At 42.3% G+C, this 57,671-nt stretch carries 47 protein-coding genes and 1 pseudogene (2 of these 48 cut by a window edge); 13 read left to right on the top strand and 35 right to left on the bottom strand.

The annotated features are described in order from the left end of the window. Together HMPREF1212_RS10960 and HMPREF1212_RS10955 are read left to right on the top strand one after the other, a co-directional pair. Window positions 1-56: the end of a LytR/AlgR family response regulator transcription factor gene (locus tag HMPREF1212_RS10960; protein ID WP_028729312.1), read on the top strand. Its footprint begins 346 nt before the window's first position; 56 of the gene's 402 nt are visible here — the last part of the coding sequence; its start codon lies beyond the left edge, outside the window; it ends in the stop codon at window positions 54-56. 183 nt (window positions 57-239) lie between these two features. Then, a complete protein-coding gene (locus HMPREF1212_RS10955) occupies window positions 240-674 on the top strand; it encodes a helix-turn-helix domain-containing protein (RefSeq protein ID WP_157316999.1) in 435 nt (144 codons plus the stop codon). A gap of 106 nt (window positions 675-780) precedes the next feature. Here HMPREF1212_RS10955 and HMPREF1212_RS10950 read toward each other — a convergent pair whose 3' ends face one another. Further along, window positions 781-1,521 carry a NigD1/NigD2 family lipoprotein gene (locus HMPREF1212_RS10950; protein WP_028729311.1) on the bottom strand — a complete coding sequence of 247 codons (741 nt, stop codon included), beginning with the start codon at window positions 1,519-1,521 and terminating at the stop codon, window positions 781-783. 133 nt (window positions 1,522-1,654) lie between these two features. Here HMPREF1212_RS10950 and HMPREF1212_RS27305 point away from each other — a divergent pair, with 133 nt between their 5' ends. Next, complete coding sequence (locus HMPREF1212_RS27305; RefSeq protein ID WP_225608027.1) at window positions 1,655-1,756, top strand: HU family DNA-binding protein; 102 nt, start codon at window positions 1,655-1,657, stop codon at window positions 1,754-1,756. 103 nt (window positions 1,757-1,859) lie between these two features. Here the strand turns inward: HMPREF1212_RS27305 and HMPREF1212_RS10940 are convergent. Together HMPREF1212_RS10940 and HMPREF1212_RS10935 are read right to left on the bottom strand one after the other, a co-directional pair. Continuing rightward, window positions 1,860-2,843 (bottom strand): annotated as a pseudogene (locus HMPREF1212_RS10940) (glycoside hydrolase family 43 protein); the annotation flags it as partial. Window positions 2,844-2,938: 95 nt separating this feature from the next. Further along, complete coding sequence (locus tag HMPREF1212_RS10935) at window positions 2,939-3,538, bottom strand: MarC family protein (protein WP_046149373.1); 600 nt, start codon at window positions 3,536-3,538, stop codon at window positions 2,939-2,941. Between the two features lie 128 nt (window positions 3,539-3,666). On the opposite strand from HMPREF1212_RS10935, the gene coaW reads away from it, so the two are divergent. Further along, a complete protein-coding gene (gene coaW, locus HMPREF1212_RS10930) occupies window positions 3,667-4,509 on the top strand; it encodes a type II pantothenate kinase (RefSeq protein WP_028729308.1) in 843 nt (280 codons plus the stop codon). A 42-nt stretch (window positions 4,510-4,551) separates the two neighbouring features. Here the strand turns inward: coaW and HMPREF1212_RS10925 are convergent, their stop codons facing one another. Next, complete coding sequence (locus HMPREF1212_RS10925) at window positions 4,552-4,776, bottom strand: winged helix-turn-helix domain-containing protein (protein ID WP_028729307.1); 225 nt, start codon at window positions 4,774-4,776, stop codon at window positions 4,552-4,554. Between the two features lie 217 nt (window positions 4,777-4,993). On the opposite strand from HMPREF1212_RS10925, the gene HMPREF1212_RS10920 reads away from it, so the two are divergent. Further along, the gene (locus tag HMPREF1212_RS10920) at window positions 4,994-5,839 is read left to right on the top strand and encodes a helix-turn-helix domain-containing protein (protein ID WP_028729306.1); all 846 of its coding nucleotides are present in this window, start codon (window positions 4,994-4,996) and stop codon (window positions 5,837-5,839) included. Between the two features lie 20 nt (window positions 5,840-5,859). Here HMPREF1212_RS10920 and HMPREF1212_RS10915 read toward each other — a convergent pair whose 3' ends face one another. The 3 genes from HMPREF1212_RS10915 to HMPREF1212_RS10905 all read right to left on the bottom strand — a co-directional run bounded on the left by HMPREF1212_RS10915 (window position 5,860) and on the right by HMPREF1212_RS10905 (window position 12,473). Then, window positions 5,860-6,618, bottom strand: coding sequence for a LytR/AlgR family response regulator transcription factor (locus tag HMPREF1212_RS10915; protein ID WP_046149372.1), 759 nt, complete (start codon window positions 6,616-6,618; stop codon window positions 5,860-5,862). A 134-nt stretch (window positions 6,619-6,752) separates the two neighbouring features. Next, on the bottom strand, window positions 6,753-10,673 hold the full coding sequence (locus tag HMPREF1212_RS10910) for a TIM-barrel domain-containing protein (protein WP_046149371.1): 3,921 nt from the start codon (window positions 10,671-10,673) through the stop codon (window positions 6,753-6,755). A gap of 108 nt (window positions 10,674-10,781) precedes the next feature. Next, window positions 10,782-12,473 (bottom strand): histidine kinase, encoded by a 1,692-nt coding sequence (locus HMPREF1212_RS10905; RefSeq protein ID WP_046149370.1) that lies wholly within the window; start codon window positions 12,471-12,473, stop codon window positions 10,782-10,784. Window positions 12,474-12,624: 151 nt separating this feature from the next. On the opposite strand from HMPREF1212_RS10905, the gene HMPREF1212_RS10900 reads away from it, so the two are divergent. Beyond that, window positions 12,625-13,806, top strand: a complete 1,182-nt coding sequence (locus tag HMPREF1212_RS10900) for a VWA domain-containing protein (RefSeq protein ID WP_046149369.1) — start codon at window positions 12,625-12,627, stop codon at window positions 13,804-13,806. Window positions 13,807-14,397: 591 nt separating this feature from the next. On the opposite strand, the gene htpG is transcribed toward HMPREF1212_RS10900, so the two are convergent. Together htpG and HMPREF1212_RS10890 are read right to left on the bottom strand one after the other, a co-directional pair. Next, the gene (gene htpG, locus HMPREF1212_RS10895) at window positions 14,398-16,449 is read right to left on the bottom strand and encodes a molecular chaperone HtpG (protein ID WP_046149368.1); all 2,052 of its coding nucleotides are present in this window, start codon (window positions 16,447-16,449) and stop codon (window positions 14,398-14,400) included. A gap of 113 nt (window positions 16,450-16,562) precedes the next feature. After that, window positions 16,563-19,130: an ATP-dependent Clp protease ATP-binding subunit gene (locus HMPREF1212_RS10890; protein ID WP_028729300.1), complete on the bottom strand. Its 2,568-nt coding sequence runs from the start codon at window positions 19,128-19,130 to the stop codon at window positions 16,563-16,565. Between the two features lie 221 nt (window positions 19,131-19,351). Here HMPREF1212_RS10890 and gyrA point away from each other — a divergent pair, with 221 nt between their 5' ends. After that, window positions 19,352-21,928 (top strand): DNA gyrase subunit A, encoded by a 2,577-nt coding sequence (gene gyrA, locus HMPREF1212_RS10885; protein WP_028729299.1) that lies wholly within the window; start codon window positions 19,352-19,354, stop codon window positions 21,926-21,928. A 40-nt stretch (window positions 21,929-21,968) separates the two neighbouring features. After that, on the top strand, window positions 21,969-23,189 hold the full coding sequence (locus HMPREF1212_RS10880) for a tetratricopeptide repeat protein (RefSeq protein ID WP_046149367.1): 1,221 nt from the start codon (window positions 21,969-21,971) through the stop codon (window positions 23,187-23,189). A gap of 76 nt (window positions 23,190-23,265) precedes the next feature. On the opposite strand, the gene HMPREF1212_RS10875 is transcribed toward HMPREF1212_RS10880, so the two are convergent. The 3 genes from HMPREF1212_RS10875 to HMPREF1212_RS27165 all read right to left on the bottom strand — a co-directional run bounded on the left by HMPREF1212_RS10875 (window position 23,266) and on the right by HMPREF1212_RS27165 (window position 26,149). Continuing rightward, window positions 23,266-24,480, bottom strand: a complete 1,215-nt coding sequence (locus HMPREF1212_RS10875) for a sodium ion-translocating decarboxylase subunit beta (protein WP_028729297.1) — start codon at window positions 24,478-24,480, stop codon at window positions 23,266-23,268. 9 nt (window positions 24,481-24,489) lie between these two features. Then, the gene (locus tag HMPREF1212_RS10870; protein WP_046149366.1) at window positions 24,490-24,924 is read right to left on the bottom strand and encodes a hypothetical protein; all 435 of its coding nucleotides are present in this window, start codon (window positions 24,922-24,924) and stop codon (window positions 24,490-24,492) included. Between the two features lie 1,066 nt (window positions 24,925-25,990). Further along, window positions 25,991-26,149, bottom strand: coding sequence for a hypothetical protein (locus HMPREF1212_RS27165; RefSeq protein WP_167331518.1), 159 nt, complete (start codon window positions 26,147-26,149; stop codon window positions 25,991-25,993). 188 nt (window positions 26,150-26,337) lie between these two features. Between HMPREF1212_RS27165 and HMPREF1212_RS10860 the strand changes: the two genes are divergently transcribed. Beyond that, window positions 26,338-27,459: a tyrosine-type recombinase/integrase gene (locus HMPREF1212_RS10860; protein ID WP_225608028.1), complete on the top strand. Its 1,122-nt coding sequence runs from the start codon at window positions 26,338-26,340 to the stop codon at window positions 27,457-27,459. A 94-nt stretch (window positions 27,460-27,553) separates the two neighbouring features. On the opposite strand, the gene HMPREF1212_RS10855 is transcribed toward HMPREF1212_RS10860, so the two are convergent. The 21 genes from HMPREF1212_RS10855 to HMPREF1212_RS27160 form a co-directional block, all read right to left on the bottom strand. Next, entirely contained in the window at window positions 27,554-28,675 is a 1,122-nt protein-coding gene (locus tag HMPREF1212_RS10855) for a DUF4906 domain-containing protein (RefSeq protein WP_046149365.1), read from the bottom strand. A gap of 10 nt (window positions 28,676-28,685) precedes the next feature. Continuing rightward, window positions 28,686-29,696, bottom strand: a complete 1,011-nt coding sequence (locus tag HMPREF1212_RS10850; protein WP_046149364.1) for a fimbrillin family protein — start codon at window positions 29,694-29,696, stop codon at window positions 28,686-28,688. Window positions 29,697-29,716: 20 nt separating this feature from the next. Further along, the gene (locus tag HMPREF1212_RS10845; RefSeq protein WP_052724974.1) at window positions 29,717-30,691 is read right to left on the bottom strand and encodes a fimbrillin family protein; all 975 of its coding nucleotides are present in this window, start codon (window positions 30,689-30,691) and stop codon (window positions 29,717-29,719) included. A gap of 19 nt (window positions 30,692-30,710) precedes the next feature. Beyond that, complete coding sequence (locus HMPREF1212_RS10840) at window positions 30,711-31,592, bottom strand: fimbrillin family protein (protein ID WP_052724973.1); 882 nt, start codon at window positions 31,590-31,592, stop codon at window positions 30,711-30,713. Window positions 31,593-31,598: 6 nt separating this feature from the next. Beyond that, window positions 31,599-32,459 (bottom strand): fimbrillin family protein, encoded by an 861-nt coding sequence (locus HMPREF1212_RS10835; RefSeq protein WP_052724972.1) that lies wholly within the window; start codon window positions 32,457-32,459, stop codon window positions 31,599-31,601. A gap of 13 nt (window positions 32,460-32,472) precedes the next feature. Beyond that, window positions 32,473-33,531, bottom strand: coding sequence for a fimbrillin family protein (locus HMPREF1212_RS10830; RefSeq protein ID WP_052724971.1), 1,059 nt, complete (start codon window positions 33,529-33,531; stop codon window positions 32,473-32,475). A gap of 23 nt (window positions 33,532-33,554) precedes the next feature. Beyond that, window positions 33,555-34,640 (bottom strand): fimbrillin family protein, encoded by a 1,086-nt coding sequence (locus HMPREF1212_RS10825; RefSeq protein ID WP_046149362.1) that lies wholly within the window; start codon window positions 34,638-34,640, stop codon window positions 33,555-33,557. A gap of 84 nt (window positions 34,641-34,724) precedes the next feature. Further along, window positions 34,725-35,951, bottom strand: coding sequence for a fimbrillin family protein (locus HMPREF1212_RS10820; RefSeq protein WP_046149361.1), 1,227 nt, complete (start codon window positions 35,949-35,951; stop codon window positions 34,725-34,727). A 47-nt stretch (window positions 35,952-35,998) separates the two neighbouring features. Beyond that, the gene (locus HMPREF1212_RS10815; protein WP_046149360.1) at window positions 35,999-36,967 is read right to left on the bottom strand and encodes a fimbrillin family protein; all 969 of its coding nucleotides are present in this window, start codon (window positions 36,965-36,967) and stop codon (window positions 35,999-36,001) included. A 20-nt stretch (window positions 36,968-36,987) separates the two neighbouring features. Then, complete coding sequence (locus tag HMPREF1212_RS10810) at window positions 36,988-38,022, bottom strand: fimbrillin family protein (protein ID WP_232430078.1); 1,035 nt, start codon at window positions 38,020-38,022, stop codon at window positions 36,988-36,990. 79 nt (window positions 38,023-38,101) lie between these two features. Next, complete coding sequence (locus HMPREF1212_RS26880; protein WP_046149358.1) at window positions 38,102-39,856, bottom strand: fimbrillin family protein; 1,755 nt, start codon at window positions 39,854-39,856, stop codon at window positions 38,102-38,104. A gap of 175 nt (window positions 39,857-40,031) precedes the next feature. After that, window positions 40,032-40,808 (bottom strand): DUF4469 domain-containing protein, encoded by a 777-nt coding sequence (locus tag HMPREF1212_RS10800; protein ID WP_028729282.1) that lies wholly within the window; start codon window positions 40,806-40,808, stop codon window positions 40,032-40,034. A 76-nt stretch (window positions 40,809-40,884) separates the two neighbouring features. Beyond that, window positions 40,885-43,218, bottom strand: a complete 2,334-nt coding sequence (locus HMPREF1212_RS10795) for a DUF4906 domain-containing protein (protein ID WP_046149357.1) — start codon at window positions 43,216-43,218, stop codon at window positions 40,885-40,887. Between the two features lie 528 nt (window positions 43,219-43,746). Next, complete coding sequence (locus tag HMPREF1212_RS10790) at window positions 43,747-44,121, bottom strand: HepT-like ribonuclease domain-containing protein (protein WP_028729280.1); 375 nt, start codon at window positions 44,119-44,121, stop codon at window positions 43,747-43,749. A gap of 2 nt (window positions 44,122-44,123) precedes the next feature. Next, window positions 44,124-44,417: a nucleotidyltransferase family protein gene (locus tag HMPREF1212_RS10785; protein ID WP_046149356.1), complete on the bottom strand. Its 294-nt coding sequence runs from the start codon at window positions 44,415-44,417 to the stop codon at window positions 44,124-44,126. Window positions 44,418-44,579: 162 nt separating this feature from the next. Continuing rightward, on the bottom strand, window positions 44,580-46,943 hold the full coding sequence (locus HMPREF1212_RS10780; protein ID WP_232430077.1) for a DUF4906 domain-containing protein: 2,364 nt from the start codon (window positions 46,941-46,943) through the stop codon (window positions 44,580-44,582). A 226-nt stretch (window positions 46,944-47,169) separates the two neighbouring features. Beyond that, a complete protein-coding gene (locus HMPREF1212_RS26975; RefSeq protein ID WP_157316996.1) occupies window positions 47,170-47,343 on the bottom strand; it encodes a hypothetical protein in 174 nt (57 codons plus the stop codon). Between the two features lie 66 nt (window positions 47,344-47,409). After that, entirely contained in the window at window positions 47,410-49,734 is a 2,325-nt protein-coding gene (locus tag HMPREF1212_RS10775; protein ID WP_232430076.1) for a fibrobacter succinogenes major paralogous domain-containing protein, read from the bottom strand. A 588-nt stretch (window positions 49,735-50,322) separates the two neighbouring features. Beyond that, complete coding sequence (locus tag HMPREF1212_RS10770; RefSeq protein ID WP_046149353.1) at window positions 50,323-51,135, bottom strand: KilA-N domain-containing protein; 813 nt, start codon at window positions 51,133-51,135, stop codon at window positions 50,323-50,325. A gap of 87 nt (window positions 51,136-51,222) precedes the next feature. Beyond that, window positions 51,223-52,899 (bottom strand): AAA family ATPase, encoded by a 1,677-nt coding sequence (locus HMPREF1212_RS10765; RefSeq protein ID WP_046149352.1) that lies wholly within the window; start codon window positions 52,897-52,899, stop codon window positions 51,223-51,225. Between the two features lie 276 nt (window positions 52,900-53,175). Further along, window positions 53,176-53,343 carry a hypothetical protein gene (locus tag HMPREF1212_RS27160; RefSeq protein ID WP_198293264.1) on the bottom strand — a complete coding sequence of 56 codons (168 nt, stop codon included), beginning with the start codon at window positions 53,341-53,343 and terminating at the stop codon, window positions 53,176-53,178. 285 nt (window positions 53,344-53,628) lie between these two features. Between HMPREF1212_RS27160 and HMPREF1212_RS10760 the strand changes: the two genes are divergently transcribed. Further along, a complete protein-coding gene (locus HMPREF1212_RS10760; protein ID WP_232430075.1) occupies window positions 53,629-54,018 on the top strand; it encodes a DUF302 domain-containing protein in 390 nt (129 codons plus the stop codon). Between the two features lie 44 nt (window positions 54,019-54,062). On the opposite strand, the gene HMPREF1212_RS10755 is transcribed toward HMPREF1212_RS10760, so the two are convergent. After that, on the bottom strand, window positions 54,063-54,239 hold the full coding sequence (locus HMPREF1212_RS10755) for a histone H1 (RefSeq protein ID WP_028729269.1): 177 nt from the start codon (window positions 54,237-54,239) through the stop codon (window positions 54,063-54,065). Between the two features lie 272 nt (window positions 54,240-54,511). Between HMPREF1212_RS10755 and HMPREF1212_RS10750 the strand changes: the two genes are divergently transcribed. From HMPREF1212_RS10750 to HMPREF1212_RS10740, 3 genes are all read left to right on the top strand, one after another. Next, window positions 54,512-54,787 (top strand): hypothetical protein, encoded by a 276-nt coding sequence (locus HMPREF1212_RS10750; RefSeq protein WP_028729268.1) that lies wholly within the window; start codon window positions 54,512-54,514, stop codon window positions 54,785-54,787. A gap of 114 nt (window positions 54,788-54,901) precedes the next feature. Next, window positions 54,902-56,014, top strand: a complete 1,113-nt coding sequence (locus tag HMPREF1212_RS10745; RefSeq protein WP_028729267.1) for a universal stress protein — start codon at window positions 54,902-54,904, stop codon at window positions 56,012-56,014. Between the two features lie 193 nt (window positions 56,015-56,207). Then, complete coding sequence (locus tag HMPREF1212_RS10740) at window positions 56,208-57,473, top strand: hypothetical protein (RefSeq protein WP_157316994.1); 1,266 nt, start codon at window positions 56,208-56,210, stop codon at window positions 57,471-57,473. A gap of 88 nt (window positions 57,474-57,561) precedes the next feature. Here HMPREF1212_RS10740 and HMPREF1212_RS10735 read toward each other — a convergent pair whose 3' ends face one another. Beyond that, a protein-coding gene (locus HMPREF1212_RS10735; protein WP_046149351.1) for a phosphatase PAP2 family protein crosses the window boundary here: on the bottom strand, window positions 57,562-57,671 show its 3' portion. Its footprint extends 577 nt past the window's final position; only the last 110 of its 687 coding nucleotides appear in the window; its start codon lies beyond the right edge, outside the window; its stop codon occupies window positions 57,562-57,564.

Raw genomic sequence — 57,671 nt, 5'->3', positions numbered from 1 at the left:
GGCAATATAAAAAAGAAATATTATCCCATTTCAACATATTGGGAACAATCGGTTGAATTGTTGGTATTATCTCATTGCACTAATTAATGATATTATAAATGGAATCTTTAATAATAGTCTTCCTGATTCTCTTGTTGAATACTGAGCTAGAACATAAAATTGCAGAACAACAAAAGATAATTGAATATTATCAGTTATATAGTTTTATTTCACTGGTTATTTTCATATTGTTAGGCTATATGATCTATTATTATCGTCGTCAGAAAAAGAATGAATTGGTGGCTGTTAAAGGAGAAAACTCTCTTTCGGTTATTGAAGAATGCAAAGAAGAGTTTGAATCAATTTATGCTTCGATTATCCGGTTTATCGTTATCGAAAAGCATTATCTGGATAAAGGTATTGATATAGCAAAAGTAGGAAAATGTTGTCATATCAATAAAGAGCTTGTCAATAAGGCTCTGAATGCAAAAGCCAATATGACACTCCTGGAACTGGTGAATAATCATCGTCTGGAATATGCCTGCACATTATTATTGGACGATAGCAATAAAACCGTAGATGCAGTAGCTGACGAATCGGGATTTAAGACGACCCGTACGTTTTTACGTCAGTTCAAGTCCAAATACAAAATGTTACCAAGTGAGTACCGTCATATTGAAAATTCTTCCGACTGATAATTTCTGAGGGGATATAAGCAAAAAAGCTACATCAATAATTTTGATGTAGCTTTTTTGTTCCGGTATATTTTATTTACCACTCTTAAATTGATATACCCTGTATTTATTTCAGATTCAACACACTTCTTTCGTCACCAATTGAAGATTTTCCAGGAGTAGCCTTACGCGTACAATAATCAAACTCTACCGATTTATCTCCGACGGGCGATTTCCACTTCAATTTCAGTTTAACCGTTTTACCTTCTGTATCAGGCAGACTACCCAGGTTGAATGCAACCAATCCATCCCCTTCGACTCCATAAACATCTCCATAAGCATTGTGGCGGAATTCCACTTCATAAGGATTAGCCGGATCCTGGCTTGCCAGCAAGTTTACAAAATGAGCTTTGTTACGATCTCCCCAGTTTGTTCTGAAACGGAGTGTCAGATAACCATCTTCTGCAATAGTAACCCAATCTCTAATCATATCTACGGGATCGGTACCATATACAGAATCATTTTCTACTCCCAGATCCGGTGCTATTTGTTTTGTCAGGATACTGTCTATCCAATTTACATAGACAGCTTTACTATAGCCTTCAGCGGGCTCATTCACTTCCCTGCAATTAACCAAAGCTCTTACTTCTTTGTTTCCGTAAGGAGAAGAAGCAATGTTTACAGGTAATAAGGTTGTAGTGTCATCCAGTTGCAGGAAGAACGAATTGTCGCTAACCGGCTTTACTGTTACAAGGGCGTTTGGCGTTAGATACCCATAATTATAGTCATCATCATCCAAACAAGATTGAAAGGTTAAAGAAGTAAATAATACTCCCGTGGCCATTAAAAGTAATTTCAACGTCTTCATAGCTTAATATCACTAAATTATTAAATGTTTATATCAGTGAAGATGGATAAGAGTTTGAAAATGCTGCAAAGAAGGTTGATAAAATATATTAATAAACTTCTTGTGATCTTTAAATAATCGATTATTCCTGCTCATGGAAGAAGGAGCAATAACCAGTCAGGGATTCGGTACGTTTACACTATGGCCGCAGAGTGAACGTACCGGACGTAATCCACAAACAGGCTCTCCTCACTAATCCCGGCTCGCAACAGCATAAAATTCAAACTGGGAAAAGACCTGCTTAAGTTCCTGAATAAGGGGGAATAATGCGTCAATATGCCAATGTGCCATTATCACATTGGCATATTATTTTTAAGCCGCTTCAGCTCTTCACGGGTAATCGGTATGACCGAGCCATGACGGGGATGGAAATCCATTGAGATAGTGTGGTCTATCACTTTGAAATTCTTTAGATCCTTACTTTCCGTAAACTGATACTTGCCTTTCATATAGACATCATACATTAAAATGTAAGTGTCGGAACCGATCAGTTTGAAAACGCTCGATCCTTCCACGGCATCCGTTGTCTGTTGCTTGTATCCGTCGTATTCAGTCCATTGGCCGGAAGTAAGAGAAGAAGTTGTTGCCAGTTTGATACCATTCCCATGTCCTTCGGTCTTATAAAACATGTAGAAAGTGCCGTCTTTATAGATTATGTCGCCGTCGATGCAGGATTTACCGTTTTCGGGGAAGAATAACTGTTTCGGTTCTCCTTCAATGTCGGTAAAATCTTTGTTAGCATATGCATAATAGATAATATCCGCACCGTCACCATGCAGCATAGACCAATAAACCATATACTTTCCTGCTTGCGGATCATAGATCGTTTGCGGAGCCCATACACGTTTCAGGTCTTCCTGTCCTGCATACTTTTCCTGTATATTGATTACGCTTGACGACCAGTTCACCAGGTCGGTGGATTTCAATAAAACCATCGCACGGTTGGAGTCCCATCCCTTAGAGGAAGTCATGTCGGTAACTACCATATAGAACGTTTTCCCATCCTCGCAACGCAGGATATGAGGATCGCGTACACCGCCGGTCGAACTAATCTTTTTCGAGTCGATAACAGGCTGATTGTTGTTCAGCGCCTTGTAATTATAACCGTCTTCGCTCACTGCGAAATGTATGGCTTCCTGCTCTACATTGTTTCCGGTGAAGTAGGCAAAGAGATAAGCTACATAATCTTTCTCCTGTTGGTTTTCAGCCTGCGCATAACTGCAAATGTGCAAGGACAAACATAGAAATGTTGCCCATAATACTTTGAATCCGTTCTTTTTCATGATAATAAATTATAATATGTACGTGTCTTTCAATTGCACAAAGATAGGAGAATTTTCTTTTAATGCAAATTGTACACTTATTCCATATTATACATTTATTGATTATGCAGGGCGTCCAGCAGGAGGGTAATGTTTACCGTAAACAACCTGACGGAGATAGCCAGCAAAATGATCCCGAAGAATTTGCGTATGATATAGATCCCGCCTTTTCCCAGTAAACGCTCTACTTGTTTCGTCATACGAACCACAAAATAAACCCACAGCATATTCAGGATCAATGCCACGACAATATTTACACTGGCATATTCCGCCCTTAACGATAATAAAGTGGTAAACGAGCCGGCACCCGCCAGCAGGGGAAAGACGAGAGGGACAAGCGTCGCTTCCTTGATCGGCCCCGTATTTTTAAAGATTTCGATATCAAGTATCATTTCCAGAGATAATAAGAAGATAACGAACGCTCCGGCTACGGCAAATGATGCGATATCCACATGGAAGAGCTTCAGCAAGAAGTCGCCGGCATAGAAAAAACCGATCATCAACAGAAAAGAGATAACCGTCGCTTTCAGGGCGTTCACCTCTTTTCCCTTGTCTTTCAAGTTAATAATAATAGGAATAGACCCAATAATATCAATCACGGCAAACAGTACGATAAAGGCACTGATCATTTGTTGGAAATTAAATTCTTCAAACATAACTAACCTTTCCTTTGAATATTAAACTTACCCCGTGAAGATAGTAATTTTCTGCTATATAGTAATTCTATTGCCGTAAAGAATACACAATAATTGTAGTATCTTTGCGCAAACAGAACTTAAAAGTCATGGGAATAGTAATCGGTATAGATGTAGGAGGAAGTACCACCAAAATTGTAGGCATCGACGGGCAGGAAATAAAGAGTCCGATGTTTGTTCGGGCAACCGACCCGGTAACTTCATTATTCGGGGCATTCGGCAAATATTTATATGATAATGACATTCCTTTATCAGCAGTTGAAAAAGTAATGCTGACAGGTGTTGGCAGTGCTTATATAAACCAACCGTTATATGGTTTGCCAACAGCCAAGACCGATGAATTCCTGGCCAATGGGCTCGGAGCGCAGTATCTGACCCGGATAGAGAAACTGATCGTTGTCAGTATGGGGACGGGAACTTCTTTCGTCAAGGTGGAAGGGGAGAAGATAGAACATATCGGCGGCATAGGTATCGGGGGAGGAACCGTACTTGGCTTATCCAAATTACTTCTTAAAACACAGGATATACGGCAGGTTGTCCAGTTGGCCTTAAAAGGAGACATAACCAATATCAACCTGCAAATACAGGATATATGTAATATACCGCTACCCGGACTACCTTTAGACGCGACAGCATCTACATTCGGTAAAGCCGATGCCAACTCTTCACAGGAAGATGTTGCGCTGGGTATTATTTATATGGTACTCCAATGCATCGGTCAGTCTGTCATATTAGCTGCATTGAACAGCGATATACGTGATTTCATACTGATCGGTAACCTGACGAAACTTCCTCAATGCAAAGACATATTCCCAAAACTGGAAGCGATGTACAATACCCGTTTCCACATTCCTGAATATGCAGAGTACCGTACAGCCATAGGAGCGGCACTTACCTATATCAATAAGAGAGAATACATGAAGGTTATTTAATAAAAAAGCGTCAGAAAAGCTTTTTTCTGACGCTATATATGATCAACCAAAATATAGTCCTTGTATCATGCCGTTGCTTACAAATACCTGACCGTTCTTTCGTTGTATATACACTTTGTTTTCACGTGCCAGCCATCCAATTGCTAAGGTGGTATCTTCATGACTCAGATCAATCAACCTGCTTAGTTCCGGTATCGACAACTCTTTTCCCTTATTCAACTCATGCCAGACTTTACCGGCATTTTCTCCGATCTTTTCTATTTCCATAATTGTAATTTTTTAGAAAAATATATCTACTCAGTGAATATAAAACAAAAGAAAACGTATTCTGTTCATTTTCCCTATCGTTTAAAACGAATGCAAAGTACACGGTTTTTGAGGGAACCATCAATTCCTATTATTGGGTTTCTATGTCCTGTTTTTGCGATTGTTCATCGTATCAACATCAAATATACTATCTTTGAAAACTAGAAATCTGAACAATATGGAGGAAAACATACCTATATTCGATATCCCTATGGATTTTATTGCCGGCGACAATATTACCGGGGATATTTTAAAACGCTATATCAACTACTCATGCAAAATGAAAGCCGTGCTCTTCGCTTTATGTGTAAAAGGCAATGTGCACGTCACACTCAATCTATCCGGACATACGATCAAACAGTATGACTTCTTGACACTGACTCCAGATTGTTTTATACAGATCAATGAAGTTTCACCGGATGCCCATTTCTATTATGCCTGCTTCTCACAGGAGTTTATGGAAAACAATAACCTGATATTAACTACGATCAAATTGCTTCCCATGTTGACGGAAGATCCCATCATACATCTGTCCGAGGACCTTACGCAACTCTACCTGGATGTTTTTAAACCGCTTTTGCATGCCTATTCGCTACCCTGTACTTTAGGGAATAAAGATATTATCAAGTCCATATTCACGATCTTCATGCAAGGGACGGCCGAGTTATATAAGAATCATGGGAAATGGAAAAATCCGTTATATACGCGCAGCAAGGAGATGTGCCGGGAGTTCATAAAACTTGTCATGTATCATTACACGACCCAACGCAATGTCGCTTTTTATGCAGAACATCTGGGAGTTACTGTTTCACATTTCTGTTCGACCATCAAAAAGGAGACGGGTAAGACGGCTTTGGAAATTATCACGGCCATTGTCCTGATGGATATTAAGGCACAGTTAAAATCAACCGATCTGCCCATAAAAGAAATAGCATTTTCATTGGGCTTCAATAATATGTCTTTCTTCAACCGGTATTTCAAAAGGCATACGGGAATGACACCGCAGGAGTTCCGTAATAGTTAACACCGGCCAGAGGGGGATGGCTAGGATTTAAGCAGCCGGAGAAAATCATCCTTATAACTAGGAGAGATTTCTATTTCCGTATTATCTTCCAACACGATATATCCGCCCGAACCTTTATGGTACGACTTGACGCAATGAAAATTAATGATATGCGATTTATGCACCCGAACAAAGGGGAAGGGGAGTATCTCGCTGAAATATTTCAGGAAGCGACATACCATTTTCTTTGTTTTATCCTTCAGGTAAATGTCCGTAAAATTACCGTTCCCCTGTAGACGGATAATATCTTCCATGCGGATCACTTCAAAACCTTCCAGCGTGGGGAGGATCACCTGCCGCTTTTCGGGTTTAGGTTCGCGAAGGTTTTCTACCAGTATTTTATTCCGGTTGAATATTTCACGGTTTATAATATGCTGTTGTGCCTTGTTTACGGCCAATATCAGTTCTTCGATACTCACGGGCTTCAGGAGATAATAAGCGGCGCTCTGGTTTAATGCCCGAAGCGAATATTCGGAGAATGCGGTCACAAAGATAGTTTCAAAGTATAGGTCTTTACATCCTTCCAATACATCGAAGGCATTCCCGTAAGGCATTTCCACATCGAGAAAGACCAACTGCGGCTCCAGTTCGTGCAATAGGGGAATAGCTGATTTACAATCGTGCGCCTCCCCGATAATTTCGACGGCAGGACAATATTTAGCCAGGTAATTCTTAAGTGCTTCGCGGGCAGCCGATTCATCTTCAACAATTACACTTCTTATTTTTTGCAGCATTTCCATATAAGCGTTCTATTATTATTCAGACATCTAACAGATTTCATTTTGTCAAAGATAATAATAATACCCATAAAAAATCCCTTGCTCCAGACAATTACTGAAACAAGGGATTCTTGTATATTAACGATGGATAGTTGTTAGAACTTGCACATATTCAAATCCTTATCGATCAATAAACCATCGATTGCCTTTAAGCTGAATTTCACTTTGCGTTTAGCTTTCAGCTTCAGGATAAACAGGTCGGTAGTTCCTTCCAGTGTTTCCTTGTCGCCGAGATTAACGAAAGTAGGATACAGCGCTTTCTGGCCGTTTGTATGCAGACGGTCGTAAGTCAGGTTCTCCATTGCTTTCAGATTCAACGGTTCCACGCCCACAAAATCATAATCCTGCTGATCGTAAGGCAAAGCAAAGCTCAGGGCATTAACTGCTTTGAGATCTTTTCCCGTTACCTTGACTTCCACGATCTCATCCTTGTTGTATGTCTGTTTCGGAGTGCTGATCTCGATCGTACCGGCCGCTTTTTCAGTACCCTGTTCTTCGATACCGCCATCCAGCTGAGTGGCAACGACCGAAATATCATAGGCATCGATCAGATTGTTCTGATTGATGTCACCTGCACTTACATAATCGAAATCGCTGTCGCCTTTACGCAGACCCGTGTAGTTCATATATGAAGTAAGGTCGTTGCTATCGATCTTCTTATCGTTATTGATATCACCCGGCAGGTAACTTTCTGTTCCGGGAACTTTGAATACATACAATTCGCGGCCTGAACCGTAATTGCCTACACCTTCGGTCACATTCAGTTTGATGTAACGTGCTTTCGGTTTATCCTTGAATTCGAACACCTTCACATCACCGTTACGTTCAAACCGGAAGGAGTCGACCGGAGTCCAGTTTTCTTTATCCATACTATAAGAAACGAAACCTCTCAACATCGTACCGTTACCACCATCCTGACGAGACAGGTAATGGAATTTATCCAGCTGATTCACTGTACGCAGGTCGATGATCATATCGAACGGTATGGCATTCTTGCGGTACTTCGTATGGAACATATCGCCCAGCTCGGCAAAGTCGAACAAACGGAAGACCTCGAAGCCTTCCTGTACTTCGGCCGTCACTTCGCCACGAATTCCCTGGATAGCAAATTCCAGCGGGTTAGACTTCGTTTTCGTACTGAATGTATTCCAGTCGGAATGACCGTCTTTATTGACTGCACGAAGTTTGAATGTGTAGTCTGTTTCAGCTTCCAGTCCATCGAACAGCAGTTCTGTATTTTTGATAGTAGTGTACAGCATGTTGTTGAATTCGATTTCGTAGTAGTCGGCATTGCTTACCTTGTTCCAGGTTGGTTTCAGGGTATAAGCTTCTACGTTTTCGGCGGCAACCTGTCCGTTGGGAACTGTTAATGTTCCGGTTGCTACCTTGTGCGTGTTAGCGGTGTTGAAGTTATAACCTTCAATATTCAGCGTAATTTCATCGGCAGTAATGTCGGTAGAAGCCAACTTAACCAATAATTGCGGATTCTTGGTAATCGTTACCTTTTCAAATTCGCTTCCCGGGGTTGCAAACTTGTTCAGGTTAGGGGCCGCATCGTAGAAGTAAACATTTTCACCTTTAGAGAATTCAGCCATTGAATGGACTTCGGCCAGTTTTACTTTGTTTTTACCGACTTTAGCTGCTACCTTTTTAGGCATTTCAGTAACATTGATACGCAACTCCGTTGCTTTCTCTTTCACAAAACCTTTAAAATTACCTTCTGTCGGATGAATTGTGATCGTTACATTATTTTTACCTTCTTTCTTGCCTACCGGAATTGTCTTATTTCCCAATACCAGAGTCAAGGTAGGATCATAACCGTCAACTTCCGATTCGATCAGTGTTGTAGTACCTTCGCCTAGTTTATAGGCTTCCGTCAGGCCATCATCATCGTATTCTGTAAACGAGCTGTAACCTGCAGGGTAAAACTCATAGATACGCAGTCCCTTGTTGATTTCAGATACATTATTATTAGGATTCGTCATCGGAATAATTGCACCACTCTTCACGAATACAGGAAGTTTCCAAAGTGGAGAAGCGAAATTATTGATAACGCAGTTTCCTTCATATCTTTCTCCGGTGAAGTAATCCACCCAAACACCTTCCGGCAGATAAATACCATCACGGATATCGTTTCCTTTTTCATCCGCCTGTGTTTCCTGATAGATAGGAGCAACCAGGAAATAGGGGCCGTACATAAACTGATATTCCGTAGCCTTGCCGTACGTGTACGGATTCGGGTATTCCAGGAACATGGCACGGATCATAGGTTTACCGTCTACAGCTTCCTTCGCAATGCTATACGCATAAGGCATCAACTCCGATTTAAGTTTCAGATACCAGCGGTTTATCGATGTAGCAGGTTCTCCAAGGGCATGGGGATATTTTTCGTTTGAGCCCCAGCCATCCATGTTCAGTTCCATCGGCGTCCATGTTTTCCACTGAAAATCACGTGTATTCATGGCCAGGTTCTTTCCACCGAAGATACCGTCCATATCGGAAGTGATATTCGGTTGACCCGACAATCCCGAACCAATATAAGTCGGAATATGGAACCGGATATATTCCCATTGTCCGCCTGTCTGGTCGCCCGACCAGATACCGGCATAACGTTGTGTTCCTGCCCAACCATCGAGAGAGATAATGAACGGACGGGCATTGTTTCCATAATAAGGCATGATATGACCTACATCGGCTACACCATTCAGACCGAACGAATAACCGGCACCGACCCATGCCACATCTGTTTTCAATACACGCACACCAGCGTCACGTACCTCTTTCACTATATCGCGCTGCAATAGGGCACTGACTTCAGGTTTCGGGTGCAGATCCGATTGTGTCCAGAGTCCGATCTCCACGCCATTCTGATGAGCATAATCCGCCAGATTTTTCAGGTTTTGAATATTGCCATCCAACGTTTCGGTCTGTCCGTATCCGGCACCGTACCCATCGTTAGGCAACAACCAACCGAACGGCATATCATGGCTTTTATAACGGTCGATCACGGCACGGGCAGAGAACTGGTAATTGTTCTTTTCCCCGTTCAGCGATTCCTTAACACCACCGTTGTCTTTCTGGCTCTCTTTATAACGTTTGCCGTCTTCAAAGAGGATGCCTTTTTCGTCTTCCACCCAATAGTCGCGGTTGTAAGCGTTCAGATGTCCTTGGTAGAAACCGAACTTCGGCAATAATACCGGGTTACCGGTCAGCTGGTAGAAATCGTTCAACAGAGGTACGGCACCCTCATTGACCATATAGAAAGCATCCAGATAGTCGGTATCATGCGATAACTTCACAGTGCCTTTTTCAGCTGCTCCGAAATCATATTTACCCGGACTGAAGGTGTACCACATAAAGCCGTAACCGTTCGTCGACCAGTAATAAGGGTTAGGGGATGCTACACCACCGTCCGTCCAGCTATTCTGGTTTTCGATGGCGATCGCTTTCCCTTTGTGTGAGAAACGTCCGTTCTGCACACCGCCACCATAGAAATATTCACCCGGATTTTCTTTCAGTGTGAGGATTGTTTTACCTTTTTCAAACACTACCGGTTTCACTTCTTCCAGTGCGACCGTATTCGTTTTCAGATTGGTCACTTTCAGTAAGGATGTGTTCTTGTCCAACTCCAACATTATATCTTTTGTACTGATAGATATAATGTTCCCGTCTTCTTTCACTGTGAGGGGAGCTATCGGTTTCCTGGGATTATCGACCAGGATCTGTGCTTCCGGCTTCGCTTCCGGGTCGCGGATAATGCCCCCATTGTTATCCTGGAAGATCCGGAAGATGTTTTCTCCATAAAAATCAAATGTCATTCTTTGATTATCGGAAAACAAAAGTTCAACCGTCGTGGGATTAATCTGTTTCGCCTGGACAATCTTCTTATCCTGCTGTATTTCCAGACATACATCGGTTTTCTGTATGCCTTGCATGGTTAACGGCGAAAGCAGCGGAAGGGTCAGTGCCAGGAGAAGCATCCTCTTCTGCTTTAGTTTTTTGATAGAGTCATTCATGTTATCAATGTTGTTTTAACGTATGAGATATATTAAACAGCAAACTTACGGGATATAATTATCATACGCAAGAAAATACAATTATATCCTGTCAGAAAACAGTAGCTATCAGGCATTGAAAGGGAATCTGATCCGCACGACAACGCCTGTATCTTCGCCTTCCTTTTCGGTTATTTCCATCGTTATGCAGGTGTTGTATAAACTATTCAGCAGGTTGATCCGTTCGTGGGTGTTTGTGAGGCCACGCGAGCGGTGTTCTTTCTGGTGGCGGGTTTTCAGTTCGTTGCTTTTTTTCAGGCCGATGCCATTGTCTTCGATCGTAACAGACAGGTAGTTGCCATCTGCCTTAACCGACAGTTTCAGTAAGCCGCCCGACTCTTTATATCGCAGGCCGTGCCAGATCGCATTTTCCAAATGAGGTTGGATCAGCATATTAGGCACTAATACCCGGTCGGTATCGAGCGACTCGTCCACTTCTATCTCATAAACGAACTTATCATTGAAACGCATATGTTCCAGATCCAGATATTCTTTCAGTTGCTCCAGCTCGGTTGAAAGAGGTGTAAAATCCTTATTCGAATTCTCCAGGATATTCCGCATCAGGCGTGAATAGGAAGAGAGGTATTTATTGGCTTCCAACTCATTGTTCTGGGCGATAAACTGGTTGACGCTATTCAGGCTGTTAAAGATGAAATGCGGGTTCATCTCGCGCCGTAGCGACTGAAGGGCAATCTTCTTATTCTTCTTTTTGATCGAATACCAGGCTTTTACTATAAAAAGAAGGAACACGAGAACCAGCACAATCGATCCCTGCAATACATAATTGAAGGTGTTCTTTTTCCTGATCAGTTCATCTTTCAAGGCACGTTCCTTTTCCAGTTGGGCGATCCGTGCTTCATGCGCCTGGAAGAATTTCTGATCTATCAGTGTGCTGTCAGCTTTGACCAAAGGTTCCAACCTACCCATGAAATCCGCATACAGGTCGAGTGCTTTACGCGGCTGATTTTCTTTCCGGTATTGTGCCACCAACTGTTCCAGACTTTTCTTTGCTTCCATCGTATGACCCTCTTTCAGTGCCAGGTCGTAAGACTCCTGCAAAGAAGCCAATGCTTTTACCTGCTGGCTGTCGGCTACATATACCTTTGCAATCTCCCTTTGTACCTTGATGGCTTCCACCGGCTGATCTTTCACTTCTTCCAACGCACTGTTCAGGTTACTGAGGGCAGCCTGCTTATCATCCATTTTCATATTGACATAGGCCATCTGCTGAAAGGCCGCAACCCGGTCTTCCCGTTGTTCCGGCTTCTGAGAGGTATTCAGTATTTCTATATTTTTTTGAATATAAGGAGATTGACCGACCGGATCGGAGATATTCTTTAAGCGGTTGACATCATTCATATTCAATGCCTTAAAAGTTGTATCCTGCGATAAACGCCAGGCATTGTTATAACTGAGAATCGCTTCCTGTATCTTTCCCTGTGCTTCCTGTATCCGTCCGATCTCCCGGTCGATCTGGGCGGTCTTTTCCTGGTTACGGAGTTGATGGAATAAAGAACGGGCTTGGCTCAGATAGCTTTCGGCTTTCTTGAACTCACCCTGAAGGGCAAGCGTCTTGGCCAATGCCTCGTAATCGAGTGCTACCGACTCGTCCGACTTCCCACTTTCGAGCGATTTGGACAGATTCATTAATGCCTTTTTGGCACTGCTTTTCCGTTCAGTACGAACCGAGTCCTGTGCCCCGGCAGTCACAGAAAGACAGCTTAGCAGTAATATTGTCAGGTATGCAGCCAATTTATCCATATAGTTTCTATTGAGATTGTAAAGTAAACATATTTAAAACATTTATATCCTATATTTCACCAACTCAAAAGCCCGGTTCACCCATTCTGTCCGGAATCCTAACTTTTAACATCCTATTTTTGAACCATAAACCTATTAAAAATTTCTGAATATGAAAAGAATTATTCTACTATGCTTCTTATTTACAGCATTAACAACCGCAGTCAGCTGCGTACTGGAAGCCAGAAACGCAACCCCGAAAGCAGATCCGGCCATCGTTCAGGTAGCAAACACACCGGCCGTCAATAAGACAAAAATACAGGTCGCTATCCTTCTGGACACTTCCGGCAGTATGCAGGGACTGATTGAACAGGCCAAGTCACGCTTATGGAATATCGTCAATACATTGACCACCCTGAAGTTTAAAGGCGAAACACCGGAGATAGAGATCTCCCTCTACGAATACGGCAGCTATAAATTATACGGTGGAGACTATATCCGGCAAATCACTCCGCTGACCGTCGATCTCGACCTGATCTCCCAAGAGTTATTCGCCCTTACGACAAGCGGAAGCGAAGAATACTGCGGTACCGTCATCCGCAAGGCTGTAAAGGAACTGGAATGGGGACGCAACGAAAGTGATATGAAGCTGATCTATATTGCCGGAAATGAAATCTTCACGCAAGGTTCTGTCCCTTACAAAACAGCCATCGCCGAAGCGGTAAATGGTAATATCTTCGTCAATACGATCCATTGCGGCAATGAAGAAATGGGTATACGCGACTTCTGGCAGGATGCCGCGATTCATGGAAAAGGTAAATTCTTCAATATAGATGCCAATGCCGTCACCCGCCAGATCAAAACACCTTTTGATCCGCAAATCATTCTTTGTAATGAGAAACTGAACAATACATATATCAGTTACGGTAGCATTGGAAAGGAACGTAAAATAAACCAGGTCGTGCAAGACCAAAACGCCAATGCCATTTCATCCGCCAACTATACCGAGCGTGCCGTGAGCAAATCGAAAGCCGTTTATAAAAATACCTCTTGGGATCTGGTAGACAAGATGAAAGAAGATAAGAACATCTTGTCAAGCATCCGAAAGGAGGAACTACCCGAAGAGTTGAAAGGCAAATCGAACGAAGAAATAAAAAAGATCATCACCCAAAAAGAAGAGGAGAGAACCGCCCTGCAAAAGGAGATAGCCGAACTGGCAATCAAACGGCAGGCCTATATCGAAGAAGAACTTAAAAAGGAGGGAAACGACAGTGGAGACGATCTAGGAAATGCTATCACCAGCTCGATCCTGACATTCGCCAACCTGAAAGGGTATACGGTAGAAACAAAGTGAATACAGACATTCAAGTAAGAGATACCCCTTCTCGGTTTCTACATAGTAATTTTACATAAAAACCATTCACCCTTCACTTTCATAACAGTAACAATCTATCGTATAGGTTATTACGATGAAAAATAGAAGGTGAATGGTTGGATGAAAGGGTGAAAGGTTACTTTAAACCTTTCACCCTTCGAAGTATAAAGGAATACATATAAGGAAAGTAAGTTCAAAGCTATTGAAAGCTAAGGCGAAGGAAGGTACTTGTTTACTTGCCGACGTAGGTCGTTAAGCTTACTGATGTACGTAGCAAAGCTTAACGACCTATGTCGGCAAGCTTAACGATCCATATTGAGAAGCGAAGAGGTTATAGTGTTTGAGATAAAAGTAAAAGACTTTAGAGTTACTAGATAATAGCCAGGCTTCTACTGTACGATAATATAAAAAAATAAGGTGAAGGGTTTAAAGAATCCCTTCACCTTATCATCCAACCATTCACCCGTTATTTCCGCTATAACACCTTGTATGACAAGGTACTAACCTTATTCAGGTGAAGGGTGAATGGTTTATATAACATTTTTATATACAGTAAGCTGTTTTACTCTGTTAACCGATCATCTGAACACTGCGTTTGATGAACTGGCTCAATGCTTCGCCTTTCAGCATACCGTTGGCCAGTAATGCCAGGTCGATCAATTGGCTGACCAGCTTGTTGTTGCCGGCATATTCTGCCAGGATAGCGTTGCGTTGTGCTGTCAATTCATCGATCTTATGGTTCGTGTTCGTCATATCTTCTTTTTCAGCAGAAGTAATTTCTTCTTCTTTCTTGCTGTTCTGAGCTTCGCGCAAATCACTCTGACGGGCTTTCCAACCTTTCAGATCAGCCAGGATCGGTTTCAGCTTTTCTTCGCAGTTCTGTTCTTCTCCAGAAAGAACTTTCTTAACCAATTCGTGATCTGTGTTCAATACCAGGTTGTAGTTATCTGGCATTTCACCGTAGAATGACATGCCCGGTTGCATAGCCGACATTTCACGCATACGACGCATATATTCGCTCTGGGTCAGCATCACAGGGTTTGAATTTTCACCCAATGCCTCGAAAGTAACGATGAAGTCGGTCTTTTCGATCTTCGGCAGCTGGCTCTTGAACATTTCCTGCAAGGCGTTCTTCTGATCTTCGTCCAACGTTACCTGGTTGTTTGTGTCTTTACGGATCAGGTTGTCGATCGTATCGCTGTCAACACGCACGAAACGAGTTTTGTCGAACTTCTGTTCCATCTGGCTGATGGCATGTACATCCAACTGGCCGTCCATGATCAATACACTGTATGCTTTGTCTTTAGCAGCCTGGATATAGCTGTACTGGTCATTTGCGTTTGTCGTGTACAGATAGATCAGGTTGCCTTCCTTATCTGTCTGGTTGGCTTCAACCAAAGCTTTATATTCTTCAAATGTATAGTATTTGCCGTCCACATCTTTCAAAAGAGCGAACTTAGCAGCACGGTCGTAGAACTTTTCGTCGCTCAACATACCATACTGGATGAAGAGTTTCAGGCTATCCCATTTTTCTTCAAACTGGGGACGGTCGTTCTTGAACATTTCTTCCAGACGGTCAGCCACTTTCTTTGTGATGTGGTTGGAGATCTTCTTCACGTTCTGATCGCTCTGCAAGTAAGAACGGGATACGTTCAGAGGAATATCCGGAGAGTCGAGTACACCGTGCAACAATGTCAGGAATTCGGGAACGATACCTTCTACAGAGTCGGTAACGAATACCTGATTACTATATAACTGGATCTTATTGCGATGCAAGTCGAGATTGCTCTTGATACGCGGGAAATACAAGATACCGGTCAGGTTGAATGGATAATCCACATTCAGGTGAATCCAGAACAACGGTTCTTCCGACATCGGATACAGATCCTGATAGAACTTCTTATAGTCTTCATCCGTCATGTCGGTCGGTTTACGAACCCATGCCGGAGTAATGTCGTTAACGATATTGTCTTGGTCGGTATCGACATATTTACCGTCTTTCCATTCCTGCTTCTTACCGAATGCGATGGGGACGGGGAGGAAGCGACAATATTTAGTCAGCAGGCCGCTAATCTTTTCCTTATTAAGGAAGTCTTGATTTTCGTCGTCGATATACAGGATAATATCGGTACCACGATCTTCTTTCTGCGTTTCTTCCAATGTATATTCGGGAGTTCCGTCGCAGCTCCATTTCATAGGAACGGCACCTTCCTTGTATGATTTGGTTACGATCTCCACCTTCTTTGATACCATGAAAGAGGAGTAGAAGCCAAGACCGAAGTGTCCGATGATGGCAGCTGCATCATTCTTATATTTTTCTACGAATTCTTCTGCACCGGAGAAAGCGATCTGGTTGATGTATTTGTCGATTTCTTCGGCTGTCATACCGATACCACGGTCAGAGATCTTGATGGTCTTGTCGTCAAAACTGACATGAACGGTCAGATCGCCCAATTCGCCTTTGAATTCACCGACGGATGAAAGGGTCTTTAATTTCTGTGTAGCATCTACAGCATTCGATACTAATTCACGAAGAAAGATTTCGTGATCACTGTACAAAAACTTCTTAATGATCGGGAAGATGTTCTCGCTTGTAACACCAATGTTTCCTTGTTTAGCCATATCGTTTATATTTTTATTATGTATTAATAATTCGTTTGACGATACGGTATAAACAAAAAAAATGCCAGATAGGTTCTATCTGACATTTTGACTTTATTACCGACAGAAACGGCTTATGCCTGTTCTTTCTTCTGTACGGATGTTACTATTTTCTGTTCATCCTTATTGAAGTCGACAACGATCTTATCGCCTTCGCCAACGGATGCACGGATAATCAATTCGGCCATTTCATCTTCCAGGTATTTCTGGATGGCACGTTTCAGTGGACGGGCACCGAACTGTACGTCGTAGCCTTTCGTTGCGATGAAGTCTTTTGCCTCGTCGGTAAGAACCAACTCGTAGCCCAGACCACAAACACGTTTGTAAAGTCCCTGTAACTCAATATCAATGATCTTATGGATTGCATCTTTATCAAGCTGGTCGAACATGATAATGTCGTCCACACGGTTCAGGAATTCCGGAGCAAACGCCTTGTTCAATGCTTTCTGAATCACACTGCGTGAGAAGTCCTTATCCATTTCACCGGCTGCCTGCGAGCTGAAACCGACACCACGGCCGAAGTCTTTCAGCTGACGTGTACCGATATTGGAAGTCATGATCAGGATCGTATTTTTAAAGTCGATCCGTCTGCCAAGACTGTCAGTCAGGCGACCTTCATCCAATACCTGCAACAACAGGTTGAATACATCGGGGTGCGCTTTTTCAATCTCGTCAAGCAATACGACAGAGTAAGGTTTACGACGAACCTTTTCAGTCAACTGACCACCTTCTTCATATCCTACATATCCCGGAGGTGCCCCGATCAGACGGGATACCGCAAACTTCTCAAGGTATTCGCTCATGTCAATACGAACCAAGGCGTCTGCCGAGTCGAACAGATATTCTGCCAACTTCTTTGCCAGGTGAGTCTTACCGACACCTGTCGGACCGAGGAACATGAATGTACCGATCGGTTTGTTCGGATCTTTCAACCCTACACGATTACGCTGGATAGCTTTTACAATCTTCTGCACGGCATCGTCCTGACCTACGACCTGCTTTTTCAGATTCTCTGCCATTTCCAGCAGTCTCAGGTTTTCGGCCTTTGCAATTCGCTGAACCGGCACACCTGACATCATGGCCACCACTTCGGCCACTTTCTCCTCGTCTACCGTTTCACGGTGTTCCTGCAATTCCTGTTCCCACTTGGCTTTAGCCGCTTCCAGTTGCAACAGGTACTGGCGTTCTTTATCGCGGAAACTTGCTGCCAGTTCGAAGTTCTGCGACTTGACGGCTGCCAGTTTTTCGGTCTTTGTATCTTCAATCTTTGCTTCCAGTTCTTCGATACTCTTCGGAACTGTGATATTAGATATATGTACGCGGGAACCGGCTTCGTCGAGTGCATCGATTGCCTTATCCGGGAAGTTACGGTCGCTGATATATCGTTCTGTCAGTTTCACACATGCATCCAGCGCCTCGTCGGTATAGATCACATTATGGTGTTCTTCGTAACGGGGCTTGATATTTTTCAGGATCTGCAATGTTTCTTCTGCAGTTGTCGGATCGACGATCACTTTCTGGAAACGACGTTCCAGTGCACCGTCTTTCTCGATATTCTTACGATACTCGTCAAGTGTCGTCGCACCGATACATTGTATTTCACCACGCGCCAAGGCCGGTTTCAGCATATTGGCGGCATCCATCGAGCCGGAGGCCGAACCTGCACCTACAATGGTATGTATTTCATCGATGAACAAGATGATATTCGGGTTCTTGGAAAGTTCGTTCAGAATCGCTTTGATACGTTCTTCAAACTGTCCGCGATACTTGGTACCTGCCACGATCGATGCCATATCCAGACTGATCACACGCTTGTCGAACAATACGCGTGACACTTTACGCTGGATGATACGCAGGGCCAATCCTTCCACGATAGCGGATTTACCGACACCCGGCTCACCGATCAGCACCGGATTATTCTTTTTACGGCGGCTCAGGATCTGTGCCAGACGCTCGATCTCCTTTTCACGGCCTACGATCGGATCCAGGCGGTTTTCCGAAGCAGCGCGTGTCATGTCCGTACCGAAGTTATCCAATACCGGAGTATCGTTCGGCGATTTCGGCTGGGCAGCACCTGCTCCCGCACCGGAAGAGGAGCGAGGAGATTCCTTGCGGGAAGAGAAGTCTTCTTCATCGTCGTCTTCGTCGTCGGTGTAACCATCGCTGATCTCATCGACTTCTTCCAGTTCTTCCATCCGGTTCATATCCGTACCGTTTATAAGATTATTGTATACATTGCGATAGTTTATACCGGCTTCGCTCAATGCCTTTGCCGCCACGTTGAATTCTTCCTTCAAAATAGCCAAAAGCAGATGTTCCGTGCCTGTCTCGTCTGTTTTGAACAAACGTGACTCCAGCATACTCATACGTAGTACGCGTTCTGTAGTTTTGCTGATGGCGATATCGTGTAGCTCGGACTCTTCCGTATCAAATGTATTTTTGATCTCTTGTTCGATTCTCTTCTTTATATCGTGTACGTCGGCGTGTAAATCATGTAATAACCGCATGGCTTTACCTTCACCGTCGCGTATGATACCAAGCATCAAATGTTCCGGCCCGATATAACTGTTCTGAAGCCTTGCAGCTTCTTCACGGCTATATTCAATAACGTCCATCAACCTTTTTGAATAATTATTTTTCATACCTATATGAATCCTATCTATTATAATAATGTACTGTGAATGCAAAATTAATAAACTCTCTCTATATAACTAACAAAATCCGTGCCATTATTCCTTAAGAAAACCCCAATATTTCTGAATAATAAAATTTCAGGGTAAAAACTTTCGTGATAAAGGGAAAAGCGTTACCTTAGTGCACTTTTTGAAAGGTGAGATATTGAGTGTAATTAATATAAAACTAAATGGTTGATCAAGACAGAATTATTAAGATTAACATCGAGGAGGAAATGAAATCTGCATACATTGACTATTCAATGTCTGTAATTGTTTCGCGCGCCCTTCCGGATGTTAGGGATGGTTTTAAACCGGTTCACCGTCGTGTGTTGTTCGGGATGAATGAATTAGGTAATACATCCGATAAACCTTATAAGAAATCTGCGAGAATTGTTGGAGAAGTTTTAGGTAAGTACCATCCGCACGGAGACTCTTCCGTATATTTTGCGATGGTTCGTATGGCACAAACATGGTCCTTACGTTATCCGTTGGTAGACGGACAAGGTAACTTTGGTTCGGTCGACGGCGATAGTCCGGCGGCAATGCGTTACACCGAAGCACGTTTGAGCAAGCTTGCCGAAGAAATGCTTCGTGATATTGACAAAGACACAGTAGACTTCCAGCTGAACTTCGATGACACGCTGAAAGAACCGACAGTACTTCCGACTCGTATCCCGAACTTGTTGGTGAACGGTGCTTCCGGTATCGCAGTAGGTATGGCAACGAACATGCCGCCTCATAACATGAGTGAAGTGCTGGATGCTTCTATGGCCTATATAGATGCCCGTGGAGACATCGACGTGGAAGGCTTGATGGAATATGTAAAAGCTCCCGACTTCCCGACTGGTGCAACGATCTATGGTTACGCAGGTGTAAAGGATGCTTTCGAAACCGGTAGGGGACGCATCATTCTTCGCGGTAAAGCTGAGATCGAAGTAGAAAACAATCACGAAAAGATCATTATTTCAGAAATTCCTTACCTTGTTAATAAGGCTGAACTGATCAAGTATATCGCCGACCTGGTTAACGATAAACGTATCGAAGGTATTTCTAACGTAAACGACGAGTCAGACCGTAACGGTATGCGTATCGTTGTCGATGTAAAACGTGATGCAAACTCCAGCGTTGTTCTGAACAAATTGTATAAGCTGACCGCTTTGCAATCTTCTTTCAGTGTAAATAATATCGCCCTGGTCAACGGCCGCCCGCGCCAGTTGAACCTGAAAGACATGATCAAGGCTTTCGTCGATCATCGTCATGAAGTGGTGATCCGCCGTACAAGATTCGAACTGAAGAAAGCGGAAGAAAGAGCCCATATCCTGGAAGGTCTGATCATTGCATCCGACAATATCGATGAAGTAATCGCTATCATCAAATCATCCAAGAGCCCGAACGAAGCGATCGAGCGTTTGATGGAACGTTTCTCTTTATCAGATGTACAGGCTCGTGCTATCGTAGAAATGAGACTGCGCCAGTTGACCGGACTGGAACAGGATAAGCTGCGCGCTGAATACGAAGAGATCGAGAAATTGATTGCCCGCTTAAAAGAAATCCTTGAAAACGAGGATACCCGTATGGAAGTGATCAAAGATGAATTGCAGGAAGTAAAAGATAAATACGGTGACGAACGTAAAACGGATATCGTATATGCTTCTGAAGAACTGAATCCTGAAGACTTCTATGCTGACGATGAAATGATCATCACAATCTCACACATGGGTTACATCAAACGTACGCCGTTGAGTGAATTCCGTGCACAGGGACGTGGCGGAGTAGGAGCCAAGGGTTCTGAAACACGTGATGCAGACTTCGTTGAGTATATTTACCCGGCTTCCATGCATGCCACCCTGCTGATCTTTACGGCAAAAGGTAAATGCTATTGGCTGAAGGTATTCGAAATCCCCGAAGGAGCGAAGAATGCAAAGGGTAGAGCTATCCAGAACTTATTGAATATTGAACCGGATGATAAAGTAAATGCTTTCATCCGCGTTAAAAAACTGACAACTGACACTGAATTTATCAACTCACATTACCTGTTGTTCTGTACAAAGAAAGGTGTTATCAAGAAAACATTGCTTGAAGCATACTCACGTCCGCGTCAGAATGGTGTGAACGCTATCACACTGCGTGAAGACGATGGCCTGATCGAAGTATGTATGACTAACGGTAACAATGAAGTATTGATCGCAAACCGCAACGGACGGGCTATTCGTTTCCACGAAAGTGCGGTGCGCGTCATGGGACGTACAGCATCCGGAGTAAGGGGTATGACATTGGACGAAGATCCTTCCGATGAAGTAGTAGGAATGGTATGTATCAAGGATAAAGAAACCGATACAGTATTGGTTGTTTCTGAACAGGGTTACGGAAAACGTTCGATCGTAGAAGATTACCGTATGACCAACCGTGGTGGTAAGGGTGTAAAAACACTTAACATTACAGAAAAGACCGGTAAACTTGTTGCCATCAAAAATGTTACAGAAGAAAATGATATCATGATCATTAATAAATCAGGTATCACTATTCGTATGAAGGTAACCGACTTGAATGTAATCGGCCGCGCCACACAAGGTGTCCGACTGATCAACTTAGGTAAACGTAACGATGAAATAGCCTCTGTATGTAAGGTTTTATCCGAATCGGAAGAGCAGGTGAACGAAGAAAACGCTGAACAGGACGCTCAGAATGAAAACAAAGGAGAAATAACCGATTTTGGAGGATCTGAAGATATCGCTAACGATACTGAGGAGACAACAAATGAATAATTTAAACAAATAGAAATATTAATCTCAAATTACTATCACAATGAAACGATTATTATTAACAGTTGCATTATGCGTTGCAGCATCATCTGCCTCTTTCGCTCAAAAGAAAGCCGTTAAGGAGGCACAAGGAATAGCAAAAGGAGACAAGGCTGATTTCACTGAAGCCAGAGCATTAATCAAGGGAGCATTGGAAAATCCTGAATCAAAGGATGATGCTCAGACTTGGTATGTTGCCGGTTTTATCGAAGATCAGCAGTTCAGTGCAGAAAGAACAAAACAAATTCTGGGACAGCAACCGAACGAACCGGTTATGTACGATGCATTGATCGCTATCCTTCCTTATTTCAAGAAAGCTTACGAACTGGATCAGCTTCCGAATGAAAAAGGTAAAATCAAACCTAAATATTCTAAAGATATCAAGAGTATCTTAAGTGCTGACCACGTATATTATTTCAACGGTGGTGCTTATTATTTCGATCAGAAAGATTATAAGAAAGCATACGATTTCTTCAACCAATATCTGGAAATCTCTGAATTACCGATGTTCGAAGGCACTCAGACTGCAGAAAAAGACTCTACATTCATGACTGTTCAGTTCTATGCTGCTGTTGCTGCTACTCAGTTGGGAGATTCTCCTACGGCTATCAAGGCGTTGGAACGTGCAAAAGACACAGATTTCAGACAGAATGATATTTATCAGTATCTGGCTTACGAATATCAGCAGGCTAAAGACACTGTAAACTTTGAAAAGGTACTGGAAGAAGGTATGGCTAAGTTCCCGAACGAAGAATATTACCTGATGAACCTGATCAACAACTACATCTATTCAGGCAGAAACGAAAAAGCTATCGAATATTTGAATACAGCTATCGCTAAAGATCCTAACAATTCACAGCTGTATCACGTAATGGGTATGGTTTATGAAACAGGTTTGAAGGATTATGCTAACGCTGAAAAGTACTTCTCAAAAGCATTGGAACTGAATCCTGAAGCAGTTGAATCTCTGTCAAGTCTTGGCCGTGTATATTACAACCAGGGTGTAAACAAACAGGGTGAAGCTAACATGATCAACGACAGCAAGAAATATCAGGAAGAACTGACAGTAGCTAAAGATCTTTTCAAGAAAGCTCTTCCTTATTTCGAAAAAGCTCACCAGCTGAAACCGGATGAATCAGAATATAAGATTGCCTTAAGAGGTATCTATTACAACCTGAATATGGGCCCGGAACTGGAAGCTATCGAAGCTGAAATGAACAAATAATAATCATTTCCATTGAATACAAAAATAGCCGCCCCGATTGGGACGGCTATTTTTTTGTCTTAGAAGATCCCTGTCTTTACAGATAAGGGATAATCGTTATGTAAATACCGGTGATAATAGCCGATGTAATGACACCCGAGATATTGGCGCCTAAGGCATCCCCTAAAATGAAAGAGTCCGGATTCTCCTTGCTAACCAGCTTCTGGGCAACCTTTGCAGTTGTAGGTACACAGCTCACAGCTGCGATACCGATTACCGGGTTATAGTTGCCGCGTTTAATGAAATACATAATATAACCGCCCATAATACCTCCGATACCGGAAAGAAGCAATGCTGTGACACCCAACACAAGTAATTTCAGAATCTTAGGATCGAGAAGCAATTTGGCGTCACACAATACACCGAGCAGTAATCCTAACATGAAAGTTGAACCATACAATAACGGCCCGCTCACAAAATCATAAATATGTTTCATGCCTGATTCACGAACGGCAACTCCCAGGAACAATGAAAAGAAAAGGGGAGAGGCTACAGGGAATAAGAAGCTCAAAACGGCACACAAAATAACGGCAAATGCAAGTTTAACCTTTGCATCATAATTCTTAGGCGGCTTGGTAGTCGTCATCTTTATAGCACGCAACCGTTGCGGGATCAGGAGTTTTACCAGGTAAGGATATCCTCCGTAAGTCAGTCCCAGATACAAGTAAGCAACTACCGTAATAGGAACAAACAAATGTTTTGCCAAAATCAATGACGTAAACAGAACCATCGGGCCGTCAGCACCGCCAACCATAGCAACAGAAGCACTTTCCTTTAAAGACAAACCGAATGCACTGGCAATAGGAACTGTCAGGAAGGTTCCCAGTTCGGCACAAAGAGCCAGAAAAAGACTGGCAAATGGTTTCTGAAGCAAAAAGCCGACATCCAGCAAAGTCCCGATTCCCATAAACACAAAACAGGCTATCAAGCCATTACTAAAGGTAAGCGTATATACAGGTTGGAGAAAATCAATCTGCATCGTATTCATTAATTCGTCCGTATTAGAAAGCATCGGATCCAGAAACAGGTTTCCCAGGCCACCTTCAGGCATCATCAGCGTACCACAATTGATCGCAACCATACCTAATCCCATAGGGATCATTACCATAGGTTCCAAAACTCCTTTCCAGCCTAAATACACGAGTAGGCCGCCAAGAGTAATCAAAAAAACACGAGCTACTGCCAGTACCCATCCACCGGCAACCATTGTTCCAAATCCCTGGAACAAACTTAAAAAATCAACGTTTTCCATATCTGTCTTTTATTTATCGGTAGAAGGATTTTCTTCTTTGTTTGTATTGCTTTTTCTTATCATCTGTTCTTTTTTCTTCAGATACATAATACGAGTATCCTGTGGATAATAATAATCCATCAGATCCAAATGAGAAGCACCGTGGCTTACACCATGATAATATCCGGAAGGTTTTATATGAAGAAGGTCGCTGTTTACACCTTGACGGAATTCTTCGCGTTCATCATCCGTTTGTTCTTCTTCGTTAACGGAATCCAACCCGAGTATTTCACCAATCTTGGCACGCAACTTATTGAGTTTGCTAAATTGTGAAAGTTCTTCACTATGATGAAACTCCAGAGAATCGGCCCAAACTGAAATAAGTTTGATCACACCGGCCGCTATAAACCCAATAATGAAGGTCAGAGCCATCATTTCCAGGGTAGAAAGTAATAGACTTAACATAATTATTTAATTTAATATCTGATATAATATGCCATATAGGCACACGATTAGTCACTGTCTGCAATCGCACGCAGACAATAAATAGAAATAATCAAAAGAGATAAGCTAAATAATTATTTTTCGCAACACGTAGACCCAATGGCCTGATCGCATACGAAGAGTGGAGAATTTTATAGATTGTGTTATTAAAAAGGTTTCAGAGACTTTATTCAGTATCTTTTGTTCCTTTTGCAGAAATAGTTCGAGAAGTCGGGTTGTTACTTTAAACGGACGCTCACATCTTGTGGAGATAACTAACGTACGGGTAGTAAGACAATAGGTTGTATTATGTCCCTGGTTTAAGTCGTAATTTTTTAATTCGTCCTGTAATGGGTGTTTTACGTTATTGCAGATGAAAGTCATTTCCTGTGGAGATAAAATATCTTTATCTTCAAGTTTTACCTGCATATTTAGCAATAGCAGAAACAGAAATGATAATATCAGTAATACTTTTTTCATCGCGCCGCGAAGATAGAACAGTTATTTAACATACAACACTCTTTAGATAATAAATGTTGAAAAAATTTGTGTTGATCGGGGATCTCAAAGGGAAATAAACGATAGATAGAGAGTTTACAAACACCTATTAAACATAATGGGAATTATAAATAATACTAGAATAAAGATATCCAGAGCCACATATCGGTAATAAAAGCATACAGGCAATAAAAAATCCGTATATAACTTCACAGTTACATACGGACCAAACAAATAACAAACTCTACTTATATGAAAAAACAAATACTACTAACATAATTATTACAGAATCTTGTAAGTCCTGTTTATCATTATAACAATGATAAGGTTTATTTAGTTCTGAATACAGAATAAATTTCTGTTATTTTCTTTCTAGCATGTATAAGATCCAGAAATATTATTCTCGCATGAGAACTATATTTTATTCGATATTATAACAAAGCGCTTATTATTTATGTTTCAGGATCATATGCTAATAAATGTTAAAAAGGCATGTATGTATCTCGGTTGATACTCTACATGCCTTTTTGTCCTGATGTATATATAGCCTCTATACAAACGCGATATACATATCCATGTATTTGTTATTCTGTCGATTAGTTCGGTTTTCCTTTGCTATTTTTTCGCAATCTTCCATATCCATTCCATTCTCAGGAATACTCCAGTACCACAACATGGGTGCTTGATTTTCTCTTTCTGTTGTTTCCATTTTTTTCCATTTTTAGTTCAACTTTATATATGAGACAGAGAAAATGAAAATACCCCTATCAGCTTACCGGATTATTTGAAAAAAAGTTTTTTTGCTCCTTTTTCAACCTACAGAAGCTGTTTTTGTTATGTTATATCCTAGACATCCTACGAATTACATGCATTTTTGTCAGACTAAAAATTACGATTATGATAAATTATGAGACAAATGAGAGTTATCCACTCTTACGTGATTGCTTCGAAAAGTTGATTCGTATCAAAGCTGAAGCAGGTAAAGAAAGAACAGCTGCAAATTATCAGAGTTCCTGGAACAAATTATCGGCCTTTCTTGGCCGCAAAGTAAACCAGGTCACAATAGCTGATTTTACCCCTAGTATGATACAACAGTATCTACTATGGCTCATGCAAAATGAACGTTCCAAAAACACTACCCTTACCCCGGGCAGTCAGGACTTTTATCTGCGCAATTTGAGAGCCATGTATAACAAGGTTGTAAAAGAATTACGATTTATGCCGCCAGCCGGCAATCCTTTTACGACTTTGCATATAAAAGTACCCTCTACCCGCAAAAGAGCACTTCCCAAGGAAGAGATTAAGAGACTGTCTGAACTTGACCTCTCTGCAACCCCTCACCTGGCTTCTGCTTTACATCTGGCGCTATTCTTGTTTTATGCCCGGGGAATGTGTTTTATCGATGCGTTCAATATGCGGCAGGAGAACATTAAAGATGATTATTTACATTACAGGCGTAGTAAAACCGGAGCTTCCCTGCAAGTAAAGATCACTCCGGAAATGGTCAGGATCATACGTATGTACAGGCAGAAATATAATCCCTGGTTGTTTCCGTTCCTACATGAGAAAATGCAAGGCGTTGGCTACGTTAGTGCTCAGTCGGCTCTGCATCGTACCAACCGTTATTTGAACGAGATCGGAGAAGCACGGGGATATCTCCATCCGCTTACTACTTATGTGATGCGTCACAGTTGGGCGTCAATGATGCTGGAAGCGGGTACCGAGATTGGCGTTATCAGCCAGTCGCTGGGACACATGTCGTTGCAGACAACAGAAATTTACCTCGGGAAGTTATCTGTTTCCAAGATAGACAGGGCTGCCGATAACATGCTTAACAACCTGATACGCAATTCTGAAATCAAACCGGAAAAGGTAGAGACAAAGCGTAGAAATCAGGTTGTGAAAAAGAAAATTTCGAAAGCTATAATTCCGATGACCTCGAATAAAATGTCAATCGCCAGGAAATGCAAAAATATTCTGGCATTGATAGCGGTTAAAATATTCCAGACAACCTGGTAAATATATTTCTTTATCAGATGGGAAAAAACAGGGGACGTATTCTAACGTCCCCTACTCTATTATACTTTTTGAAAACTCTGATTTATTCATGATACTAAAAATCTACTTTATTTTCTATTGTTTCTACTTCGTCGAATACGGCGACATTGCCGTTGGTGATGGTGACACGCAGGTCGGCGCTATTGGCACCTGTTATATTAACCGTCAGTTTGTAATGATGATCCCGGCGAATATTATAGTCGTTAGTCAGGTTAGAACCTAGATAGAAACGATATTCTACATCGATCGGATCTTGGACATAATTTCCACCCGACTGAGTTTTATTATAATAATATTTGCCTTTTAGCGTCAGATAAGTACAGCCGTTCAGATTACCACCGGGGCCATTGCTCACGATATTCTTTCCCTGGAATGTAAGTGAACTTCCTGTTCCCCGGATATTTTCAGGCATGTAGAAACTTACTGGTCCTCCATTTGTACTAACACTGGATAATATTATCGGATCTGTTTCTATATCATTGATATCCGGATAATTAGCATTACCTCCTCCTCCGGCATATAAAGCCATATTTTTAGGAATATTAGTTATTGTGGCTTCACTCACTTCAAAGAAATCATTTGAATTTGTTGGAAACTTTACATTCAATGTTAACTTGGCATAAGCTCTGTAGACGCGAGATACTAATACAACCTTCTCTTCTTCTGCTGTCATCGTATATGGAGCTGGCCCGGCTGTTAATAAAAAAGGTCGGGCACCAATATTGGGACTTCCGCTATTTAATGATATAGGACAAGTTTTCTTTAGCAAATCAGCCCTGGTATGTTCAGCGCTTTCTTGAAAATCATTCAATATCTCCCCACCATTTAGTATAATATAAAAATCACTTGCAATTTTAGAAAAGGCATCATCTGCTGTTTTTATCTCTAACAAATATCCATTTTCTTTACCTGTAAATCCATCTGTTATATATCGACAATTAAGAATATTATCACTTCCCGAATTATATTGGACAATCCATGCATTTGAAATCTCTGTTGATTCACTAGCATCTCCTAAAACAGCTTTCGTTTCTACATCTATAGATTGAGGCCGCTGTACACAAAACCGAAAACCATCATTAGATGTATCTTCTTCTGAAGAACTACAACCGGTGGTAAAAAGACATGAAATGAATGTCAGTAATACCGGTACATATACTATTATTTTATTTTTCATAAGCTCTTTTTTATTCACCTACTTGATCTGTAGACAGATCTTCTTCAGTATAGTCCAACAAAGAAACCGTCATATCTCCAGGTTTAAGGATTCCGAAGAATGTCAGCGTAAAATCAAATTTATATCTCATCCCTGTTATTAATGCTTTGGAAACAGAAGCCTTATAAGTAAAGTTATCAGAAAGAATGATAACCTGACCGTTATTGTCTTTTCCTGTATAGGTAACATTCAGAACCAGTTCAAATAATAAATCGGTTAAACCATCCACAGGTAATAAAACTACAGGATTAAGATTATCATGTGGTTGTGTAGCAAACTCGGGCATACTGAATCCAGTTACCATATGCTCGTTAGTCTCTGTATATGAAGGATTATTATCCGTACTCCAATCTTTTTCTCCTAATTTGTAACATAACGGTGAAGACAAATTCTTAATTGTTATACTCTGGACCTTTAAATCCGAAACCGGTACGGGTGAATTAGATTTTGCTTTCACCGATAGATCGATTTTTGCCCCTAAGCGGCTAAACGGAGTTCGCAGCGATACTGTCATCTTATTCTCACCGGGCTTTTCGGGCTGTATAACTTCATTGGTGATGATATTATACATAAAGTCGTTTCCATTATCAACTGTTATGGAATTAGCACCCGAATCCAGTACCGGAGCAGTATTTGTATTGTTGGAAATCATGTAGAAGTCGTAACTTCCACGATAAAGCGATAAGTTACCTTCCGATTTACCATTCTCATCCTTAACGGTGTATACTGCCGATGCTATAGGCTTCGTAAGATCTGTTTCACCGGCTTTGAAAGCATAAATCCGGAAGGCTGTTCCTACAGCCATCTTTACCGTGGGCTTTGTTTTCTCATCCGCCTTGGATACTACTGCATTATATAAGTTGAAAGAAAGCTCTATCGGCTCCCCTTCTCCCTGTTGCTCACCGGAGTCCGGCAAACTGCCGTTGCATCCGGCCAGCAAAATGCAGCTAAGCGAGATTATCAGTTTATTTATCATTTTCATATCATTCTGTTTTTTAGTTATCAGATACCTACACTTGTATTTTGGCTGGCATCGTTCTGCCAGTCTTCAATCAGCACACCATCCACATCACCACTCATTTTGTTGACAGTGATCCGGTAAGTATAATGAAAACCGGCCTCCCATTTTACAGCAGGAGAAATAGAAGAAGTGGTGAACGTACGCTCCAAAGTATCCCCCTCTTTAGCCACAGTAATACTGAACGAGAGAACAGATTCGGACGTACTCATCGGGGCGACCAGACAGGTCACATTGGGTGACGATTGATTTATCTGCAATTCTGTTCTATTACTACTACCACTGTCCATTGTTATCTGGGAGGTTGAAGCAAGACCGTTCAGGGTTGCGGCACCAGTTGTAGTGTTTAGCAACATATATCCCGAACCTGCTTGCAATAGGTTGGTGTTACTTAAAATCTTCACCTGCTTTAACAGCAAGGTTTCGGAAACATCAGCCCCTTTTACTATCCGGAAACTTACTTTCGCCATAGCATGTTTCATGGTTAGTGAAATCGTTCTGGCACTATAAGAAGCTGAAACTTCTGCCGAATATAAGTAATCAGATTGCTGGCTTCCCAGAAAATCCAATGTATTATCGCCTCCTTTCAAGACTTCTACGTCGACTTTCAAGTTGCCGTTATCATTTGTTATCCCGGCATCAGCCGGAAATGCACCGTAAACCTTTGCGTTTACACCATTCTGCATTATAACCGCTTTATCGGAAGTCCAGTTACCTGCCTTATTCGTAAAAACCAATGAAGGCGCAGTCTCATCATACGGCTTATAATCATCCTTGGCGACATACACACAAACATTATCGATGGATGTTACCGTTCCTGTTCCCCCTTTCGATATGCTCCCCTCGTCTACCGATACAGCACTCAGTTGGAGTGCGTTACCGTTATTTTCCGGTAAATTACCGGTGCACCCCATGCAGGTTACCAGTAGAAATGTTTTAAATAATATCGTTCTATTCATAATTCATGTTGTTTTAATATCAGGATGCTCCCCAGTTATTTTCTGTACCATTTCCTGTACCAGGTTGAAAGCCTTCCACACTTACGCTGTTCAGAATCAACCCGAAGGTAGAGGTGAAGTTATAGGTGTAATTATAGCCGGCTTGAAGAGTTCGTGATTCAGCAGAAGTATCTTCCTTCGGGAATGTTATTGCAACCCCCTCACTTGCTTCAGTTGCCTTACTGGTGACTTTAATTCTATATTGTTTACTTCCCGGGTAAACAATAGCGACATACACATGCTTTTTACCGGTCGAAGTCACAGGATATAAAGTTACGGGATCGGATGTTGATGCTCCGTACAAATTATTTCCTACTAGCTGAACACTTTCACCTACATGAAGATCATCCTTATATTCGACAGTAACCGTAATCTTTGAGGCTGCCGGATAAAAAGAGAAGTTTACCTTATTCCCGGAGACAGCGGTTGCAGCAGTGATCAGCCGATTGCTTTGCTGATAAGCATTCACTGTACTCTGATTTGCCAGGATTCCGGTATAATCTTTAGGGTCGTAAGATGCATAATAATCCCCAGTACCGTTTGTTGTTATGCCATCTCCACCACCTGTAGGAAGCCATCGCAATGTCCCGGAATTATTTGTATATGTATAGGAAGTTCCGCCTGCACTAAGATTATCTGCTGATGTACCAATCTTGATTATATCATTTTCAACAAACGAAGATTTCTCATAATTGACCGCTCCCAGTGCCCTACTTACAACAGGTTCGGATATAGAAGCCCCAATCTCAAGAAGATGCTCCTCTCCTTCCCCGGTATTCAGCCGTTCTTCACTGCTACAGGCTGCCAACGACAAAAGCAGGTAACCTGCCAAATAAACTGTTTTTATATTCAGTCCACTCATAGCTGTTTATTCTATAGGTCCTGTATAATTAATTTCATCTGTCCATCCGAGTATTTCATTCGCTTCCGGTACAAGAATATTATTATGAATACTCAAGGTGTACTTGTAATGCGTCTTTGGTGACAGCAGGCATTTGAAAGTAGAATTATAGTTTACCCCATTGTAAGTCAACGTGACGGTGATCGTTGTTTCCGCATTTTTAGGGAAAACGATTCCGCACCAGGTCAGAGCTTCATCATTGGGGCGAAACAACTTAATGGGTTCAGAGTCTGCACCACCTGTTCGAAGGCCGGGTGCACTCACTTGAAAACTGAAATCTGCGGGTATTGCACCTGATACCTTTGGATTAAACTCAAGAGTCAACTTAGTATTCTGATGATCGAAAACAAACTTCAGTTTATCCGTTTCGGGAGCCTTTATACTAGCAGAGACAAGCCGGTTACTTTTTATGTAATTATCGACCGACGACTGGTCGTATATAATTACGGCATCATTACCTGCCGGGTAAACGGCCTGATAAGAAGCTCCGGCCAGTAAAGTGAGCGGTGTACTGGTTGATGTCCACTGACCGTCTTCGTCCAGCTGATAATCTGCCGCCTCACTTCTATTTGCCAGAGTTGTTCTTGTAATACGTATTTTGTCGCTAGCAATAAATGTCGATCTGTCATACGTATTTTCTTCAATCTGCGCGCGGGTTATCTCCGTAACCGGTTGGTCGCTGTTTATTTCGGCATTCACAATGACAGGCTTTCCCTCTCCGGATGGAGACAGCATAGTCTCACCAGTGCAGGCGACCAGACCTGTCAGCAGGGAAATTCCTACCAGCAGAGATAGCCATTGTTTGTTTTTTTCTTTTATCATATTCATTGTATATTATCTTTTAGAAGCCATCCGGGCGAAGATCACCAGTTCCGTTTTCATCTGTCCAGGGAGTAATCTTGATCTCGTTCACCACAATCTCACGGTTAGTCAGGGTTAGATTATAAACATATCGTTTCCCTTTTAACCATTGTACATTAAACCCTGCGTTTTTTACGCTCAATATTCGTTTATTCGTATCGGAGCTTTTATCTCCCAGATCAATCGTTAAAGTAACGTTTGATAATGCGGAAGACAAAGGAGCTACTAATCCGTAGGCAACTACTTTAGACTGGCTGTTCGCACCACATTGAACAGGATTGGCCGACGGTGTAAAAGTTAATTCCTTAATATCTCCACCGTTGAGTGACATCACCCCATCTTTGAGTTGCATCGTTCCCGAACCGGTCAGGAAAGAAGGGCTACCGGTTGTCTTCATCGTGATCTTTTTGATGTAATCGTATGCATCTACCGGACGTCCGGAAGCACTTTGCATCTTAAACACGACCTGTGCCAACGCATGACGCAACCAGATGGCAGGTTCAAACGATTGGTTGCTGGCGATAATCTGCTCGTCGGCATCTTGTTTGGTTGAGCCATATAAATAATCCGTCACATTACACACCCAAGTGTTTGCTCCGTTAAAGGTCTGGGTAGCGGTTATACCTGTTACCGGAATGGTATGTGTATCAGCACCGGCAACATGCGTAGGATTTACATTTACCGGATAATAAGCATAAATACGAGCTTCCTCGTTATGAAGATTAACCGTAGGATTGCCCGTCCACGCTGTACCGTCATAGGTAAATTGCGAAAGGCCGTTTACCGTGCCATTGGTGATACCCGGATAGATTGCATTATCCGCTTTTTTAGTAACATACAGGTTCACCTGATGGATATTACCTTTGCCGGTTGCAGAGGCGGTACCGTTTACCAGGGAACGAGTGTCAGTCGTGCCGGTCAGGAAGTGCGGTTGCAGGGAGACTACTCCCCGACCGTCATCCGGCAACTCCTGTCCGGTACAGCCGACTAACAGGAGTCCGAGTCCTGCTGTCGTGATTTTGTTTGCGATGTGTTTCATATTCTTATTCTTTATTTTTTTCATTAGACATTGACGTCCGGTAGCGATTCATCGTCCCAGCCCGTTATATTAAACCCATCCAGGGTAAGGCCTGTCGGGTTGATTATGATTGTATAGGTATAGATATTACCGGCTTCCCACGCAGGGTCGGTATAGGGCAATAGTGTCATATCTTTGCCGTCAACTATTACTACGAGCTTGGATTGATCGGAAGTAGTGCTGTACGGTATTACATAGTTGGTAAGGGTTATACCTCCGGAGATGGAGGAAAGTGTCGGGGCTACGCCATCATTAAACGTATATAAATATGTTTTTTCCGTTACGCCTGCCAGATTGTTCAGTGCTCCGTCAGTCAGGTTCATGGTTGTGGTGTTGTCGGCTTTTAATGTTGGCATGTTGCGGGTATGGGTTACTTTGGTGACCTTAGCCGCACCTTTATAGGCATCGCCCCGTTTGACTATAAAAGAAACCTGGGCAAAGGCATGTTTAAGGCCGATGGCGACTTCACGACCTTTGGGAATTACATCGCCCAACTGGTGGCCGTTGTCGGCTATGGGTTGGGTTGAAAGGTATTTATTGGCTTCGGATGATTGGTTGTTATCGTATTCTACACCATACATATAGTCATTAACAGGGAGAGCGAAATCATAGATGTTATTACTTTCTGTCTTCGTAATGGTTTGTTCTGGTTTAATGGCTGATGCCTGGATTGTAATGGTTGGGACGGGAGTTGTGCCATTTCCCCCAGCGGTTACAGCAACACCGGACACGATCGGGTGATAAGAGAAGATGATAGCTTGCTCTTGATTCAACCATAACGTTTCTGTGTCTCCAGCAGGGCTGGCATTACCACCTTCCAGGTTGTATTTGCGATAAGTACCTGTGGGGGAAACTCCGTAAGTGGTTTCGCCTGATTTTTTGTTGACGGCATAAATCCCCAGAGTCTGGATAGCTTTGGCATCACTGGCTCCTCCACGGGTAATGAGGGATACTCCGGCAATACGGGGTTCCAATCCGACAGGGGCTTTCGGGTCTTCTCCAATCTCCTTTGAGCAGGATTGGATGGCAAACAAAGGGGTTATTAGTAGTAGGTACTTATATAGTTTCATGTTGTTATCTATTGTTTAAATCGTTTGTAATGTAACTTTTCCCCTTTTGCGCGGGGAAAAGATTACTTTCGTTACGGTATAATGTTAGTTGACAGCAAGAGTTCCACCTGTTTGAGCAGTCCATCCAGCCACATTAACACTAGTGATGGATAAGTCCTTACCACTTAACTTCGCTGTATAGAGATAATTGTTTCCAGCCTTCCAGTCTACAGAATTGCTATTTGATGCCAACGGAATAGCATAATCAGCACCATCAATGGTAAATGTTACCTGTATCTGATCTTTTGCCCCGTTATGTGGTAAAACCAGGATACTGAATTTTTTAGAGCCATCCCTGGCATCATCTTCACTTGTTGCTACTGATACTGATGCCGGTGTTCCTTTCTTTATGATCATATAACCATTATCAATAAAGCGAGTATAGGTAGCTGCTGCTGCTGTATTTGGGACAACAGTACCGTCGTTTATCTTCATTGTCGGAATTGTTCCGGTACTTAAAGCAGTACCACTACTAACATTACTTAACTTGATCTTTGTCAGTTTACCGGTGTTTGCATAAGTACCGTCGTTATAAATACGGAAACTGACCATTGATAAGGCGTGTTTCATATCTAAAGATACTTGATGGGCATTTGGCGTTGGGCTACTGGCAGTTTTACCATTGCTGGCTGTTGCTGCTTCTGTTCCATTACCACTTGCTTTAACAGCATACATATAATCTATTTCACCGGGAGCAGAGATTATTTTACTAGCACCAGTAGTATTATTTGTTTTCCAGGCATTTGTCTGCCATGTTTTATCTGCATTATTAATATCCCTAGGATATTTGTTATCTGTATCAAGACTCTCAGTTCCGGGGAAAACAGAGATATTAACTGTTGCATCTGCTGAAGGAGTTCCACCATTTACCGTTAATGCTTCCGTTCCGATCATAACACCTCCGGTTTTAGGTTTATATGCCGGATGATAAGCATAAATTGTAGCTACTTCGTTAGTCAAAAGGATTTTATTATCATCACCATTTCTTGTCCAACCTTCTGCTTTTGATGTATAAATTGCATAATTATTCCCGTTCGCATAAGAACCCGTTCCCCCTACTGCATAAACAGCTAAACTTTGCATTTCACTACTAGTTCCGCTTTGTGCTCCCCCATTTATCGCACTCTTCGTCAGCGACACCCCGGCGGTGATGCCGAGTTCGATGGCGTCGGTTTTGTCGATGGGGGTTATGGGGTCGTTTTCGTTGCTACAGCTTGTGCCGAGAAGGGCGGCAAGGAGTAGATAGGATATTTGTAATTTCTGTTGTTTCATTTCGTTTCCTTTTTGAATGTTGTTTACTAATTAATTGCGTTTATCGGTTATTTCACCAGTTCCAGATCACCATCCTGCTTAACGGTAGTCCATTGGGCTACGGTGATGGAAAGGATCTCTAACTCGCGGTCGCCGATATTGAGGGTGATTTCGTAAGAATGACCTGAGGCAAAATGATTGCTGCCGGAAGGATCTTCCCCAACTGACTCGAAAGTGATGGCGAGGTCTTCAAATGTGCCGATAGAGGTTTCGACGGTCAATTTATAAGCTCCGGAAGTTAACGGGGGCAATAAAAGACAACCATCCAGTTCGGTAGCTGTTGTTTCTGTGATCTCTGTTCCTCCATCCTTTAATTCCAGCGTTAAATCGGCATCATCACCACTGAAAGTTGTTTTACCGGAAGCCAAGTCGACACTCACGTCTTTCTTTCCTTTTACGGTAATCTTCTTCACTTTTACAGGCAATCCGTCCGCAGTAATCTTCTGTGCCTTAAACTTCAGTTGGGTAAGCAGGTGGGCGTATTCAAGCGGGATGTCTTTTGTGTTATCCGTATTGCTGAAACGGCTTCCATCCCATCGGTTACCCTGGATTTGCGCGGCATACATCAGATCGATTTGGCCTGTAAGCTTATAAGATACAGAGCCGTTGGAACTGTTGTATGTAGACGTTTCCGGGGCAACGGCTACCAGATAGATCCAATCACCGTTTTCCGGATAAGAAGGATTACCGGGCAATGAAACTGAACCGCCTATATTGACAGTTGCGTTTTTCTGCCATTCGTCGGGGTCAGCGTTGGACGGTATGCCGGTATAGATACCATCGCGTTTGGAGGCAAAGATGGTTGTTTCGAAAGATTCAGTTATTTCCTGATAATCTGCTTTCGTGTCTACCTCTCCGTTTCCTGATGCACGCAATTCGATCGGCACTTGCTCAAACCCGGAATGCTCCGGGTCTGAACAACTTGATACCGACAGCAAAGCCGGAACTAACAGCAGGTATATGCTTTGTAGTTTCATTTGCTATTGGGTTAATTGGATTATTTGATTGTGACGTTTCCGGCATCACCTGTTTTCCAGTCTACGATCTTGGCTGATGTTGCAATCTTTTCTGCGCCAGTAGCTTCTACCGGTGCTGTAATCGTGAAAGTGATTTCATGAGAATATCCTTCCAATGTTGTCAGAGGTTGGCCTGAGGCATTTAAAACCTTCAAATTAGTGTACTTTTTAGCAGTACCGCCTACAGACAATTCCAGATCAACCAATATATCTGTAGTCGCAGCAACCATTACAGGTTCACTTGGGGCACAGGCTGTCGTTGTGAGTCCGGTCTTACAGCCAGCAACTGTAAGGTTCTTTTCAGTGGTGGTTACTGTTCCCGTACTTAATGCAATAGAAACCGGTACTTTTGCTTTCTGGATAGTAATATTCGTTACACTAACGGTTTTTCCAGCCCATTCAGTACCAGTCAACTCTGCTTCAAGTTGTGCCACGAAAGTAAGCTGGGATGTCTTATGCTCAAATTCAAGGGCAATAGAATTTTCCTTAGTTCCTGAACTACCGGCAGCAACATGTTTCGCATACATCACATCCTGTAAGCCATCTGCATCATGGAATGTTACCTTGCTCGCATCTACATCTCCCTGCGGAGAAACACCCAATATCCAGGTTTTCTTAGTATTAGCACTTACCGGATAATACAATGTGGGAGTTAATTCTATATTAGCACCGACAGTAGTCGCAGCTTTGAATTCGGTGTTAGCTACGGTTGCACGGGCAGCATCGTTTGCAAGTTCTTTCTCTCCGGAACTACTGCCAGCTTTATCGGTCAAAGTATTAGTCGTCCTCGGTACAAATGCTGTAAAGTCCGGATTATTAGCATCACCACTTCCTGCATCCACCATTATAATATTGGCCTGCATCGTACTTCCCGGTGTTATCGCCGCTTTCGACTCTACCCCTGCTACCTTTTGGCTGATCTGGATAGCGACGGCATTTGACGCCTCGCCATTGTCGATCTTTACATTTTCGTCGTCATTCGAGCAGCCTGCCATCACTAAGGCTAATGCTGCCATACTCAAAATCTTTTTCATGTTTTACTTGTATAAATTATTAATAATAAATGATATATATATTCTTATCTGATTGATAGCTTTAAACGCCCACGTTACCGCTGTCCCCCTTGCTCCAGTCGATCACTTTGGCTTTGACCGTCACCTTTACGCCATTTTCTGCATCCGGTTCCGGAGGTGTCGGGGGCGTTGGGGGATCAGGGTCGGGAATGTCCGGTGTTACCGGGTCATCGGGATCGTCGGGGTCAGGTGCCGGATCAGGATCGGGGGCAGGATCGGGCGTGTCGGGTATTTCGAGCGAGATCTCCACCTCATAGGCGCTACCGCCTTCCGTTCCTCCCTCACCGAACTGCACGGGGAGATCTTTGAATGACAAGTCGTTTGCCGGATTACCGTCGATGTTGAGTACCAGGTCGAGCGACAGGCTGGCTTCGGGCTGCACCAGTACATAGCCGGGCAACGTAACCACTCCGTCCACTATCGGGAAACCGCCTGTCCCCGGATCGGAATACACTACCACAGGGCCAGCCGTCCCGATGGGTTCGACCTTACCCGAAAAGAGGTTGACGACGGCTGATGCTGCCATCCCGTTCAGATGTACCGAACGGACGCGGTAGTTTTTGGGGGCTCCTTTCAGACGCAGCGTGAAATTGAGTTGCGAGAGCAGGTGGCTGTACGTGAGCGGTGTCTTGGCGGCACTGAAACGGTCGGTCAGCGAACCGTTTTGTTCAACCGAGAGCATCAGATCTTCCTGTCCGGTCAGGGTATATTTTACTTCACCGTTGGTCAGAGGGGCAACCGGATGATAGCCGCGCAGGAAAAGCGGTGAGCCATCAGCCGGGTAATATCGTTCGGGGATCAGCAGGATCTCATTGTCGGTTGCCGTTCCGTCCCAACTTTCGGTATATTGTCCGGCGGTGGTTCCGGCAGCGATGCAGACAGGCGTTTGTTTGAACTCGTCTATCATTGCGCGGGTCTTGATTCCGGTATATAAATGGATGGGGACGTTGGCAGCTTCTTCACGGATCGTGACGGCGAGGTCGAGCGTATCGGCTCCAGATTGGCTGGGGCGGAAAAGTTGTCCGGAGACGTCCTCACTATAGGTTTGCTTCTTTCCGTCGGCTGCCTGCCAGGTGAGTGTCAGCAGATGGCCGTTGTCGGTAGTTGCCGATTCGTTTTCGCGCGGCCAGACGATACCGAGTATTCCGGCCAGGGCACGGCTGGTTTGTTTCGCTCCGGGAGCCGGAAGGGACAGGCCGAGGGTGGCGGATGAAACGGGGTCGCTTGTTACCAGGCTTACTTCCCGTGCGACACTGCCCAAGGTGGCCTCGATGGGGCCGGTGATGCATCCGTCGGAGACTGTCACGGTCAGGCGCAGGATTTGACGGATATCTTCCGGTGTGAGGGAAAGTTCCTGTTTTTCTCCTTCGGTAACGGTGATATCGGAATGGGCGGCTACATAGACGGGGCTATCGAGCGCAGGCATCGTCGAAGAGCCTTCGGGGATATTTACGATAGCGGTAGCCGCATCGAAACTGCCGGTAGCGTCGAGTGTTATTTCTTCCGAACTGCCTGTGAGCAGTGCGTCGTACGCTCCTACCGGCAGCCATGCTTCGAGCACGTCGGCAGTATTTCCGGCTTCGAAACGGTTTTCAAGCGGTTCTTCCAGTCCTTTGCCAAAGACACGGAGCGTCAACGCCTGGTTGCCCGGATTGTCGACTGTGACCATCAGCTGCCCCTCTCCTTCATGTTGTGGCTTGTCGTCATCGTGACAGGCTGCCAACAAAAGAAGGGTGGCCAGCAGGAACGGTTTAGCAACTAAGTAATCTAGTCTCATATTGTTTTGTTTATAAATTATTCAAGATGCACAAAAGGGTGCACAATATCGGGCGGATGCTACCGGTGACCCCATGTCACCCGGTAAGGTGAGGGTGTGTCACTAACGTTGGTGACACTGTGTCACCCGCCCTGGTGACACCCCCTCACTCGGGCGGGTGACAGCCCCTCACCGATTACTCGATTACGGGACGATCATCTTCTCCGCCTCCGCCGCTGTTGCCAACGATCAGTTTGTCCTTGTATTCCAACGTACGAGGGTTTTTCAGTTCTGTGTTGGTGCTGAACTGTGTAACGATACGCAGTGTATAGCTTCCGTCGGCCAACGCCGGAACACGGGCAAGCACCTTGCTGGGGTCGTTCTGGGTGAAACGGCGGGTTACTTTCGTCGTTGTGCCGTCTTCGGCTACGAAGAAGACACCTACCACAGCGTCGTCGCCTGTTATTTTAATGTTATTTCCTGTAATCTCAATATCGTCGTTTATCGTGATCGATCCGTCGAACAGGCCGGTTGCCGTATCCGTTACAAGACCGATATGAGCCACGCTGGCTTTTGCTCCAAGGTTGACCACCTTCACGTGTTTCAACGCTTCGCGTAGCTTCTTGGTCGGGATAATGTCGAATGTCAGCTTGTGGATAGCCGGGTCGAACAAGGCTTCCGAGCTCGCGAAATTACCCAGGACACGCGGGCTGAACTGGCAGAGGTCGGTCTGCACGCTATCTCCATTCAACAAGGCTTCGAGAATGATATCACTGTTTTGAGAGGTTACCGAAATAATAGTCGGCAATTTCAGTTCCGATCCGGTACGTTTGATTTCCTTGGCTACGCTTTCCTTATCGAGGGTCTTCGGGCCGGTTTTCACTTCGGCAACACAGTCTTTCGTGTTGTCTTTCGTCAGGGGGTTATCACGCAGGTAAATCTCCCAGTAATAGTCTTTGTTGTAATCTTCCATGATGTTGAAATTTAATATTAATAATAGTGTTTATTTGATCCGGCACGAGGCCGAAATGTTTTGTTTATGATTGTTGCTATTCCCGTTCCTGGATGCAGCGGACAAGTAGAGATTCACGCTCATTACCTGTTGTCAGAAATTTAGCAGTCTTATTCCCCTCCATCATAAAATAAATTCCGCCACTACCGCCAGTCCTGCTTAAAGCATCTCCACACCACATGTACATACTACCATTAATACCTGTCAGGCCATACTGTGACCAATAACCTGCCAGATAGAAGTAAGTAGTATTCACACCGTTTTTATCATAATAGATTACATATCCGCCGGATGTACTCTCTTTTACTCTCAGATTTCCCGTACCACCAGAATTGAATAATTGTCGATAATTGGCCATAGTTGCAATGCGCCATCCTGTTGGGCAAGGATCATGAAGACCTTTACCAATACCGGCTCCCCAAGCTTTTCTGTAATCATCTGTAGCATTATCTATCCATTGATTAGAACCTGTAGGTATTTTATACATATTCCCCGGATCTTTATATGCATCCCGAAAAGAAACCTGTTTTTGAATAACGGACATTGGGTAAAAAGTAAGTCCGTCTGCTTTAAACAGGCTCAAAAGTCCCTTTGTAGGAGCATTAGCCTTTATATCTGTATTTAAAACTTGAGAAATCTTAGTATTTGAATAGCTCCCTCTGAAAGGATCTTTCCTACCCCACTGATAATAAAAACCATTTGTCTTTGATTTTTCAAGATCATCAGGGGGAAGTTCTATATATCCTGCCGATGCACCCAAGTTTCGATCCATCATTGGAAAATTGTTGGTATAGCTGCCATATTCAAACTTCAGTTTTCGCTTGTTTACCGGAGTTTGTACATCATTATTACCTCTTGCATCGGGACTATAATCCGTCACCCAAATATGCCAACTCCATAAAATTTCGCCACTTTCGTTATAGGCAGCTATGGCTCCACTACCTCCTGTTGTATTCGGGGCTACGCGGCAGTAGATACGAGCTTTATCAAAGTCGTCACCATTTATCAGATCGACTATGTTTTTATGATCGTCTGAAGAATTGACAACGCCCAGCACCGGATCACCAATATCACCATTCTCTTTAGTCTGCCAAAGGACTTTCACCGACTGAATCTTTGCGGGCTCACACCAGCCCTTTAACATGGTATTTTCTGTAGGTTCCCCGTTTACCTCATATTTATATGGGTTAAAACAGAAAGCTCCACCGGGAGCAACCATGAAGCAGTTGGCTGTCGGAACCAGGTTATTATTATTTTCGGATGCAGGTATCGGGTCGATAATCGTTACACGGCGGTCATTGGTCGGTAATCCTGTATGATTGAAGTTTACTTCGTAGTTATAATTCGTATTATTGTAAAGATTGAAATCGAATGTTGTTCGTCCACCCAAATAGACACGGTAATTGAGTTTTTTCTTCGACTCTTCACCATTAACGGCTATGAAGCTGGCATACGAGCTGCCTGTCGGGGCATTCGACTTGATACGGTAGGTTTGCGAAGTGGCTGCCGGATTTGTTCCACGTACATTGGCGGGTATCCAACAGGAATAGGATGATTTACCGGACGGATTAATCTGTATCGTTGTAAACTGGTCAAGCAGCGACGGATAGGTTTTATCTGATCCGTCAGGCTTAGGGATTACATTATAGTTAGTAGGAATACTTTCCAGTAAGATTTGGTTTAATGTGTAACCGCCGTATGAATAAGACCAGTTCAATGTCAACCGTGCAGCCAGACGTTTAAGGAGCAGGCGGGCATCTTTGCCATCAACACTTTGAAGTTTACCGCTACTAACCTTTACATGTTCGAGGTGTAGGATATAAGGCATCTTGTTCATATTATCGGTGGGGATATTATTGATAACGGAAGCATCTATGGATAACTTTTGGATGGCTTCCAGTGTGTTGCTTGTTCCCAGACGAGGGCTTATATTGCCATCGCCCCAGGCTACGATAACCAACTGGCAGTCGAGGTTTTCAGCCAAAGAAAGGTTGATGGCGGAAGCTGTTGGCTGCGTAACTGTGCTTGGCATTCCACCAATGCGTTTGCCGGATTGATCGTATTGCTGTATTTCCAGATTATAGAGTTGATCCGGTTTCACCGAAACATCGCCTTTCGTTATGGCATTAGGTTGCAGCTCGTAGCTGAATGCTCCTTTCTCGGTTGATGTGCCGGATTTAGTGTCAACGGTATAGCCGTCGACTTCATCTGCAAACCCGATATGGAGAGATACTTCTACCGTCTTTCCCTCCGACGGACGAACCGCCGGATTGTCGATGCTATCTTCGCAACCTGTTCCTATCAATACCAGTGTTAAAAGTGTCATTGCAATAACTCCCTTTTTCTCTAATTTTCGTCCTATACTAGCCATTCTTTTATCATTTATTTACTACTACAAAAACGTTAATTTAACAGTTGTGAACTGTCTCTTTCTTCAGTAGAAAGAGACATGGGACTGACGATTTTTGTTAACCACTGTTTTACAACGACTTAATGCAGTAATATTTCAATGATCGCTTACGCTTCAAAAGATGGCGTAATTTTAATATTATTAATTTGTAGCCAAATTAGGCCACGTTTCTTGCTCTACTCGTTAAAAGTTGCTACTTTAGCACCCGATAACGGATAATAATCAACCAATTTGATAGTGTGTCTCTTTCTACTGAAGAAAGAGACACTTTCTTTTTTTATCACCTCTTGATTGTCATTTACTATGTTTATTTTCGTCATATTCATTTTTATTCTTTTTTCGTGCTTGTCTCTTTACTTTTTTACGCACATTAACAATTACATTCAGACACACAAAAAGTGGCGCAACACCCGGCAGGATGCTGCGTAACTATTAGGTGCATCTGGTATATTTAACAGATGCGATTGATAGGAATATAAAGTTTATTGTTTAGTACTGAGAAGATAAAATCAATTTTATCTCGCTTATCGTTGCTAACAGATTAGGTATATCATTCTGAAGTGTATCGAATATTGCTTCTGCATCTATTCGATGATATTGATGAACAATAATATCCCGTAATCCCATTAAATCTTTCCAAGGTACTTCCGGATAATTTATAAGTAATGTATGGTTTGTTATTTTATCTATATTCTTAACGCTTTCACCAATAAAAATAAGCTTCATGCAAACTCCATCCAGAATAAACATGCCATCAGGGCTCAGTAAAAAATCCTGATAAGTATTTATTCCTGATGTTCTTTGTTGAATTATACAACAGGATTCTTCTATTTGTGTGAGTAAATCAAGTATGCGTAACGTCATGATTATACGAAGATCACATCATTTAATATCGATTGCTTTAGTGATGTCCCGTTCAATTGATTTCTCATACGAACCAGATCAACGGGGCTCCCTAACAATTCCTCCAATTCATTTTTTATACGAATGTGGAGTAAAAGATTGGCTTTTCCTTCAAACAAAATATCAACGTCACTATTCTCATTTTGCTCTCCTCGTGCAACTGAACCAAAAATTCCCATTCTGGAAATTCCATATTTGGCTCCTTTCTGTTGCATGAATTGACGAAGAAGCTCTATGTATTCTTTTGTTGATTTCATGACTTATTTATTTAGTTTCTATATTGTTGATGGCAAATATACAATATTTTCTGTCTATAATTACATAACAGTCTCTATTTTCCTATCAATCTCATCATGTCAAAGAACGCTTGCTGTTTGCATCGATATCGAATGCAACGAGTGTTTTGTTTGTTATTATTGCTATTCCAATTCCTGAATGCAACGGGTGGTATGGACATCCTGAGGATACCAACCTTTGGATATTCCTGCATTCATCGTACTGGTTGTTCCATTTATATAGAAACCATAATTAGCTTTCCCGGCAATACCAATATGTTCCCGTAACCACCAATTAGATCTTTGCCCTATATAATGAAATTCATCTGCATATCTCCAATAACCAGTCATACGTATATATGTCGCTTCACCGCTCCCCTTTGCTGAATAATAAAAATAAACTCCTCCATCTGCACTGAATGTCGTTGGATTGACTATATTTTGTGTTCCACCGATTGTTCCATCTGAATTAGGTGTAACTGTAAAAAACGAACGCAGATGCCTATAGGAAACAACGCGCCAACCTGCAGGACATGGATCATGAAACGTCTTTGTCCCGGCTTCAGTATCGGGAGAATTCCATAATGTTGGTATAGCAGAAGTTTCACTGCACCAATCTATAGCAGTTGAACTCGCAATATAGACTGTTGCCGGATGCTGAAAAGCATTTCTGACTGTTGTTTTAGATGTTACACTGTTCAAGGGCACATACGTGATCCCGTCAGGAGCATATCTATTAAGCATCCCTTTGGGCGGTATAGTTTTCGATGTCAATCCTTTAACAACGGAAATAAGATCAGCCGAATAACTACTTGGGAACGGGTCTTTTCGCCCCCACTGATAATGAAGACCGTTTGCTTTTGACATGTCCAATTGATCACGAGGTGGATCTGAGAGTGTAAAACCGGCCATAGCTCCTAAATTTCGATCCATAATTGGAGGCTGATCTGCTACATTATTATATGTAAACTTCAGTTTCCGTTTGTTCACCGGGGTCAATACAGTTACATTGCTTTTTGCATCCGGATTATAATCTGTTACCCAAATATGCCAGCTCCAAAGAGGATCACCTGTTCCGTCAGTACTGGCATAGGCAGCAATGAGACCGCTTCCTCCTGTTGTGTTTGGAGCAACACGGCAATAGATACGAGCCTTATCAAAATCGTCTCCATTGCTGACATTGACTATATTCGTATGATCTTCCGATGAATTAACAGTACCTAAGACAGGATCGCCAACATCGCCATTTTCTTTCGTCTGCCACAGGACTTTAACCGATTGGATCTTTTCAGACGAACACCAACCTTTTAACAGTGAATTTTCGGTTACTGTCTCGTTTACGTAGTATTTATACGGATTGAAACAGAAAGCACCACCAGGAACCACCATAAAACAGTTGGCAGTCGGAACCAGATTGTTATTATTTTCTGAAGCCGGTATCGGGTCGATGATCGTTACACGACGGTCGTTGATCGGCAGGCCATCATGCTGTATTCTCACTGTATAGTTGTAATCGGTATTTCCATGCAGGTTAAAGTCCGACGATTCCGCACCACCCAGATAAACACGGTAACTTAGCTTTTTCTTTGCTTCGGTAGCATTGGATGCGATGAAATCGACATACGAACTGCCTGTCGGGGCATTCGATTTGATACGATAGGTCTGTGAGGTGGCAGACGAATTTGTTCCGCGTACATTGGCGGGTATCCAACAAGAATATTCGTTAGTAGCTATTTCGTTTTCTGTCAATTGTATTGTTGTATATTGATCCAGTAATGAGGGATAAGTCTTTTCTGTCTTATCAGGCGCCGGTACTATTTTATAATCAAGTGGAATACTTTGCAGCAGGATTTGTTTCATTTTATAGCCGCTATATGAATAAGTCCAGTTCAATGTCAGCCGGGCAGCCAGACGTTTAAGGAGCAGGCGGGCATCTTTGCCGTCAACACTTTGAAGTCGTTTGTCGCTACTCACCTTTACATGTTCGAGGTGTAAAATATAAGGCATCTTGTTCATATTTTCAGGAGAGATACCATTGATAACGGAAGCATCTATGGATAGCTTTTGAATATCTTCCAGTTTGTTGGTTGTTCCCAGACGAGGGGTTGTATTGCCCTCGCCCCAGGCTACGATAACTAACTGGCAGTCGGGGTTTTCATCCAAAGAAAGGGTGATAGCGGAACCGGTAGCCTGCTGCGGAACTGCATTATTCATTCCACCAATGCGTTTGCCGGATTGATCGTATTGCTGTATTTCCAGATTATAGAGTTGATCCGGTTTTACCGAAACATCGCCTTTAGTCATGGCATTAGGTTGTAGCTCGTAACTGAATGCTCCTTTCCCGGTTGATGTGCCGGATTTAGTGTCAACAGTATAGCCGTCGACTTCATCTGCAAACCCGATATGGAGAGATACTTCGACCGTCTTTCCCTCCGACGGACGAACCGCCGGATTGTCGATGCTATCTTCGCAACCTGTTCCTATCAATACCAGTGTTAAAAGTGTCATTGCAATAACTCCCTTTTTCTCTAATTTTCGTCCTATACTAGCCATCCTTTTATCATTTATTTACTACTACAAAAGCGTTAATTTAACAGTTGTGAACTGTCTCTTTCTTACGTAGAAAGAGACACGCTCCCGACAGGTTCTGTTAGCAACTGTCATTCAGCGCTTTAAATGCAATAGTAAATCAATGATCGCTTACGCCTCAAAGGGTGGCGTTATTTTAATATTATCAAATTGTTACCAAAACCTTACCCCGGTCGTTAAAAGTTATTACTTTAGCAGCCGTTACAGTTAGATTTTCAAGCAATTTGACACCGTGTCTCTTTCTACGTAAGAAAGAGACACTTTCTTTTTTCATCACCTCTTGATTGTCATTCTTTATGTTTATTTTCTTCCTATCCATTTTTATTACTTTTTTCGTGCTTGTCTCTTTACTTTTTTACGCACATTAACAGTTGCTATTTACCAGCTATTCCTGTTCCTGAATGCAACGGATTGTATGTGCATCACATTTGTTCATATTATTCCTCATATTAACACCCCAGTTTGAATCAATATTACTTTTTACATTAAAGCAACTACCCTGATAATTAGAACCTCCTTCCTCTCTGGTCCATATAAATCCCCACTCTCCTATATGTCTGAAAATATCAGTACTAACTCTATAACCGGCCATTCTATAATAAGTAGTGTTTCCGGAACCTTTTGCTTCATAATACAACACGTAGCCACCGTCTATCTGAGAAGTTGATTGACTCACTGCATTGCCTGTAACCCAAGTATTGAGAGCAAAGCTTCCTGATTGAAATAATGCTTTATAATTATTTTTTGAAGCAATACGCCAACCAGCCGGACAAGGATCGTGAATTGTTTTATGATTATAAGAGTCATTCCATGAGTTTGCAGTGGTAAACGCAGAAGTTGATCCCCAATAATAAAAAACTGTTGGATGCCGATAAGCTTCCTGAAGTGTCACATTTTGAGTTATACCCTGCTTAACAATATATGACAAACCATCCGGTCCATATTGATTCAACATATCCGGAACAGGTGAAAGGTTACTTACCCCTGAAACTTCACTCTTTATACTGGCAGAGTAACTGCTGGGAAAAGGGTCTTTTCTTCCCCATTGATAATGAAATCCATTTGCTTTCGACATCCCCAACTGGTTAGAAGGTACATCCGTATAACCGGCAAAAGCTCCTAGATTACGATCCATCATGGGGAATTGGTCGCTGTTATAAGTATATTTTTGTTTTCGTTTGTATTCCGGTGTAACTACTGTGACATTTCCTTTTGGATCAGGTCTATAGTCAGTTACCCAAATATGCCAGCTCCAAAGAATGTTTCCTGTTCCATTTTCATCATCATAAGCGGCGATTAGCCCACTCCCTCCTGTCGTGTTTGGAGCGACACGGCAATAGATACGGGCTTTTTTCAAGTCATTACCATTGGTTAGGTCTACTATATTTGTATGATCGGTTGAAGAGTTAACTACCCCCAGTACCGGGTCGCCTATATCGCCATTCTCTTTGGTTTGCCAAAGAACTTTAACCGATTTGATCGGAGTACCGATCGTTCCGTCCACAACATTACACCAGTTACTGCCTTGTAGCAGGCTATTCTCAACCGTTATTCCTTGCTGATAGAATTTGTACGGGTTAAAACAGAATGCCCCACCGGGAGTCACCATAAAGCAGTTGGCGGTCGGTACCAGGTTATCGTTGTTTTCAGATGCGGGTATCGGGTCGATGATCGTTACACGACGGTCGTTGGTCGGTAAGCCTGTATGGGTGAAGTTTACTTCGTAGTTATAATTCGTATTATTGTAAAGATTAAAATCGAATGTTGTACGTCCACCCAAATAGACACGGTAGTTGAGCTTCTTCTTTGCATCTTCACCGTTAACGGCTATGAAGCTGGCATACGAGCTGCCTGTCGGGGCATTCGACTTGATACGGTAGCTCTGAGAAGTGGCTGCCGGGTTCGTTCCACGTACATTGGCTGGGATCCAGCAGGAATATGAAGATTTACCGGACGGATCGACTTGTATCGTTGTAAACTGATCGAGCAACGACGGATAGGTTTCATCCGATTTGTCAGGCTTGGGGATTACGTTATAGTTAGTAGGTATGCTTTCAAGCAGGATTTGCTTCAACTCATAACCATCGGCTTCACCACTCACTGAATATGTCCAGTTCAGTGTCAGCCGGGCAGCTAACCGTTTAAGGAGCAGGCGGACATCTTCGCCATCTACACTTTGAAGTTTGCCGCTGCTACTTACCTTTACATGTTCGAGGTGTAAAATATAAGGCATCTTGTTCATATTATCGACAGGGATATTATTGATTATGGATGCATCTATGGATAATTTTTGGACGGCTTCCAGTGTGTTGCCTGTTCCCAGGCGTGGGCTTGTATTACCGTCGCCCCAAGCTACAATTACCAGCTGGCAGTCGGGATTTTCGACCAAAGAAAGGGTGATGGCGGAACCTGTAGCCTGTTGCATAACTGCGCTTGGCATTCCACCAATGCGTTTGCCGGATTGATCGTATTGCTGTATTTCCAGATTATAGAGTAGATCCGGTTTTACCGAAACATCGCCTTTAGTCATAGCATTAGGTTGTAGCTCGTAACTGAATGCTCCTTTCCCGGTTGATGTGCCGGATTTAGTGGCAACGGTATAGCCGTCTGCTTCATCTGCAAATCCGATATGGAGAGATACTTCGACAGTCTTTCCCTCCGATGGATTCACCGCCGGATTATCGATTTTGTCCTCGCAACTTATGTTCATTAATACCAGTGTTAAAAGTGCCATAATGACTCCTTTCGTTTCTAAGTTTCGTCCTATACTCACCATCCTTTTATCATTTTTTCACTACTACATTTATGTTAAAACCAACTTCGACTTGTGTCTCTTTCTTATGTAGAAAGAGACATGGGACTGACGATTTTTGTTAACCACTGTTTTACAACGACTTAATGCAGTAATATTTCAATGATCGCTTACGCTTCAAAAGATGGCGTAATTTTAATATTATTAATTTGTAGCCAAATTAGGCCACGTTTCTTGCTCTACTCGTTAAAAGTTGCTACTTTAGCACCCGATAACGGATAATAATCAATCATTTTGATAGTGTGTCTCTTTCTACATAAGAAAGAGACACTTTCTTTTTTTATCAACTCTTGATTGTCATTTACTATGTTTATTTTCTTCATATCCATTTTTATTGCATTTTCGTGCTTGTCTCTTTACTTTTTTACGCACATTAACAATTACATTCAGACACACAAAAAGCTGCGCAACACCCGGCAGGATGCTGCGTAACTATTAGGTGCATCTGCTATTTTTTACAGATGCGATTGATAAGGGAAAAGATTTTTATTTCAGGAGTCGTCGGTTGCCGGTATCCTCCAGGATTCTCATTTGCGAAATGGCTATTTGGTTCAACTTCAAAAGACGCTCTTTTTGAGTCAGGCCTTCGTCAATGAATACAGCATTCAGATTTTCCATATTCGACAAACAGATCAGTTCGTTGATGGATGCGTAATCACGGATATTTCCTTTCAGGTTAGGATGTTGTTCGCGCCATTCTTTGGCTGTCAGACCAAACATGGCAACATTAAGTACATCGGCTTCACTGGCATATATAACGGATGCTTGCGCCATCGTCAATTCCGGCGGAACCAGATTTTGCTTAACGGCATCAGTATGTATGTGGTAATTGATCTTCGAGAGTTCGCGTTTGGCACTCCAACCGAGTTGAGCTTGTTCCTGGGCTTTGAGGCGTTGGAATTCTTTGATTAAATAGAGTTTAAAAGACGGACTTATTGCGGAACCAAACTCAAATGCAATATCTTTATGTGCATATGTTCCACCGTAACGACCGGCTTTGACAAGAAGTCCTATGGAATTTGTCTTTTCGATCCATGTACTTGCACTTAAAACGAATGTGTGTAGCCCGGCTTCCATTTTAAAGTGGTCGAATTCGACCACTTTAAAATCCGGATTATACATTTGCTCCCATGTTCCAAGAAATTCAAGTGTAGTACGATTTCGTATCCAGTTTTTTATTACATCTGCTGCGCGAACTTCGCTCTCTTTAAACTTTGCCATATCTGTAATACAGATATAATCTTCCTCATTCACTTTGATAACTGTTACCTCCGTGTCTTTTACCGTAATTTTTGCCATAGTGTTATATTTTGTATTAAACAGTTGTAAAGGAACAAAATATATTACAAACTAACAAAAATAGACTGTTGATTTTCCACTTATCAATCATTCGGCTATCTTCACCCAGACCTGCTTTCCGTCGAAGGTGATAGCCATTTTCAGGATATCGGTGAAACCGTCCTTACGCAAAGTGGCATCGTAATGCTTATCGTCTATTTGCTGTAATGCAGAGTCAAGTGCTTTCTCGACCGTTTCCTTCTTACGCAAGCGTTTCAACTCCATGATGACGGCTTGTCCCTTGCCACCTTTGGGACGGAGCAGGATGTCATAACGACCAAAGCCGGATTCACGGTTACTGCTGACTTCATAATCAGCCATACTAGCCAGCAGTCCCAATAAAAATGCCTGATATACCTTTTCCGGGTCACGCCCATTTGTATCGTAGTATGAAAATGTATTGATAATAAAGTCGTTCAAAAGTTCTTCGAAATACTCGACATCTCCTGCACGTAAAGCTTGGAGCATCAGCTCCAGACGATCGTTCTTAACCGGGCCTCCATCTATCCAGCTCTGGATGATGGTGCGGTAGACGGTTTTCACTTCGCGGTTAGGTACCTGCAACTCGTATTCGATCAAATCTTCCGAGGTCAATACCGGATCGGAAGCCTTCAGATAACCACTGAATAACATAAATGACCAGATATTAACCGGATTAGCCAATAAATCGGGAAATGCCAACTTATCGTTTATTACGCTACGGATAGGTTCTCCTTGTATCAACGACTCAACCCCTGTGCGGATTTGTGAAGGGCCATCGGCCAGCAGGTGACGCAAAAGGACATCCGAACCGGTGTTTACCCAGTAGGGAGCCAATACTCCACCTTTGCTTATGAAAGACAAGACAGACCAGGGATTATAGATTGTTTGCTCTCCAAATAAATAGCCGTCATACCATTGCTTAACCTCGTCCTTCAGATTACTCATTGAATAATCTTCGAGCATCCGGTCAGTTTCCTTTTGGGTAAAACCAAAGGAAGTGCACATCGGTTTCTCCAGGATGGTATCAACATCTATATTATTCAGTCCACTGAAAATCGATTCTTTACTTACTCTTAAAATACCGGTAATGATACCACGGAAAATATCCGTATTGTCTTTAAATACCAGACTCATAAAAGTACGCATAAAGCCAATCATCTTGTCATAATATCCTTTGTCGAAAGCCACATGGATCGGTGTATCATACTCGTCAAGTAAAACCAGAGGGGGCACTCCCCAATGAGTGGTTAGCAAATCGGATAATAAACGCAAGGAATTCTGTATGATAATGTCGTCTGCCTGCAACCGAAGCATCTTATCAAACCATTCCCGGTTGATTTCCGAAAGGGGGTCGTCAAGCAAATACTGGTGACGCGCAAACTCTTGTTGCATTTGTATTCCTATTTGAATGAGGGTTTCTTCAAATGTGTCTCCTTTGCAATCTTTCAACGTAATAAGTATCACCGGATATTTCCCCTGATATTTATCGAAGTCTTTCCAACTTTCAATGCTCTTTCCTTTGAACAACGGACGGTAAATATTCCCTTCCGTCTTCTCGAAGAAGTATCGGAGTGTAGAAAGATTCAACGTCTTACCGAAACGGCGTGGGCGCGGAAGCAGGGTGATCAAACTGCCCTCTTCTACTATCTGACGGATAAAATCGGTCTTATCCACATAATAATAATCTTCGCTGACCAACAGCTTGTAATCACTGATACCGATCGGTAATTTCTTTCTGTCCATATGTCACTGTTTTTTTAACGTGTATACAAATATAGGAATAATTATTTCATTCCTTATCAATCTCATCATGCCAAAGAACTCCCATCCGGCAAGATGCCGCGTAGCTATTAGGAGAACCTCATGTATTCGCTAAAAAATGTAAACAAATAAATGCCCTTTTCAAAACACTGGTCTTTTGAAAACAAAAGTCCTGTATTTTAAATTCAAAAGTCTAGTCTTAACATTTCAAAAGACCAGTCTTTTTTTGTGACTGTAAATAGGATGTAGGATTTACTTTTACAGAACTTCTTCTGTATCTTGGTTGACGGTGTTTTGCATATTCAGAGAATTATTGATTTCCCGACTATATTCGTTGACTAAGTCAATATCATGGATATCTTTGATATCTAGTATCTCACGGATCAATTCAACTTTACCATTCTCCAATTCAGTGTTAGGTATCATAAGTCTTTCTTGTTTTAGATTGATTAATATTGTATTATCTTATCACTTAACAATATAAGTTTCACATTGTTCATCAAACCCCACTCTTTCCTATACTTTTTAGGAAAATTGATATCATATCCGGTAATATTGCTATTTTCTATACCAAATGAAATACGGAACTTTACAGCGTCGATTATTTATAAATAACAGCACGAACAAATTATGCTTATGAAACGTTATATATTCATTCTATCAGGATTGCTGATATCGATTTCGATATTAGCTCAAAAAAACGAGGTAAATATGTTAGTAAAAAGCAAAAGCCAATTCAGCGTAGATGAGACTGTCAAGCGAATAGAGGCCAATCTTAAAGAGAAAGAGATACAGGTGTTTGCCCTGTTCGATCATAGTCAAAATGCCAAGGACAGCGGTATGGAGTTGTTACCTAATCAAGTAATTGTATTTGGTTCTCCCAAAGTCGGAACACTGTTGATGCAGCAAAATCCGGAAGTATCCATTGAACTACCGTTAAAGATTTCCGTATGGCAGGATAAGGATGGTCATGTCTGGACAGCATTTATCAGCATGAAGTCGATAGCCGACCGATATGATCTGGGCGATAGTCCAATCGTCACGAACATACAGAATTTACTGGCAAGTATCGTAGAACAGGCTACAACCGAAAAAAGGTGATTGCCCTGCATGGACAATCACCTTTCCCTTTACTAAATAATTTCTTATTTCTTAGATGCTTCGATAGATGCTTTTCTGAATTCTTTCAGTAACTTTTCCAGTTCAAGAGAAGCTTTACGAGCACGAGTACCAGCTGCCTTGTTACCATTTTCTACCTGAGCATTAGCATCTGTGCTGAATTCTGCAATTGATGCATTAATTTTTTCTACTAATTCTTTCATTTTTCTTTGTATATATTGTTTGAGCCACAAAAGTATAAATAATTATATTATGTGCAAGAGAAATGTGTCTGTCAAGTCATATTTTATTTTATCTGTACACGTTTTTGCATGGCCGGACACCCCGGATAAACAGCCGTAAACGGATACATGTCGTAAAGCATATTCATTTTCAAGTTTATTTTAACTAAATAATTTGCCCTCTTGAGAGATATTGCCTAAGTTAGTGCCATTAAATAATTAACCGAAGTATTAACCTTCAAAATAAGGGAACCATGACAAAGACAATCACTTTTAATGAATTGCGCAGACTGAAAGACCGTCTGCCTGACGGAAGCACTCATCGCATTGCAGATGAGTTAGGTATATCAGTAGAAACTGTTCGTAATTATTTTGGTGGATATAATTATAAGGACGGTAAAAGCTGTGGGATACATATCGAACCGGGGCCTGATGGCGGTCTGGTCGTATTAGATGACACAACAATATTTGAACGTGCTCTACAGATACTCGCAGAAGTACAGGATGTATCTGAGGCACAAGAAGCGTAAAGAAATTCAAAGCAAATAAAAATCCCATAGCAAACGAAATAAAAACGCTGTGGGATTTTTTATTTAACAACATTTCCTATTTTCCGATTGTTTAATTTATAAAAACACACGAGTATGGAAGATAAACTAGTAACATTAGCTATTCACACGTTCGAGAAAGCACAAATTCTTAAGACGATACTGGAAACGGAAGGGATCGAAGTCTATATACACAATGTAAACCAGATCCAACCAGTTGTATCGGCAGGCGTACGTGTACGAATTAAAGAAAGTGACCTGCCTCATGCTTTACGCATTATTGAGGATAGTAAATGGCTGAGTGAAGATACAGAGGAAGAATCGACTGCCCCACAGGTAAAAAAGATCCTGATCCCGGTTGACTTCTCCGACTATTCGATCAAAGCTTGTGAACTGGGTATTAATTATGCTTATCAGGCCGGTGCCGAAGTGATGATCATGCATGCTTATTTCAGTCCGTATTTCCCGTCGGCTATCCCTATGGGCGACACGCTGGCGTATCAGGTGAATGAAGAGGAATCGGTACAGAATGTATTGAAACGTGTTCAGATCGATATGGAAAATATCTGTACGATGATCAACCGCAAAATACAAGCCGGAGAATTACCCAAAGTGAAATATAATTATGTACTTCGTGAAGGATTACCGGAAGAAGAGATCATCGCTTACTGCAAAGAATACCATCCTACCCTGATCGTCATGGGAACCCGGGGTAAGAGCCAGAAAGATATGGATCTGATCGGTAGTGTGACCGGAGAGGTGATCGAGGTCAACAAAGTGCCTGTACTGGCAATTCCTGAAAATATACGTTTTAATGATTTGAGTGATGCTAAGAATATTGCTTTCGCCACTTCATTCAATCAACGTGACCTGGTTGCATTCGACGAATTTATGGAAATAATAAAAGGATACGACGTTAATATCCATTTATTCAATATCTCGACAAGTAAAGACGAATGGAATGAAATTCGCCTGACCGGTGTCAACGAGTATTTCAAAAAACAATATCCTGATGCAAATATCAGTCACACTGTTTTAGCCGATGGCGACTTGTTGCTGGCAATCGAGAAATTCGTTCGCGACAAACAGATCGATGTCATTGCATTAAGCACTTATCGCCGGAATATTCTGGCCAGAATGTTTAATCCGTCTATTGCCCGTAAGATGTTGTTCCACACCGATACTCCATTGCTGGTAATGCATTCCTGAAAAGATTAATGTAAGCAAGTGATTATTCATATCGGAGCGGGCTATCAATGTATATTGGTAGCCCGCTTTTCTTTTTTAACTACAAATCAATAATCATTAATAAATTAAAGAAAACCAAATCTCTTTATTCCTTGTTTATATAGTGCAAAAAAATAGGCTAGTTTTAATTATTATATTTGATCGAGATTTATTTATGAAAGAGAAAAGAATCGTTATGCCAGCGGGCAAACAACAAGAAGAAAATGTTCAGGAACCAAAGAACAACGGCGAGAAAAACGACTTAGTAAAAGGAAGGACTTTATTTATGGACAAGAGATATAGAAAACGTATTTTCTATGGATTAGTGGCAGTAGTTGCAATTGGAGTTACTATAGATACTCTTTTTATCTCTCCTTCCACCTCTCCGCCAACAGCTAATGAGCTCAATAAAAATGATGACCTGCTCTCCCGTTCGCTACCGACACTTGCTGATATTAAATCCTTCCAACCGGATAACATTTCCGGCCTTTACACCGTTTCCATTTATTCACGTAATGATTCCCTCAAACTGGATTACTGCTATCCAGATACTGTTATAACACGAGCTTTCACTCCTACCTCTCATCCAACTTCACATAGCAACCTTCAACCTACTTATCAGACTTACCTGGTAACAATTCCTGAGAACGAAAATATCATTCCGGGCGGAAATTATCCGGAGATATGGATCCCTTGCATGATCAGCCTGGTTCTATTAGGGGGATTGCTGGCATTTGAAGGGGGACGTCATCTAACCGGGTCGATCCGAAGAAAACAAATGATCGGAGAAGACACTTACCTGCCTGTCCTGTATCACAAAGAAAGATGGAGCCGTATAACCGTTGTAACAATCCGTGTAGTCGGCAGCCTGTTCATTACGACAGGATTACTATCCATGTCTCCGGTTCCTGAATGGTTGGAACATGCCCGTCCAAATGCCGATCACAAGAAACTCCATCCTGCCTTGGATCTGGAAAACTACTGCATGGAGCCTAAAACACTTCTGAAACCGGAAGCATTCGGCTTATCCGCAAGCGAAGGAAATAAAATATGCGAATTACGCTTGCGAACTTATCTGGATCGTCCGTTAATAGAAGTTGTCCGCCAGTTTGGAAAGGATGAAACATTGTCGGAATATCTCTATGCCAAAGACAGCATTCCCCGCCGTTTTGTATTGACACGACCGGACATCGTACAATCACTAAAAAAGCTCTATGGTTCACAGATACCGCTCTTGCGTATCTCGCTAATAAGGGAATATGACGATTACTATACCCCTTCATCCCAATCAGCCCCTTTACCGTTGCCGGCATTTAAAATAGAAATGGATAATAAAGAGAAAGATTTATATTATTTTCCGGCAACAGCTCCTACTTATTATCATTATAATTCAAACACGAAACTAAGAAAACAAATACTGAAAACATGGAAGAATATATAACTTAAGGTGCTCACATAAAAACGGCCGATAAATATATTGAGGATATTTATCGGCCGTTTTTTATTGTCCGGTATCAAACTTTTGTTTCCTATCTTAAACAGCTAGCCAAAGGTACATTGAATACGGCTATCAGTAAAACAGCTATAAAGATTGCATAAACGATGATACGTTTCTGTTTATCCGAATATAAAGCACTTG

This window comes from Parabacteroides sp. HGS0025, from assembly GCF_000969845.1.
GTDB classification, from domain to species: domain Bacteria; phylum Bacteroidota; class Bacteroidia; order Bacteroidales; family Tannerellaceae; genus Parabacteroides; species Parabacteroides gordonii.
Note: the sequence above shows the minus strand (reverse complement) of the source record. Positions and strands in the feature narration are given on the sequence as shown.

Coding starts and splice junctions, on each gene's coding strand:
- HMPREF1212_RS10955 (WP_157316999.1), top strand. CDS start 240: ATGATCTATTATTATCGTCGTCAGAAAAAGAATGAATTGGTGGCTGTT.
- HMPREF1212_RS10950 (WP_028729311.1), bottom strand. CDS start 1,521: ATGAAGACGTTGAAATTACTTTTAATGGCCACGGGAGTATTATTTACT.
- HMPREF1212_RS27305 (WP_225608027.1), top strand. CDS start 1,655: ATGGAAGAAGGAGCAATAACCAGTCAGGGATTCGGTACGTTTACACTA.
- HMPREF1212_RS10935 (WP_046149373.1), bottom strand. CDS start 3,538: ATGTTTGAAGAATTTAATTTCCAACAAATGATCAGTGCCTTTATCGTA.
- coaW (WP_028729308.1), top strand. CDS start 3,667: ATGGGAATAGTAATCGGTATAGATGTAGGAGGAAGTACCACCAAAATT.
- HMPREF1212_RS10925 (WP_028729307.1), bottom strand. CDS start 4,776: ATGGAAATAGAAAAGATCGGAGAAAATGCCGGTAAAGTCTGGCATGAG.
- HMPREF1212_RS10920 (WP_028729306.1), top strand. CDS start 4,994: ATGGAGGAAAACATACCTATATTCGATATCCCTATGGATTTTATTGCC.
- HMPREF1212_RS10915 (WP_046149372.1), bottom strand. CDS start 6,618: ATGGAAATGCTGCAAAAAATAAGAAGTGTAATTGTTGAAGATGAATCG.
- HMPREF1212_RS10910 (WP_046149371.1), bottom strand. CDS start 10,673: ATGAATGACTCTATCAAAAAACTAAAGCAGAAGAGGATGCTTCTCCTG.
- HMPREF1212_RS10905 (WP_046149370.1), bottom strand. CDS start 12,473: ATGGATAAATTGGCTGCATACCTGACAATATTACTGCTAAGCTGTCTT.
- HMPREF1212_RS10900 (WP_046149369.1), top strand. CDS start 12,625: ATGAAAAGAATTATTCTACTATGCTTCTTATTTACAGCATTAACAACC.
- htpG (WP_046149368.1), bottom strand. CDS start 16,449: ATGGCTAAACAAGGAAACATTGGTGTTACAAGCGAGAACATCTTCCCG.
- HMPREF1212_RS10890 (WP_028729300.1), bottom strand. CDS start 19,130: ATGAAAAATAATTATTCAAAAAGGTTGATGGACGTTATTGAATATAGC.
- gyrA (WP_028729299.1), top strand. CDS start 19,352: ATGGTTGATCAAGACAGAATTATTAAGATTAACATCGAGGAGGAAATG.
- HMPREF1212_RS10880 (WP_046149367.1), top strand. CDS start 21,969: ATGAAACGATTATTATTAACAGTTGCATTATGCGTTGCAGCATCATCT.
- HMPREF1212_RS10875 (WP_028729297.1), bottom strand. CDS start 24,480: ATGGAAAACGTTGATTTTTTAAGTTTGTTCCAGGGATTTGGAACAATG.
- HMPREF1212_RS10870 (WP_046149366.1), bottom strand. CDS start 24,924: ATGTTAAGTCTATTACTTTCTACCCTGGAAATGATGGCTCTGACCTTC.
- HMPREF1212_RS27165 (WP_167331518.1), bottom strand. CDS start 26,149: ATGGAAACAACAGAAAGAGAAAATCAAGCACCCATGTTGTGGTACTGG.
- HMPREF1212_RS10860 (WP_225608028.1), top strand. CDS start 26,338: ATGATAAATTATGAGACAAATGAGAGTTATCCACTCTTACGTGATTGC.
- HMPREF1212_RS10855 (WP_046149365.1), bottom strand. CDS start 28,675: ATGAAAAATAAAATAATAGTATATGTACCGGTATTACTGACATTCATT.
- HMPREF1212_RS10850 (WP_046149364.1), bottom strand. CDS start 29,696: ATGAAAATGATAAATAAACTGATAATCTCGCTTAGCTGCATTTTGCTG.
- HMPREF1212_RS10845 (WP_052724974.1), bottom strand. CDS start 30,691: ATGAATAGAACGATATTATTTAAAACATTTCTACTGGTAACCTGCATG.
- HMPREF1212_RS10840 (WP_052724973.1), bottom strand. CDS start 31,592: ATGAGTGGACTGAATATAAAAACAGTTTATTTGGCAGGTTACCTGCTT.
- HMPREF1212_RS10835 (WP_052724972.1), bottom strand. CDS start 32,459: ATGAATATGATAAAAGAAAAAAACAAACAATGGCTATCTCTGCTGGTA.
- HMPREF1212_RS10830 (WP_052724971.1), bottom strand. CDS start 33,531: ATGAAACACATCGCAAACAAAATCACGACAGCAGGACTCGGACTCCTG.
- HMPREF1212_RS10825 (WP_046149362.1), bottom strand. CDS start 34,640: ATGAAACTATATAAGTACCTACTACTAATAACCCCTTTGTTTGCCATC.
- HMPREF1212_RS10820 (WP_046149361.1), bottom strand. CDS start 35,951: ATGAAACAACAGAAATTACAAATATCCTATCTACTCCTTGCCGCCCTT.
- HMPREF1212_RS10815 (WP_046149360.1), bottom strand. CDS start 36,967: ATGAAACTACAAAGCATATACCTGCTGTTAGTTCCGGCTTTGCTGTCG.
- HMPREF1212_RS10810 (WP_232430078.1), bottom strand. CDS start 38,022: ATGGCAGCATTAGCCTTAGTGATGGCAGGCTGCTCGAATGACGACGAA.
- HMPREF1212_RS26880 (WP_046149358.1), bottom strand. CDS start 39,856: ATGAGACTAGATTACTTAGTTGCTAAACCGTTCCTGCTGGCCACCCTT.
- HMPREF1212_RS10800 (WP_028729282.1), bottom strand. CDS start 40,808: ATGGAAGATTACAACAAAGACTATTACTGGGAGATTTACCTGCGTGAT.
- HMPREF1212_RS10795 (WP_046149357.1), bottom strand. CDS start 43,218: ATGGCTAGTATAGGACGAAAATTAGAGAAAAAGGGAGTTATTGCAATG.
- HMPREF1212_RS10790 (WP_028729280.1), bottom strand. CDS start 44,121: ATGACGTTACGCATACTTGATTTACTCACACAAATAGAAGAATCCTGT.
- HMPREF1212_RS10785 (WP_046149356.1), bottom strand. CDS start 44,417: ATGAAATCAACAAAAGAATACATAGAGCTTCTTCGTCAATTCATGCAA.
- HMPREF1212_RS10780 (WP_232430077.1), bottom strand. CDS start 46,943: ATGACACTTTTAACACTGGTATTGATAGGAACAGGTTGCGAAGATAGC.
- HMPREF1212_RS26975 (WP_157316996.1), bottom strand. CDS start 47,343: ATGGATAGGAAGAAAATAAACATAAAGAATGACAATCAAGAGGTGATG.
- HMPREF1212_RS10775 (WP_232430076.1), bottom strand. CDS start 49,734: ATGAACATAAGTTGCGAGGACAAAATCGATAATCCGGCGGTGAATCCA.
- HMPREF1212_RS10770 (WP_046149353.1), bottom strand. CDS start 51,135: ATGGCAAAAATTACGGTAAAAGACACGGAGGTAACAGTTATCAAAGTG.
- HMPREF1212_RS10765 (WP_046149352.1), bottom strand. CDS start 52,899: ATGGACAGAAAGAAATTACCGATCGGTATCAGTGATTACAAGCTGTTG.
- HMPREF1212_RS27160 (WP_198293264.1), bottom strand. CDS start 53,343: ATGATACCTAACACTGAATTGGAGAATGGTAAAGTTGAATTGATCCGT.
- HMPREF1212_RS10760 (WP_232430075.1), top strand. CDS start 53,629: ATGTTAGTAAAAAGCAAAAGCCAATTCAGCGTAGATGAGACTGTCAAG.
- HMPREF1212_RS10755 (WP_028729269.1), bottom strand. CDS start 54,239: ATGAAAGAATTAGTAGAAAAAATTAATGCATCAATTGCAGAATTCAGC.
- HMPREF1212_RS10750 (WP_028729268.1), top strand. CDS start 54,512: ATGACAAAGACAATCACTTTTAATGAATTGCGCAGACTGAAAGACCGT.
- HMPREF1212_RS10745 (WP_028729267.1), top strand. CDS start 54,902: ATGGAAGATAAACTAGTAACATTAGCTATTCACACGTTCGAGAAAGCA.
- HMPREF1212_RS10740 (WP_157316994.1), top strand. CDS start 56,208: ATGAAAGAGAAAAGAATCGTTATGCCAGCGGGCAAACAACAAGAAGAA.